Annotated in this window: 57 protein-coding genes and 2 tRNA genes (2 of these 59 only partly in view); 21 read left to right on the plus strand and 38 right to left on the minus strand. The window is 48.9% G+C overall.

What is annotated here, in order from left to right; all coding sequences use genetic code 11:
- The 3 genes from EDF88_RS00785 to EDF88_RS00795 all read right to left on the minus strand — a co-directional run.
- Positions 1 to 492, minus strand: partial view of a fimbria/pilus outer membrane usher protein gene (locus EDF88_RS00785; RefSeq protein ID WP_243839563.1) — the beginning only. 1,428 nt of this gene lie to the left of the window's left edge; only the first 492 of its 1,920 coding nucleotides appear in the window; its start codon is at positions 490 to 492; the stop codon falls past the left edge of the window.
- A 418-nt stretch (positions 493 to 910) separates the two neighbouring features.
- Positions 911 to 1,597 (minus strand): molecular chaperone, encoded by a 687-nt coding sequence (locus EDF88_RS00790; RefSeq protein WP_243839578.1) that lies wholly within the window; start codon positions 1,595 to 1,597, stop codon positions 911 to 913.
- Positions 1,598 to 1,651: 54 nt separating this feature from the next.
- Entirely contained in the window at positions 1,652 to 2,143 is a 492-nt protein-coding gene (locus tag EDF88_RS00795) for a spore coat protein U domain-containing protein (RefSeq protein WP_243839579.1), read from the minus strand.
- Positions 2,144 to 2,855: 712 nt separating this feature from the next.
- Between EDF88_RS00795 and EDF88_RS00800 the strand changes: the two genes are divergently transcribed.
- Positions 2,856 to 4,820, plus strand: coding sequence for a PhoX family phosphatase (locus EDF88_RS00800; protein ID WP_134183212.1), 1,965 nt, complete (start codon positions 2,856 to 2,858; stop codon positions 4,818 to 4,820).
- Between the two features lie 396 nt (positions 4,821 to 5,216).
- Here EDF88_RS00800 and EDF88_RS00805 read toward each other — a convergent pair.
- The 3 genes from EDF88_RS00805 to mdtK all read right to left on the minus strand — a co-directional run bounded on the left by EDF88_RS00805 (position 5,217) and on the right by mdtK (position 6,923).
- Positions 5,217 to 5,293: transfer RNA gene (locus EDF88_RS00805), tRNA-Val, on the minus strand.
- Positions 5,294 to 5,319: 26 nt separating this feature from the next.
- Positions 5,320 to 5,396: transfer RNA gene (locus EDF88_RS00810), tRNA-Val, on the minus strand.
- A gap of 153 nt (positions 5,397 to 5,549) precedes the next feature.
- On the minus strand, positions 5,550 to 6,923 hold the full coding sequence (mdtK, locus tag EDF88_RS00815; protein ID WP_064511776.1) for an MdtK family multidrug efflux MATE transporter: 1,374 nt from the start codon (positions 6,921 to 6,923) through the stop codon (positions 5,550 to 5,552).
- Positions 6,924 to 7,149: 226 nt separating this feature from the next.
- On the opposite strand from mdtK, the gene EDF88_RS00820 reads away from it, so the two are divergent.
- Complete coding sequence (locus EDF88_RS00820) at positions 7,150 to 7,791, plus strand: riboflavin synthase subunit alpha (protein ID WP_134182269.1); 642 nt, start codon at positions 7,150 to 7,152, stop codon at positions 7,789 to 7,791.
- An 87-nt stretch (positions 7,792 to 7,878) separates the two neighbouring features.
- Here the strand turns inward: EDF88_RS00820 and EDF88_RS00825 are convergent, their stop codons facing one another.
- The 5 genes from EDF88_RS00825 to punC all read right to left on the minus strand — a co-directional run bounded on the left by EDF88_RS00825 (position 7,879) and on the right by punC (position 14,466).
- The gene (locus tag EDF88_RS00825) at positions 7,879 to 8,802 is read right to left on the minus strand and encodes a LacI family DNA-binding transcriptional regulator (protein WP_064511774.1); all 924 of its coding nucleotides are present in this window, start codon (positions 8,800 to 8,802) and stop codon (positions 7,879 to 7,881) included.
- A gap of 56 nt (positions 8,803 to 8,858) precedes the next feature.
- Positions 8,859 to 10,250 (minus strand): glycoside hydrolase family 1 protein, encoded by a 1,392-nt coding sequence (locus EDF88_RS00830; RefSeq protein WP_134182271.1) that lies wholly within the window; start codon positions 10,248 to 10,250, stop codon positions 8,859 to 8,861.
- 50 nt (positions 10,251 to 10,300) lie between these two features.
- Complete coding sequence (locus EDF88_RS00835; protein WP_064511772.1) at positions 10,301 to 11,620, minus strand: PTS sugar transporter subunit IIC; 1,320 nt, start codon at positions 11,618 to 11,620, stop codon at positions 10,301 to 10,303.
- A gap of 207 nt (positions 11,621 to 11,827) precedes the next feature.
- Positions 11,828 to 12,976, minus strand: coding sequence for a cyclopropane fatty acyl phospholipid synthase (gene cfa, locus EDF88_RS00840; protein WP_134182273.1), 1,149 nt, complete (start codon positions 12,974 to 12,976; stop codon positions 11,828 to 11,830).
- A 296-nt stretch (positions 12,977 to 13,272) separates the two neighbouring features.
- Complete coding sequence (gene punC, locus EDF88_RS00845) at positions 13,273 to 14,466, minus strand: purine nucleoside transporter PunC (RefSeq protein WP_134182275.1); 1,194 nt, start codon at positions 14,464 to 14,466, stop codon at positions 13,273 to 13,275.
- 115 nt (positions 14,467 to 14,581) lie between these two features.
- Between punC and punR the strand changes: the two genes are divergently transcribed.
- Positions 14,582 to 15,493, plus strand: coding sequence for a DNA-binding transcriptional activator PunR (gene punR, locus EDF88_RS00850; RefSeq protein ID WP_064511769.1), 912 nt, complete (start codon positions 14,582 to 14,584; stop codon positions 15,491 to 15,493).
- A 19-nt stretch (positions 15,494 to 15,512) separates the two neighbouring features.
- On the opposite strand, the gene purR is transcribed toward punR, so the two are convergent.
- The gene (purR, locus tag EDF88_RS00855) at positions 15,513 to 16,538 is read right to left on the minus strand and encodes an HTH-type transcriptional repressor PurR (protein ID WP_064511768.1); all 1,026 of its coding nucleotides are present in this window, start codon (positions 16,536 to 16,538) and stop codon (positions 15,513 to 15,515) included.
- A gap of 295 nt (positions 16,539 to 16,833) precedes the next feature.
- Between purR and EDF88_RS00860 the strand changes: the two genes are divergently transcribed.
- Positions 16,834 to 16,923 (plus strand): YnhF family membrane protein, encoded by a 90-nt coding sequence (locus EDF88_RS00860; protein ID WP_034455366.1) that lies wholly within the window; start codon positions 16,834 to 16,836, stop codon positions 16,921 to 16,923.
- Positions 16,924 to 16,975: 52 nt separating this feature from the next.
- On the opposite strand, the gene sodB is transcribed toward EDF88_RS00860, so the two are convergent.
- Together sodB and EDF88_RS00870 are read right to left on the minus strand one after the other, a co-directional pair.
- A complete protein-coding gene (sodB, locus tag EDF88_RS00865) occupies positions 16,976 to 17,557 on the minus strand; it encodes a superoxide dismutase [Fe] (protein ID WP_064511767.1) in 582 nt (193 codons plus the stop codon).
- Between the two features lie 192 nt (positions 17,558 to 17,749).
- Positions 17,750 to 18,598: a C40 family peptidase gene (locus tag EDF88_RS00870; protein ID WP_064511766.1), complete on the minus strand. Its 849-nt coding sequence runs from the start codon at positions 18,596 to 18,598 to the stop codon at positions 17,750 to 17,752.
- Positions 18,599 to 18,960: 362 nt separating this feature from the next.
- On the opposite strand from EDF88_RS00870, the gene EDF88_RS00875 reads away from it, so the two are divergent.
- Positions 18,961 to 19,305: a Grx4 family monothiol glutaredoxin gene (locus EDF88_RS00875; RefSeq protein ID WP_064511765.1), complete on the plus strand. Its 345-nt coding sequence runs from the start codon at positions 18,961 to 18,963 to the stop codon at positions 19,303 to 19,305.
- A 59-nt stretch (positions 19,306 to 19,364) separates the two neighbouring features.
- On the opposite strand, the gene rnt is transcribed toward EDF88_RS00875, so the two are convergent.
- From rnt to eptA, 5 genes are all read right to left on the minus strand, one after another.
- A complete protein-coding gene (gene rnt / locus EDF88_RS00880) occupies positions 19,365 to 20,024 on the minus strand; it encodes a ribonuclease T (RefSeq protein WP_064511764.1) in 660 nt (219 codons plus the stop codon).
- 93 nt (positions 20,025 to 20,117) lie between these two features.
- A complete protein-coding gene (gene gloA, locus EDF88_RS00885; protein WP_064511763.1) occupies positions 20,118 to 20,525 on the minus strand; it encodes a lactoylglutathione lyase in 408 nt (135 codons plus the stop codon).
- A 138-nt stretch (positions 20,526 to 20,663) separates the two neighbouring features.
- Positions 20,664 to 21,761: an alkene reductase gene (locus EDF88_RS00890; protein WP_134182277.1), complete on the minus strand. Its 1,098-nt coding sequence runs from the start codon at positions 21,759 to 21,761 to the stop codon at positions 20,664 to 20,666.
- 72 nt (positions 21,762 to 21,833) lie between these two features.
- Positions 21,834 to 22,433 (minus strand): TetR/AcrR family transcriptional regulator, encoded by a 600-nt coding sequence (locus EDF88_RS00895; RefSeq protein ID WP_134182279.1) that lies wholly within the window; start codon positions 22,431 to 22,433, stop codon positions 21,834 to 21,836.
- 71 nt (positions 22,434 to 22,504) lie between these two features.
- Positions 22,505 to 24,133, minus strand: coding sequence for a phosphoethanolamine transferase EptA (eptA, locus tag EDF88_RS00900; RefSeq protein ID WP_134183214.1), 1,629 nt, complete (start codon positions 24,131 to 24,133; stop codon positions 22,505 to 22,507).
- Positions 24,134 to 24,317: 184 nt separating this feature from the next.
- Between eptA and EDF88_RS00905 the strand changes: the two genes are divergently transcribed.
- From EDF88_RS00905 to sodC, 3 genes are all read left to right on the plus strand, one after another.
- Complete coding sequence (locus tag EDF88_RS00905) at positions 24,318 to 24,557, plus strand: DUF1289 domain-containing protein (protein ID WP_064511760.1); 240 nt, start codon at positions 24,318 to 24,320, stop codon at positions 24,555 to 24,557.
- A gap of 57 nt (positions 24,558 to 24,614) precedes the next feature.
- Entirely contained in the window at positions 24,615 to 25,511 is an 897-nt protein-coding gene (locus EDF88_RS00910; protein WP_034455376.1) for an aldo/keto reductase family oxidoreductase, read from the plus strand.
- Positions 25,512 to 25,592: 81 nt separating this feature from the next.
- Positions 25,593 to 26,114: a superoxide dismutase [Cu-Zn] SodC gene (sodC, locus tag EDF88_RS00915; RefSeq protein ID WP_064511759.1), complete on the plus strand. Its 522-nt coding sequence runs from the start codon at positions 25,593 to 25,595 to the stop codon at positions 26,112 to 26,114.
- A gap of 2 nt (positions 26,115 to 26,116) precedes the next feature.
- On the opposite strand, the gene EDF88_RS00920 is transcribed toward sodC, so the two are convergent.
- The 3 genes from EDF88_RS00920 to EDF88_RS00930 are packed head-to-tail and all read right to left on the minus strand — an operon-like array spanning position 26,117 to position 29,244.
- On the minus strand, positions 26,117 to 28,138 hold the full coding sequence (locus tag EDF88_RS00920; protein WP_134182281.1) for an FUSC family protein: 2,022 nt from the start codon (positions 28,136 to 28,138) through the stop codon (positions 26,117 to 26,119).
- 8 nt (positions 28,139 to 28,146) lie between these two features.
- The gene (locus EDF88_RS00925) at positions 28,147 to 29,004 is read right to left on the minus strand and encodes an HlyD family secretion protein (RefSeq protein WP_134182283.1); all 858 of its coding nucleotides are present in this window, start codon (positions 29,002 to 29,004) and stop codon (positions 28,147 to 28,149) included.
- Positions 29,005 to 29,007: 3 nt separating this feature from the next.
- Positions 29,008 to 29,244, minus strand: coding sequence for a DUF1656 domain-containing protein (locus EDF88_RS00930; RefSeq protein WP_034455380.1), 237 nt, complete (start codon positions 29,242 to 29,244; stop codon positions 29,008 to 29,010).
- 174 nt (positions 29,245 to 29,418) lie between these two features.
- Here EDF88_RS00930 and slyA point away from each other — a divergent pair, with 174 nt between their 5' ends.
- Entirely contained in the window at positions 29,419 to 29,859 is a 441-nt protein-coding gene (gene slyA, locus EDF88_RS00935; RefSeq protein WP_034455381.1) for a transcriptional regulator SlyA, read from the plus strand.
- A gap of 104 nt (positions 29,860 to 29,963) precedes the next feature.
- Here the strand turns inward: slyA and slyB are convergent, their stop codons facing one another.
- On the minus strand, positions 29,964 to 30,431 hold the full coding sequence (slyB, locus tag EDF88_RS00940) for an outer membrane lipoprotein SlyB (RefSeq protein ID WP_064511755.1): 468 nt from the start codon (positions 30,429 to 30,431) through the stop codon (positions 29,964 to 29,966).
- A gap of 282 nt (positions 30,432 to 30,713) precedes the next feature.
- On the opposite strand from slyB, the gene anmK reads away from it, so the two are divergent.
- From anmK to pdxY, 5 genes are all read left to right on the plus strand, one after another.
- Complete coding sequence (gene anmK / locus EDF88_RS00945; RefSeq protein ID WP_134182285.1) at positions 30,714 to 31,835, plus strand: anhydro-N-acetylmuramic acid kinase; 1,122 nt, start codon at positions 30,714 to 30,716, stop codon at positions 31,833 to 31,835.
- A 162-nt stretch (positions 31,836 to 31,997) separates the two neighbouring features.
- On the plus strand, positions 31,998 to 32,321 hold the full coding sequence (gene mliC, locus EDF88_RS00950) for a C-type lysozyme inhibitor (RefSeq protein WP_064511753.1): 324 nt from the start codon (positions 31,998 to 32,000) through the stop codon (positions 32,319 to 32,321).
- A 182-nt stretch (positions 32,322 to 32,503) separates the two neighbouring features.
- Positions 32,504 to 33,160: a pyridoxamine 5'-phosphate oxidase gene (pdxH, locus tag EDF88_RS00955; protein ID WP_064511752.1), complete on the plus strand. Its 657-nt coding sequence runs from the start codon at positions 32,504 to 32,506 to the stop codon at positions 33,158 to 33,160.
- 142 nt (positions 33,161 to 33,302) lie between these two features.
- Positions 33,303 to 34,577: a tyrosine--tRNA ligase gene (gene tyrS, locus EDF88_RS00960; protein WP_064511751.1), complete on the plus strand. Its 1,275-nt coding sequence runs from the start codon at positions 33,303 to 33,305 to the stop codon at positions 34,575 to 34,577.
- A gap of 99 nt (positions 34,578 to 34,676) precedes the next feature.
- On the plus strand, positions 34,677 to 35,537 hold the full coding sequence (gene pdxY / locus EDF88_RS00965; RefSeq protein WP_064511750.1) for a pyridoxal kinase PdxY: 861 nt from the start codon (positions 34,677 to 34,679) through the stop codon (positions 35,535 to 35,537).
- A 44-nt stretch (positions 35,538 to 35,581) separates the two neighbouring features.
- On the opposite strand, the gene gstA is transcribed toward pdxY, so the two are convergent.
- The 11 genes from gstA to ydgT all read right to left on the minus strand — a co-directional run bounded on the left by gstA (position 35,582) and on the right by ydgT (position 45,720).
- Positions 35,582 to 36,184, minus strand: a complete 603-nt coding sequence (gstA, locus tag EDF88_RS00970; protein WP_064511749.1) for a glutathione transferase GstA — start codon at positions 36,182 to 36,184, stop codon at positions 35,582 to 35,584.
- A gap of 111 nt (positions 36,185 to 36,295) precedes the next feature.
- The gene (gene dtpA, locus EDF88_RS00975; protein ID WP_064511884.1) at positions 36,296 to 37,804 is read right to left on the minus strand and encodes a dipeptide/tripeptide permease DtpA; all 1,509 of its coding nucleotides are present in this window, start codon (positions 37,802 to 37,804) and stop codon (positions 36,296 to 36,298) included.
- 616 nt (positions 37,805 to 38,420) lie between these two features.
- On the minus strand, positions 38,421 to 39,056 hold the full coding sequence (gene nth, locus EDF88_RS00985; RefSeq protein ID WP_134182287.1) for an endonuclease III: 636 nt from the start codon (positions 39,054 to 39,056) through the stop codon (positions 38,421 to 38,423).
- Complete coding sequence (locus EDF88_RS00990) at positions 39,053 to 39,742, minus strand: electron transport complex subunit E (RefSeq protein ID WP_064511747.1); 690 nt, start codon at positions 39,740 to 39,742, stop codon at positions 39,053 to 39,055. The genes nth and EDF88_RS00990 overlap by 4 nt, the downstream gene beginning before the upstream one ends.
- Complete coding sequence (rsxG, locus tag EDF88_RS00995) at positions 39,739 to 40,365, minus strand: electron transport complex subunit RsxG (RefSeq protein WP_064511746.1); 627 nt, start codon at positions 40,363 to 40,365, stop codon at positions 39,739 to 39,741. Before rsxG ends, EDF88_RS00990 begins: the two co-directional genes overlap by 4 nt.
- A 9-nt stretch (positions 40,366 to 40,374) precedes the next feature.
- Positions 40,375 to 41,424, minus strand: coding sequence for an electron transport complex subunit RsxD (gene rsxD, locus EDF88_RS01000; protein ID WP_064511745.1), 1,050 nt, complete (start codon positions 41,422 to 41,424; stop codon positions 40,375 to 40,377).
- Entirely contained in the window at positions 41,425 to 43,716 is a 2,292-nt protein-coding gene (rsxC, locus tag EDF88_RS01005) for an electron transport complex subunit RsxC (protein ID WP_134182289.1), read from the minus strand.
- Entirely contained in the window at positions 43,709 to 44,287 is a 579-nt protein-coding gene (rsxB, locus tag EDF88_RS01010; protein ID WP_064511743.1) for an electron transport complex subunit RsxB, read from the minus strand. The genes rsxC and rsxB overlap by 8 nt, the downstream gene beginning before the upstream one ends.
- The gene (rsxA, locus tag EDF88_RS01015) at positions 44,287 to 44,868 is read right to left on the minus strand and encodes an electron transport complex subunit RsxA (protein WP_034455395.1); all 582 of its coding nucleotides are present in this window, start codon (positions 44,866 to 44,868) and stop codon (positions 44,287 to 44,289) included. Before rsxA ends, rsxB begins: the two co-directional genes overlap by 1 nt.
- Positions 44,869 to 44,958: 90 nt before the next feature.
- Positions 44,959 to 45,411: a DUF2569 domain-containing protein gene (locus EDF88_RS01020; protein ID WP_134182291.1), complete on the minus strand. Its 453-nt coding sequence runs from the start codon at positions 45,409 to 45,411 to the stop codon at positions 44,959 to 44,961.
- Between the two features lie 93 nt (positions 45,412 to 45,504).
- Entirely contained in the window at positions 45,505 to 45,720 is a 216-nt protein-coding gene (gene ydgT / locus EDF88_RS01025; RefSeq protein WP_134182293.1) for a transcription modulator YdgT, read from the minus strand.
- A gap of 280 nt (positions 45,721 to 46,000) precedes the next feature.
- On the opposite strand from ydgT, the gene EDF88_RS01030 reads away from it, so the two are divergent.
- Positions 46,001 to 47,041: an oxidoreductase gene (locus EDF88_RS01030; RefSeq protein ID WP_134182295.1), complete on the plus strand. Its 1,041-nt coding sequence runs from the start codon at positions 46,001 to 46,003 to the stop codon at positions 47,039 to 47,041.
- Positions 47,042 to 47,088: 47 nt separating this feature from the next.
- Here EDF88_RS01030 and speG read toward each other — a convergent pair whose 3' ends face one another.
- Positions 47,089 to 47,646: a spermidine N1-acetyltransferase gene (gene speG / locus EDF88_RS01035; RefSeq protein ID WP_064511739.1), complete on the minus strand. Its 558-nt coding sequence runs from the start codon at positions 47,644 to 47,646 to the stop codon at positions 47,089 to 47,091.
- Positions 47,647 to 47,709: 63 nt separating this feature from the next.
- A complete protein-coding gene (locus tag EDF88_RS01040; protein ID WP_134182297.1) occupies positions 47,710 to 48,060 on the minus strand; it encodes a DUF1283 family protein in 351 nt (116 codons plus the stop codon).
- 110 nt (positions 48,061 to 48,170) lie between these two features.
- Between EDF88_RS01040 and EDF88_RS01045 the strand changes: the two genes are divergently transcribed.
- The 5 genes from EDF88_RS01045 to EDF88_RS01065 all read left to right on the plus strand — a co-directional run bounded on the left by EDF88_RS01045 (position 48,171) and on the right by EDF88_RS01065 (position 53,985).
- Positions 48,171 to 48,497 (plus strand): YnfA family protein, encoded by a 327-nt coding sequence (locus EDF88_RS01045; protein ID WP_134182299.1) that lies wholly within the window; start codon positions 48,171 to 48,173, stop codon positions 48,495 to 48,497.
- A gap of 190 nt (positions 48,498 to 48,687) precedes the next feature.
- Positions 48,688 to 49,902, plus strand: a complete 1,215-nt coding sequence (manD, locus tag EDF88_RS01050) for a D-mannonate dehydratase ManD (RefSeq protein ID WP_134182301.1) — start codon at positions 48,688 to 48,690, stop codon at positions 49,900 to 49,902.
- 14 nt (positions 49,903 to 49,916) lie between these two features.
- Positions 49,917 to 50,930, plus strand: a complete 1,014-nt coding sequence (locus EDF88_RS01055; protein ID WP_134182303.1) for a Zn-dependent oxidoreductase — start codon at positions 49,917 to 49,919, stop codon at positions 50,928 to 50,930.
- A gap of 63 nt (positions 50,931 to 50,993) precedes the next feature.
- Positions 50,994 to 52,394 carry an MFS transporter gene (locus EDF88_RS01060; protein ID WP_134182305.1) on the plus strand — a complete coding sequence of 467 codons (1,401 nt, stop codon included), beginning with the start codon at positions 50,994 to 50,996 and terminating at the stop codon, positions 52,392 to 52,394.
- Between the two features lie 139 nt (positions 52,395 to 52,533).
- Positions 52,534 to 53,985, plus strand: a complete 1,452-nt coding sequence (locus tag EDF88_RS01065; RefSeq protein ID WP_134182307.1) for a fructuronate reductase — start codon at positions 52,534 to 52,536, stop codon at positions 53,983 to 53,985.
- A 38-nt stretch (positions 53,986 to 54,023) separates the two neighbouring features.
- Here EDF88_RS01065 and EDF88_RS01070 read toward each other — a convergent pair whose 3' ends face one another.
- Together EDF88_RS01070 and ydfG are read right to left on the minus strand one after the other, a co-directional pair.
- On the minus strand, positions 54,024 to 54,710 hold the full coding sequence (locus tag EDF88_RS01070) for a GntR family transcriptional regulator (RefSeq protein WP_064511730.1): 687 nt from the start codon (positions 54,708 to 54,710) through the stop codon (positions 54,024 to 54,026).
- Between the two features lie 95 nt (positions 54,711 to 54,805).
- A complete protein-coding gene (gene ydfG / locus EDF88_RS01075; RefSeq protein ID WP_064511729.1) occupies positions 54,806 to 55,555 on the minus strand; it encodes a bifunctional NADP-dependent 3-hydroxy acid dehydrogenase/3-hydroxypropionate dehydrogenase YdfG in 750 nt (249 codons plus the stop codon).
- Positions 55,556 to 55,911: 356 nt separating this feature from the next.
- Here ydfG and guaD point away from each other — a divergent pair, with 356 nt between their 5' ends.
- Positions 55,912 to 57,207 carry the 5' portion of a guanine deaminase gene (gene guaD, locus EDF88_RS01080; protein ID WP_134182310.1) on the plus strand. The gene runs 36 nt beyond the window's last position, so only the first 1,296 of its 1,332 coding nucleotides appear in the window; the start codon lies at positions 55,912 to 55,914; the stop codon falls past the right edge of the window.

Here is a 57,207-nt window from a genome sequence, read left to right on the forward strand (position 1 = left end):
ACCCAATGCATCAGTCATATTCACCTGTGCGTAGCCCGCACCGCTGATATTAGGCTGGGTGTTGATTTCAAAATTCCCCGCAGGCACTTCTCCGTTATAATATTTCATGCCATTTATAAATAATTCCACATTTGACGGCACCGTTGCCGAACCTAAAAAAGAGGGTAGCGGTGTGGTCGGCATATTAGGTTGCAGGTTGAAATCAGTGCCTATTTGAATACCGGCGATGCGTGTCGGGCGCGACCATGTGAGGCTGCTGGTGAGTGTGTCACCGAGGGTTAAGCTAAGGAGACGGTCAGGAAACGACGACCGCCACTGCGTATCAAGGCGACTGAAATTGTTATCGGCCGTAACTCCATCAGTTTGCGTGGAGTATTGAGTTAATTGAGTTGAGCTCAGCACCCCTGCAGAATTAAATGCGCATAATTCAGTAAAGCTGCTGACGTTACTTCCATCGCCTTGCGCTGCGTAAACATCATAATTGAGTAACATGCCCCGTGATGTGGAGACGACCGGCGGAGGAATATCAACTTGATTGAGTTTGGTGGTATTTAAATTCAAGGTGCTAAGAGGAACTGTCAATTTCAGTGTTTGTGATGAAACATTATAATCAAATTGTAATTGACTTAAACTATCAAGACGAATCGATTGGGCCGATTCATCAGGTAATTTAAACCCTATTTTTTGTAGTGTTTCTTTGTTGCTATATAATTTACCAGCAAGCTCACTAAAATGTTCGATGCCAATATGGTTTCCATTCAAAGTGACGTCAAGATACAAATCTATTGCATTAGAATGCTCGTTATCGTTACTAATCACTGGTGTGATGGAATTATTATCATTGGCCGAGGTAATTCCTGGCGCTAACATTCCACCGAGCAGAAGAACTATCATTATTCTAATGATTACCTTAAAGTTCCTGCACCTTTTTTTGTCCATTTATAGTAACTTCTAATTTGCTTCCAGGGGCAGTATCCGAGGCAGGGACAGGCAATTTCCAGCGCATGGTTGCGCCGGGAAGTACGTATCCCAATAGCCCCTGTGTTATTTCTTTTCTTCTACCTTGCGTATTGATATATGAAGCACCAGACAACTGAGCATGGCTATTCCCTTGATTGCTCACTTCAAGAAATGCTTCACCACCAATACGTTGGATTCCCCACTGCAATTTTGCTGAATGCTCGCTGGCACCCTTCGGTTGAATAAAAACGGGAACTGAATAATGCAAAACGAACTGAATTTTATTTTTTTGTAGTTCGGCTGGAGGCAGTTCATTGATTGACAGCCTATAAGCTTCCTCCACAGTATTTGAGGCAGGCCCCATGTGAATCACTCGAATCAACTGTTTCTCACCGGGTGCCAGTTTGAGCATTGGCGGGCTAATAACCAGATTCTGAGAAGAGTTGAGCTGGTCTTCATAACTTTGCTGGTTCCAACTATAAACACGAACTTGCGCATTTATGGTGTCTTCACCCTGGTTCATTAACCAGATGCCATCAGCATTTTGTATACTTTGTAGGGTCAGTGTCACAGGCGAAACTTGTAGGCCGCTTGCCACCGTATTTTGTGCAAATACTGCCGCCGATAACAGGCACATAACCCCAATAACCGTTCGCGTCTGTGGCTTCATATTTATAAATAGTCCTTTATATTAATAGTTTACGTTAACGGTTACAGTGTCTGCATAGCTATCAGGTGCGAAGTTTGCGCTGGTGGCAACTGCATATACCGTATAGGTTTGCGCCACTCCTGAACCAGTTCCACCAACACCGTTGCCTACTGCGGAGGTGGTGGCAGTATTACCCCAGACGGGACCTGTGCCTGATGTTTGATGTAACTGATAAGGGACTTTATCGCTATTTGTTCCACTGTTATCGACCGATGACATAGATCCAGCACCTGTGGTATTGCCACCATTGACGGTGGAAGGTGCAAGGCCGATGAAATAAGGCGTGGTTCTTGAGCACTGGACAGTAAAGGAGCTATTCCCGGTTGTGTTAGTTGCAGTACTACCGACAGAGCCCAGATTAATATTTGCCCCGCCGCCAGTGGTCACAACGCACGAAGCAGTAATAGTAATTTGTACCTGAAATGTGCTGGTCGCTACGACGGCATTTGCAGATGGAACAAAAGCAAAAATCATGAAAGGAAAAAATATGCGCATTTTAATGATTGATTTCATATCTTTGCACCTATTCAGATACCTGCGGTTTGTCAATAATGCATACGGATGAATATTGTATGTCTATTAAAACCATAGAATGAGGTGCATTTTTATGCCAATTTCAGGATGTATTAAGTTTTTTAATATGATCAGATACGCACTTTAAGTTTTATTAGGCGAGTTTGATAATTACATGCAGGAAAGTCTGCTATAAGTCATTTCGACCTGAGATGCGGGATATAAAAATTAGCAATAATAGAATAGTTTCAGGTGTAAACAATCACAAAGTAAATGAAATGTGGTTTGTTAACTTTCTAATTCAGAAGGATATTTTTTTATTTAGATAACACAAAAGCTCAAGGTCAGGATTATTGAAATGGGAATGCATGAGGTATTTATGGTGGCAGACTGCTCACATGATTGAGGTTAATATATGGTGATGCGACCGAAATTATTCGGTTGTTTGAAAAAGAAATAAAGCTAAAACTTCGGCCCAGACATTAAACTTCACTATTAAAAATAATCAAACAGTAGTCTAAAAACATTAAGCCTGTTACAGGGTGGTGACATTACTACTGGATGTTTGTTCATAGGTAATCAAACAACCAGGACCTTCTCATGCTGTTATAAATGTGTAACAAAACCTTCTTACACTGCTCACTTCTGATAACAATATCGAAAGGAAGCCATGATGAGCAGACCTCTTAAGCCGTTGTTTAAACAGGAACACAACGACGAAATCAGTAACCGCAGCACCAACCCCGTTTTTTCCGATGTTGCCAGTGCGTATTTGAGCCGCCGCCGATTCCTGCAAATGGGGGCAGTCGCTGGCGCCGCAGTAGCCTTCCCGACGTTGCTAAAATCCCAAGCTGCATGGGCCGTAGAAATGGCTCTGGCACGTCCTTCTTCCCTTGGTTTTACCAGTATTGAAGTTTCAACGGATGATACCGTGCGGGTGCCGGAAGGCTACATCGCGCGACCATTTTACCGCTGGGGAGACGCCGTAGGTTTAAAGGGTAACCTGCCGGAATTTAAAACCGATGGCAGTAATACTACTGATGAACAGGCCGCTCAGGCGGGAATGCACCACGATGGTATGGCATGGTTTAGTTTGCCGCTGGGAGGAAACGAGCCGAATCACGGTTTACTGGCGATGAACCACGAATACATCGACAACGGTTTGCTGTTTAAAGACGGTGTGGCGAACTGGAATCTGGATAAAGTGCGCAAGGGCCAAAATGCTATGGGCATTTCGGTTATTGAAGTGAAAAAAGAGGGCGATAACTGGAGCGTGGTTCGTCCTTCTGAGTTTGCGCGTCGTATTACTGTGAATACACCGATGACCCTCACAGGGCCTGCCAAAAATCATGAATTAATGAAAACTGCGGACGATCCGCAGGGGCAAAGAGTGCTTGGTACTATGCAAAATTGTGCCAACGGCCATACACCGTGGGGCACTTACCTGACTTGCGAAGAAAACTGGTCGGATATATTCGTTAAAAAAGCGGCGCCAAATGCCCTTGAAAAGCGTTATGGCATTAGCGACAGCGATGAATCCTACCGCTGGAACGAAGTCGATCCGCGCTTTAGCGTAGATGCAACGCCTAATGAGCCTAACCGTTTCGGCTGGGTGGTAGAAATCGACCCTTATAATCCGTCATCGACTCCACGTAAACACACGGCATTAGGGCGCTTTAAACATGAAGGCGCTGCGATTACCCTGGCGGCGGATAACCGTGTAGTTGCTTACATGGGTGATGATCAGAAATTCGAATACATCTATAAGTTCATTTCCAAAAATCAATATGATGCGAGCCTGCGAGATGCCGCCATGAACCTGCTCTCTGAAGGCACGCTGTATGTGGCGAAATTCAATGACGATGGTAGTGGCACCTGGCTGCCGCTGGTATATGGGCAATCGGGCCTTGATGAAACTAAAGGATTTGCCAGTCAGGGTGAGTTGCTGATTAAAACGCGTCTTGCTGCTGATGCCGTTGGTGCCACAAAAATGGACCGCCCTGAGTGGATTGCGGTCGACTCGCACGCAACGGGCAGTGTTTATTGCACCTTGACCAACAATAGTGACCGAGGCAAGGAGGGCAAAGCACCTGTCGATGCTGCCAACCCGCGCGCTAATAATGTCTACGGCCACATCATGCACTGGACGGAAGAGAACGGTGACCCTGCATCAACCGCCTTCAAGTGGGATATCCTGGTGCTAGGCGGCAAGCCGGATAGCACAGATGAGAAAACCAAAGGCTCAATGAAGGGGGCCGAGTTTGGCAGTGCAGATGGATTATCGTTCGACCATCGCGGCGTACTGTGGATTCAGACTGATGTCTCCTCCAGCACCATCAACAAAAAAGCCTATGAGGGAATGGGCAACAACCAGATGCTCGCCACTGTTCCAGGTACCAACGAATATCGTCGTTTCCTCACCGGGCCGCGCGGCTGTGAGATAACCGGCATCGCCTTTACTCCAGATAACCGCACGCTGTTTATTAATATTCAACACCCCGGTGAACCTGGTGACGATATCAGCGATCCGGCAAACCCGACTGCCGTCTCCACCTGGCCTGACGGTGATAAAAACAGTCGCCCACGATCTTCCACGGTGGTTATTGTTAAAGCTGATGGTGGAATTATCGGTAGCTAACAAAATACCCTCCACAGTTGAGCGGAACAGGGATGTTTTGCTCAAAACCTGAAGAAAAGGTGAGGGGATAATAATGGTAGTCGAGCGTTCTTCAGAAAAATGGGCGGTAGGGATGGGTCGTCGCACCGCAGCATCAGCTACTCAACCGCTACGTGCTGATTAAACAAAAAGGGTAGCCCAATGAGGCTATCTTTTGGCTCCAGTCTCATTAAGTCATCTTGTGAATATTGCCTGGAGCGTTAGTAACACATTGTCTTCATTGCCCTGGTAAGCAACAAAAATCATAGATACAAAGAAAAGACTTTTAATAGGAATTGAGTAGAGCAGTCGAAATATAGCTGGATTAATTAGGATTTTATGACCGGAGAGATAAAGCTTTGAATGTTTCTTTATGAATGGTGCGTCCGAGTGGACTCGAACCACCGACCCCCACCATGTCAAGGTGGTGCTCTAACCAACTGAGCTACGGACGCACTGTTTGTTGCGGTAAAACTTAGAATGGTGCGTCCGAGTGGACTCGAACCACCGACCCCTACCATGTCAAGGTAGTGCTCTAACCAACTGAGCTACGGACGCACTGTGTTGTCTGTGACGACGGGGACGAATATTAGCGGCAGCCCCCGAGCCTTGCAAGCGTTAAACCACAATTTTCTTCCATATTTCACTCGTTTGCTGCGCATCTGCACAACCCGCTGGAAAAATAGCCGCCAAAACGGCGGCTATTCGGGTTTATCGCGCGGCGCGCTGCAAAATAGTGATTGAAGGCTGACGTTGCAACCAACGCATCCGCAGCATCATCATAATCGCAGCAGAAGTCAGACCGATGATAAAGCCGGTCCAGAATCCTGCTGGCCCCATCGGTTCAACAACCCAATCGGTGAGTGCAAGAATATAGCCGCTTGGCAATCCCAGCACCCAGTAGGCGATAAACGTTATAAAGAAAATGGAGCGCGTATCTTTATAACCACGTAGCACACCGCTGCCGATAACCTGCACGGAATCGGAAAGCTGGTAAACCGCCGCCAGTAACATCAGGTGCGCCGCCAGCGCGACAACTTCCGGATTGCTGTTGTAGAGCAGGGCGATGTGTTCACGCATCACGATGGTGAAGATAGCCGTGAGGGTTGCCATGCACATACCAACACCAATACCTGTCCAGGCGGCGGTTTGCGCATCGAGTGTTGAACCCTGGCCCAGACGGAAGCCCACGCGGATAGTGACTGCCGCTGAAAGTGACATCGGCAAAACGAACATCAGCGAGCTGAAGTTCAGAGCTATCTGGTGGCCTGCAACGTCGACAATCCCCAACGGCGCGACCAGCAATGCGACAACCGCGAACAGCGTTACTTCAAAGAACAATGCTAATGCAATCGGCAGGCCTAGTTGGGTCAGGCGATATATGACTTTCCAGTCGGGCTTGATAAAACCTTTTGGCAATTTCAAATCGCGCATTGAGCGGGCTTTTCGCACATAAGAAATCATGAAGAAAAACATCACCCAATACACCGCAGCTGTTGCTACACCGCAACCTACACCGCCGAGTTCCGGCATGCCAAAGTGGCCGTAAATAAAGATGTAGTTGACCGGAATATTGACCAACAGACCAATAAAGCCCATCACCATACCGGGTTTGGTTTTTGCCAGTCCTTCACATTGGTTACGGGCAACCTGGAAGAACAAATAACCCGGGACGCCCCACAGCAGCGCGCGTAAATAACCCACGGCTTTATCGGCAAGTTCTGGGTCGATATTTTTCATCGCATGAATGATATGGCCCGCATTCCACAGGACAATCATGATCAGCGCCGAGACAAATCCCGCCAACCAGAAGCCCTGGCGAATCTGGTGAGCAATACGCTCACGACGGCCTGAACCGTTGAGTTGCGCGACGGTTGGCGTCAGTGCCATTAACAAGCCATGACCAAAGAGAATGGCGGGTAGCCAGATGGATGTACCGATTGCCACAGCGGCCATATCGGTTGCGCTGTAGCCACCGGCCATCACGGTATCGACAAAACCCATTGAGGTTTGTGCAATCTGCGCGAGGATCACGGGTATCGCCAGTGCGAGTAACTGGCGGGCTTCAACTATGTACTTCTGCATTTGAACACCTGAATATTTTTAGTTATTAGAAAGACAGCAAGACCGCCAGAAATGGCAGAAAAATAGGAATCGCAGGGGAATTAGCCTGACTATTGTAGCGGCAGAAAACGAATACGCCAGCCAAATAATGGTGGGGTAGTGCGGATAGCTGGTAAGCATTTTTTCCAACTGTTAAAGTGATGTATTACACATTATCAGCCGCCAAATTATTACCAGGAGCTTTACGATGTTTACAGGTATTGTGCAGGGCACTGCAACCCTGGTCTCCATTGATGAGAAACCTAACTTCCGTACGCACGTCATTGAAATGCCCGACGCGATGTTACCTGGCCTTGAAACAGGGGCGTCGGTTGCGCACAACGGCTGTTGTTTGACGGTCACAGAAATCAATGGCAACCACGTCAGCTTTGATCTTATGAAAGAGACGCTGCGCATCACCAACCTCGGCGAGCTAGTGGTGGGCGACAGTGTCAACGTTGAGCGCGCTGCCAAATTTAATGATGAAATCGGCGGGCATCTTATGTCCGGTCATATTATGACCACCGCCGAAGTGGCGAAAATTTTGACCTCAGAAAATAACCGCGAAATCTGGTTTAAAATGCGCGATAAAACGTTGATGAAATATATCCTGCATAAAGGATATATCGGCATTGATGGTATTAGCCTGACGGTGGGTGAAGTGACAGCATCGCGTTTCTGCGTGCATTTAATTCCTGAAACGCTTGAACGCACCACGCTTGGCAGCAAGAAACTTGGCAATCGTATTAATATCGAAATTGACCCGCAAACCCAGGCAATTGTAGATACCGTTGAGCGCGTGCTGGCACAGCGTGAAGCGACTTTGGATGCGTTACTACCGAAGGCGTGAGGTTGAAACGGTGGATTATGCCTACGGCTTATCCACCCTACAGTTTCGAGCGTTAGGTCGGATTAGCGTAAGCGACATCCGACTGTGTTAAGCAATCAACAAACTTCCGCGCACCAAATCACTGGTATGCCGTTCACCAAGCAACAACTCTACCGCCCGACGGGCAATACTCTCCAGCGGATATTTAATTGCGGGAATAGCATTCGAACCAGGCATTCGTGTTGAGCCGTCAAGACTGAACACCATCACCTGCTCAGGTACTTTTAACTGGTATTGATTGAGCATCATCACTGCTTCTTGCGCCTGCGTATCATCGGTGACCAGCAGCGCAGAAAACTTCACTCCACGGTTTATCAAGCGTTGTAGCGCAATGCGCACCGATGATTCATCGTCAATCACCAGTTGGCGGTTGAAGGGCACCACATGGTTGTGAAGCGCCTGATGATAACCTTCAAGTGTGAGCGCTGCCGCTTCACCACTGGCAAAGTTAATCAAAGCGATTTGTCGCCGCTTTTGATTGCATAAATAGTGCACTGCCGTTTCGGCAGCAAAAATATGGTCACACTGGATACTGAGGTTATGTGAACCGCTCAGGCAATCAATCAACATGATTTCGTCATCAAGTTCCGGTAACGGAAAACGAGCGCCCACCACCACTAATGCATCACATAACCCATTTGAAAGCTCCTGAGCTGCCTGGGCCACACTGTCATGGTCATTGGCAAAGCGTAACAACAAATGTTTCTGATGCTGATTAAGCTGTTTCTCAAGTGCCTGCAGATAACCCGTTGACTGCTGAATATGTTCGGTTGCGCAGATAACGCCAATGCAATTGGTTGACTGGGAACTCAAAGATTGAGCGATAGCATTCGGCTTGTAGTTAAGTATTTCTGCCGCGCGTAAAACGGCCTGACGACTCTCTTCTTTCACGCCGCGACTGCCGCTTAAAACACGCGAAACGGTTGCTTTAGAAACCTGCGCCAGGCGTGCTACATCATTAATATTCGACATGGTGTGAGTTTCCCGCTTCTCAGCCAGAAACGGGCCTCGCGGCCCGTATGCGGAGATTACGTACGATCGTTAAAACCATTTTCTGCGGCGGTTGCTTTGTACCATTCGCCACTTTTCTTGATGGTGCGTTGCTGTGTCTCGAGATTTAACGAGACAAAACCGTAACGGTTTTTATAGGCGTTGCACCAGGACCAGTTATCAATAAACGTCCACATGTGATAGCCGAGGCAATGGCTGCCTTCGCTGATGCCTTTATGCAGCCATTTCAGGTGGTCGCGCACGAAATCAATGCGGTAATCATCCTGAATCTGGCCGTTCTCGTCGAAGCGCTGTTCGTTTTCAACGCCCATGCCATTCTCGGAAATATAGCAATTTGGGTTGCCGTAATTTTCACGCAGGTTGGTGAGAATGTCGTAAATCCCTTGCTCGTAGATTTCCCAGCCGCGATACGGGTTCATTTTGCGGCCTGGCATTTCGTAGGCTTCAAAGAACCATTCCGGCATGAACGGGCTGTCAGGGTTTACCAGTGAATCGCGGCATTTGATGCGGCGCGGCTGGTAGTAGTTGATACCGAGTAAATCGACGACACCTGCCGCCAACAACTCTTTGTCACCAGGCTGGCACGCAGGCAACTGGCCATGCTCTTTCAACAAGGCCACCAACTCTTGCGGATATTCACCACGCAAAGCAGGGTCAAGGAAGCTGCGGTTAAACATCAGGTCAGCGATGTTCGCCGCTTTCACATCCGCAGGGTTTTGCGAACGTGGGTAAGAAGGGGTGAGGTTGAGGATAATACCGATTTCGCCGCCGTCATTACGCTCGTGATAAGCCTTTACCGCCAGAGAGTGGGCGATCATGGTGTGGTAGGCAACGGTGGCTGCACGTTTGAAATCCACCACGTTCGGGTAATGGAAGTCGTACAGATAGCCGCCTTCGACGGGTACAACTGGCTCATTGAAAGTAAACCAGTGCTTCACGCGGTCGCCAAACAGCTCAAAGCAAACATTAGCAAATTCCGCATAGGCCGTGACAACGTCACGGCTTTCCCAGCCGCCTTGCTGCTGCATGACCATCGGCAAATCAAAGTGGAACAGGTTGATAAATGGCTTAATTCCCTGAGCCAGCAGTTCGTCGATAACCTGATTATAGAAGGTCACAGCTTCCTGATTTACCGCACCGCGCCCTTCAGGGATCAGGCGTGCCCAGGAAATTGAGGTACGGAAAGTATTGTGATTCAGCTCTTTCAGCAGGGCGATATCTTGCTTCCAGTTCTTATAGAACGTGGAGGTGTCTGCCGGGCCAACGCCGTTATGAAAACGGGTTGGTTGTTCTTTAAACCACTGATCCCAAATGGTGGCAGACTTGCCAAAAGAGAGCGTTTCACCTTCAGTTTGCGGTGCTGAACTGGCGCTGCCCCACCAAAAATTATCAGGAAATACGTATTTCATTTTCGTTCCTCGTTTGACGTGCCTGCCATCCGGGCAGGCAATAAAAAATATCAGTTTGCTGTAATCGGGCTGTCATTCTCCTGCGTATTACGTTCTTCATCCTGTTTCAGCAGGGTGCGTTCGTAAGCCTTCAGGAATGGGTAATACATCACAGCCGACATGACCATACAAATCAGGCACATGATTACGGGACTTACCGCCCAGTTTGCAGCCCATGAAGCGCCAATAGGTGCCGGCGTGGTCCACGGCGTCAGCGAGACAACCTGTGCAACCCAACCTAATTTTGTGGCGATATAAGCAAGCGTTGCGTTAATCATTGGTACCAAAGTAAACGGCAAGAAGAACATCGGGTTCATGATGATTGGTGTGCCGAACAAAATTGGTTCGTTGATGTTAAAGAAGCTTGGCACCACGCCCATTTTGCCGATGGTGCGCAGATGAATCGCACGGCTACGTAACAGCAAGAATGCCAGTGGCAGCGTTGACCCAACACCGCCAATCAGCAAATAGTGGTCCCAGAAACCTTGCAGATAGATATGCGGCAGGACATTGCCCGCAGCCAGAGCGGTCTGGTTAGCGGAAAGGTTAGCCATCCAGAACGGGTTCATGATCCCGGTGACGATAAGCGCACCATGAATACCGGCAAACCACAAAATCTGGCAGATAAAGACGGAAATCAAAATCGCAGGCAGCGAGTCGGATGCGGAAACTAACGGCGCCAGCAGATGCATAATCGCTTCGGGAATAATCATCCCTGTGGTTGACTCAATAAATAAATTCAGCGGGTGCAAGGTGGCAACAATCACCACAACCGGAATCAGAATTTCAAATGAGCGCGCAACGCCTGTCGGCACTTCTTTCGGCAAACGGATGGTGATGTTGTGGCGTTTTAATAACGCGTACATTTCGCTGGCGTAAATCGCCGTGATCAGCGCGGTGAAAATGCCCTGGCCGGAGAAGTACTGCGTTGAAATCTGCCCGTCTTTATACGGTGCGGCGACCAGTAAAAAGGCCATAAACGCCAGTAAGCCGGTCATTATCGGGTCGAGCTTATAGTGCTTCCCGAGGCTTGCGCCAATACCGACAGAAATAAAGAACGTCATCACACCCATGCTGAGGTTAAACGGCAGCATTAACTGTTCACGGTAGGTGAGAGAGAAATTCAGCCATGATCGCGCAAAAGTCCAACTGCTGTCTGGCGAGAATGGCGGGAAGATAAACACTAACAAGAAAGACCCGATGATCATAAACGGAAGGGCGGAGATAAAACCGTCGCGAATGGCGATGACATGGCGCTGAGAGCCCATTGCTCCTGCCATTGGCGTGACTTTTTGCTCAATCACATTGACCATTTTTTGGTACATGCTCATGGCGGTATCCTTGCTATTGTTTTTTGGAAAGTGGACTGATTGTGAAACAACATGGAAACCGGTTTCCAATGAATAAAGAGATAAGTGTTAACGGGATCAAACTCGTGAAGAAAGTAGCGCAGGAAACGTGAAGGGACTCACATTTTGTTAAGAAAATGCAACATGTTTGCAAGGATTGAATTTACCCCGGCGGAGCCGGGGTGGAAATCAGTGCGGAACCCGTAAACCGTTTTCGACGCCACGAGTGAAGACGACTTGCCAGAGCTGGATATCACGTGCACGGAAGGCACCGGCACAAGCATTCAGATAATAACTAAACATGCGTTTGAATCGTTCTGAATAGTTATCTGCAATTTCCGGCCAAAAGTTATTGAAGCGTTCATGCCAGGCCATCAATGTTTTGTCATAGTCGGCGCCAAAATTGTGCCAATCTTCCATCACAAAATGACCTTCGCTGGCATCGGCAATCTGGCGCACTGATGGCAGGCAGCCATTAGGGAAAATGTACTTGTCTATCCATGGGTCAACACCGTTAAAGGTTTTATTCGAGCCAATGGTATGCAGCAGGAAAATACCGTCGGGTTTTAGGTTGCGGTCGGCAACATTAAAATAGGTGGCATAGTTTTTCGGCCCAACATGTTCGAACATGCCGACAGAAACAATGCGGTCGAATTGCATATCCAGTTCGCGATAGTCTTGCAGTGCAATATTAACGTTAAGCCCGCTACAACGCTCTTGCGCCAATTTTTGTTGTTCGGCGGAGATGGTTACACCATGAACGGCTACGCCGTAATTCCGGGCAGCAAATTCTGCCAGACCGCCCCAGCCGCAACCAATATCAAGTAGCGTCATTCCTGGCTCAAGATGCAGCTTATCGCAGATCATTTTAAGCTTGGCGTTTTGTGCATCACTTAGCGTAGTAGCGTCTTTCCAATAACCGCAGGAATATTGCATATGTTCATCAAGCATGCGGCTAAATAAGTCATTGCCCAAATCATAGTGTTCTTTACCGACTATCCACGCGCGTTTTTTGGATTGCAGATTAACTAAGCGCGCGGCGGCTACACGTAGCGTGTCTTTTAAATGGTGGGGGAGTTGCCGCTCAAGTCCGGCGCGAATGGCATTATGGAAAAAAATATCCAGTCGTTCGCAGTCCCACCAGCCGTCCATATAGCTTTCACCAAGACCCAGTGTACCCTCTTGCAGAACACGCTTAAAAAAATCGGGATGCTTAACCTGTATATCGAAGGGGCGTGGGCCATTAATTTCTACCCCTGCCCGCGTGAGCATATCGTTCACAATCCGATACCACGGGTTATTTCTTATTCTGACTTCTTCTATACACGATGAACTCATAGCTTCTCCATCACCAATGTGAGAGGAACCTTAAAACAGCGTAGACGCTATTTTGGGCATGTGAGAAATGTCACGGAAAATTCCGTGTGCCTGATATCCGACGTAGAACAGAGAAAGGGGGCTTGGCGCCCCAAAAAACAGCTGTAAAACAAAAACGGGAGCCAAAAGGCTCCCGTTTTAATGTGATTATTATGGTGTTATTTGTTGAGCCGTTTATGAGTATAGGCTCGCTTAAGCGGTGATTCAATCACATATTCTTAGCAAGCTAACCATGTTGAGGTTGAGCAATTTTAATCTTAATGTGCATCTGATTCAGCCGGTTGCCAGACTTCGGCATTTTTATGACGCTGAAGCAGATAACCCAGCATGGCCAGAACAATTGTTACCAGCATGACACTGGTGGTTGTCAGCAGTGGAGTAGCGACCAACCATGACACCATCAAACTTGCCAGGAAGCACAGGCCCAATTGCAGCGTGTTTTGCAGCGCAGCGGCTTTACCTGTGGCTTGTGGGAAAGGCAACAGTGCAGAAGCAACAACGATTGGGTAAATCGCCCCGTTGGCAATCGCCATGATACAGAATGGGATGAGCAGCATGGTCAGGTTCGCGTGTCCACTTATCGATACCGCCCAGGTGCCGAAAACACTCACCGTATATAACGCAAGCAACCACGGCAGCATTTGCTTGCCTTGCCATTTTTGCAGTGCGCTACGGCAGCCATAACCACCAATCAGGAAGGCGATAGTTTGCGGCACATAGCTCAGGCCAATTGCCGCCGGGCTGTAACCCATATCGTTCAGAATAAACGGAGAACCGGTCAGCCAGGCAAAGAAGCTGGCAGAGCAAGCTGCGTAAATCAACACGTTGCCGCTATATACACGAGAGCGCAGTAACGACATAAAGCTGACTTTATTGTCTTCTGTTTGCGGGTGATGCTGGGTACGTGGTTTCAGACGCAGAGTTGGGATCATCAGCACCAGCGTGATGGCAAACAGTGTGGCGAAAATCGCCTGCCAGTCAAAGTGGGTCAAAATCCAGCTACCCAAAAGTGGAGCCAGTGCAGGAGACAGACCAACCAGCGGCATAATCGTTGCAAAAATACGATTTGCGCGGTTTGCCGGGTAGTAATCGGTCACCAGTGCCTGCCAGCTTACCGCGGCAGAACAAACACCAACGGCCTGAACGAAGCGCAGGACCAGCAGAGCGGTGGCACTTTCTACCCACAACATTCCAATACAACCGACGGCGAACAGACTCAGACCGGCCAGCAAAACTGGTTTACGTCCGAAATGGTCTGACAGCGGCCCCCACATTAACTGGGCAAACGCAAAGCCCGCAAGGAACAGGCTCAGGCTCGCACTAACGGCGGAGGCATCGGTCTGTAAATCTTGCTGAATGGCAGCGAAAGCAGGCAGATACATGTCTGTGGCAAGGAAGCCCAGAACACTTAATCCAGCCAGCCAGATAAGAAATCCTTTTGATGGTTGCATAATTTTCTCTTGTTTTATCTTGCAGGTTGATCGCCGCGAGAGTGTACGGAGTGCAAATAGGCTTGTGAAACGCTAATATTTGTAGGTTGCGTTCAAAAATTTTGTGAGCAGAGAAATGTGGTCAGAATATTCGCTGGAAGTGATAGATGCGGTAGCGCGCAATGGCAGCTTCAGTGGTGCAGCACAAGAGCTGCACCGCGTTCCGTCAGCTATCAGCTATACGGTACGGCAACTTGAAGATTGGTTAGCGGTTCCGTTATTCGAACGTCGCCATCGGGATGTTGAATTAACCCCCGCAGGCGTCTTTTTCCTGAAAGAAGGCCGCTCTGTTATCAAAAAAATGATGACGACACGGCAGCAGTGTCAACAGATCGCAAATGGATGGCGCGGGCACCTGGCTATCGCAGTTGATAACATCGTTAAACCTGAACGAACGCGTCAGTTGGTGTTGGATTTTTATCGTCATTTTCCGGATATCGAACTGCGTATATTCCAGGAAGTGTTTAACGGCGTGTGGGATGCGCTGGCTGATGGGCGAGTTGAAGTCGCGATTGGTGCGACACAAGCTATTCCTGTCGGGGGGCGTTATGCGTTCCGCGATATGGGGACGTTGAGTTGGCGCTGTGTGGTGTCATCAAATCACCCACTGGCACAGCAGGGCGGAACCTTAAGTGATGATGATCTGCGAGCCTGGCCGTCGTTAGTACTGGAAGATACCTCCCGTTCGCTACCGAAGCGTATTACCTGGCTTTTGGATAACCAGCGTCGAGTTGTGGTTCCAGACTGGGAATCTGGCTCTGATTGTCTTAGCGCGGGTTTATGTATTGGTATGGTGCCATTGCATATAGCAAAGCCGTGGTTGGCTTCAGGGCAGTGGAGTGAGCTGACGCTCGATAACCCGTTCCCGGACGCGGCATGTTGCCTGACATGGCGGCAAAATGATGCTTCGCCAGCTCTGGCCTGGCTGCTGGAGTATTTAGGGGATAGTGAGACGATGAATCAGGAGTGGTTGCAGGAGCCTGCTTAGACAGGCTCCATTGACTATTTTAGCGGCGGTAATCGCGGAATGGGCCATCAGCCACAGAACGGCGTTCAATCAGGCGCGGATGTACTTCAATTGATTGCGACTCTTCGCGTTTATTGACGATTCTATCCAGCAGCATATTGAAAGCTGTTTCACCCAGCGAGTCCTTCGGCTGGTGAATGGTGGTCAATGCCGGTGTGAAATAACGAGCGTTACGCACGTTGTCATAACCGATAATGGAAATATCCTGCGGTACGCGTAAACCCATTTCATCAGCAGCACAAATTGCGCCCATCGCCATAATGTCGCCGCCGCAGAATACTGCGGTAGGGCGCTGAGACTGACCGATAATCTGCTGCATGGCGCGGTAGCCTGACTCAGGTTCAAAGTCACCTTGCACAATCCAGTTCTCAGGAATAGCGATCCCAGCTTCTTCCAGCGCCTTCATAAAACCAGCATGGCGGCCGCCACCGGTATTACGCTCCATTTGGCCAGGGATTGCACCAATTTCGCGGTGACCACGTTCAATCAAATAACGTCCAGCCAGATAGCCACCGTGGAAGGCATTATCGACAACGGAGTCGGTGAAATCTGCGCGGGCTTCGCCCCAGTCCATCACAACCATTGGGATGTGACGATACTCTTCAAGCATAGTCAGTAATGATTCCGGATATTCAGAGCACATCACCAGCAGCCCATCGACGCGCTTTTGCGCCATCATGGATAAATAGGCGCGCTGTTTTTCGAAATTATTGTGCGCATTACCCAAAATCAGGGTGTAGCCTTTTTCAAAGCAGCTATTTTCGACAGCTTCGATTATCTCGGCAAAATAGGGTGCTTCGCTAGAAGTGGCTAGCAAACCAATCGTTTTGGTGTGATTAACTTTCAAGCTACGCGCGACGGCGCTCGGCGAATAGTGCAATTGTTTGATTGCCGCCCAGACCGCGTTACGTGTTTCTTCCGCCACAAAACGGGTCTTGTTAATCACATGTGATACGGTTGTGGTGGAAACGTTTGCGAGCTTCGCTACGTCCTTGATTGTCGCCATTAAATTTCACTCCGGGCCATATCGTAAACCCCTGATAACCAATGTGTTAAACGTTTGCGTACGCCAACTCCTGAGGCAACGTTAAGGTTGCAGGTATGCCGGGATTGCGACATAAAACGGGAGGAGGGCGTTGAGTAGATGGTACGCAATAAATTAGCGTGGGATTTTGGCCTATCCAGGAGAAAAGTGAAAGAGGGAAAAGCGATATCAGGTTAAAACCAGGGGGATTTTTATGTCTGATTGTGGGAAAATCAAGCCGACACACCGATTGTAGGGTAATAAAAGGAGTTTGCTAATGAGTACCGATCTGAAATTTTCAATCATGACCACGGTTGTTGTTTTGGCACTGATTGTGTGTGGCGCGTTAACCGCCGTACTGCACTGATACATCGCTCTGATTAAAATGGGCCGCAATCGCGGCCCATATATTTTAGGTTTTATGCTGCCAGATTCTTAGCAACAAACTCCCAGTTCACCAACGCCCAGAAATGCTCAAGATAGCCAGCACGAGCATTGCGGTAGTCGATGTAGTACGCATGTTCCCACACATCCACAGTCAATAACGGTGTTGCCGCTGTTGTTAGTGGGGTACCCGCGTTTGAGGTAGAGACAATCGCCAGAGCGCCATCTTCTTGTTTGACAAGCCAGGTCCAGCCAGCGCCAAAGTTTTTAATAGCTGCATCAGTGAACTGCTGTTTAAACTCAGCAAAGCTACCAAACGACTTATTAATGGCTTCCAGAAGCTCTCCAGTTGGTTCACCGCCAGCATTTGGTGCCAGGCAATTCCAGTAGAAGGTGTGGTTCCAAACCTGTGCTGCGTTGTTAAACACGCCGCCTTCGGAAGTACGAACGATCTCTTCGAGATTTTTACCTTCAAACGCAGTGCCCTTAACCAGATTGTTCAGGTTAGTGACATAGGTTTGATGGTGTTTACCGTAATGGTATTCCAGAGTTTCGGCGGAGATATGCGGTGCTAAAGCATCTTTTGCATATGGTAGTGCAGGTAGTTCGAACGACATTGCTGACTCCTTATTACCCTTCATACTTCGAGCTGCATCTTTGTTGGCTGCGATGCAACTCGAATTATTTTGGGTATCTATTGTTAAACATCACTTTTAGTGCGGGTTTAGGGTAACAAATTGAAAGGATAAGCAAAAGAGGGAACTCACCTGCCCAGGGAAGGGCAGGCGCAGGTTTTCGATAAATAGAGTTTAACGAATTGTTTTAGGGGTCATAACGCGTTTGGCACCGACATAGTGGCGCTGCCAGTAGTCTTCGCTTAGTGAGGTTATCTGGATATCTTGTCCGGTACGCGGTGACTGAATAAATTTACCGTTGCCCACGTACACGCCAACATGGTCAGCGGTGCCCCGACCTTGGGTGCGGAAGAAGACCAAATCACCAGTTTCAAGCTCCCCACGATCTACAGATGAGGCATCACGCAGGTGATACATCTCGTTAGCGGTACGAGGAATACGGAACTTCACTAAATCTTTGTATGCGTAGTAAACCAGACCGCTGCAATCGAAACCGGTAACCGGCGAGGTGCCACCCCAACGATACGGTTTGCCTATCTGGCCCATCAATTTGTTCATTGCCGTTTTTTGTGCTTTTTGCACACGGACTTTATGCGCCGCAGCAATCGTCGTTGGCTGCTCTGATTTAACTTTTACACAATGCGCTTTATGGCCTTTACGCGGCTTGCTGCATTTTTCGGTGAAAGTAACAGGCTGGACTTTTGCGAGCTTAGAGGTTTTATTGCGGGAGTTTTTTGCAAGATTCTTTGTTTTAGCGCTGCTGGCATTTTGGGCGGTTTTACTTTTTGCGGCAGTTGTTTCTTTTTTCTTGCTGGCTGTTTTGACTGAGGTGGTGCTTTTTTTGCTGGTGGTAGTGGTTTTACTCTTACTGCTTTTTTCTGTGCTCTTCGTTGTGCTTTTAACAACGTGCGCTTTTTGCGCAGCCACGGGACGAGCGTGCTCAGACGCATGCGTCAATGGTGTATACGGCAAGGTAAATAGCAGAGCACAGAGCGTGATAGAAATTTTTGTTATCCGCGCCACTCGACAATCCCCTGGTGAAAATGAATGCATGAGAAAAACCATCATGCCCGTGTATGATTTTGCGAAACCCGCCGATTCTAATCTATTAAGCACGATAAAGTTAATAACCTTTTACTATTCGTCTTGCTGTTTCGTTACCGGACGCAAAAAAATTAACCAAACTAATGGTTGCAAGGCTATTTATTGATCAGGCTTAGGGTCATTTGCTGATTTTCAGTGGCGGGAAAAGTGTTATTCTTGATACATGTTGTCCCTCCATCGCGTATGACAGAAAAGCCCTATAAAAAATGGTGTTTTCTGGAGAGGGCGTCAATCGCTACAATGGCAGACTAATGCCAGCACTTGGTTTGAGGAAGCAAGCAATGAGCACTATTGAAAAAATCCAACAACAGATTACTGAGAACCCAATTCTTCTTTATATGAAAGGTTCTCCGAAACTGCCTAGCTGTGGCTTCTCCGCCCAGGCTGTGCAGGCGCTATCCGCTTGTGGTGAGCGTTTCGCGTACGTTGATATTTTACAGAATCCAGACATCCGTGCTGAGCTGCCAAAATACGCTAACTGGCCTACTTTCCCGCAGCTGTGGGTTGATGGTGAATTGGTTGGCGGCTGCGACATCATTATTGAGATGTATCAGCGTGGCGAGTTGCAGGCACTGATTAAAGAATCTGCTGCCAAGCATAAATCTGAAGAGCCAGACGCAGAGTAATTTGCAACTGGAGTCAGACCTGGAGTGAAATAAAAAGCGACCTGTTAAGGTCGCTTTTTTTATGCTTCGGATTCTGGCTCAGCCGGTAAGGGGAGTGGCCAGCCACCGAGTCGTTTCCAACGGTTAACGATTTCGCAAAAAAGCTCGGCGGTTTGCTCAGTATCATATAGAGCCGAGTGCGCCTGGCTGCTGTCAAATGGCATACCAGCGGCAATACACGCTTTAGCGAGTACCGTCTGGCCGAGAGCCAACCCGCTAAGTGCAGCAGTGTCAAAGGTCACAAATGGATGGAACGGGTTACGTTTTAAAGAAGCACGTTCTGCCGCTGCCATCATAAAGCTGTGATCGAATGTCGCATTATGGGCGACCATGATCGCGCGGTTACAACCGCTGTCTTTAATGCCTTTGCGCACCATTTTAAAAATGGCGTGCAGCGCGTCATATTCACTCACTGCACCACGCAACGGGTTATGCGGGTCGATACCATTAAAGGCCAGCGCTTCAGGTTGAAGAATTGCGCCTTCAAAAGGTTCAACATGGAAATGCAGGGTTTCGTCAATCGATAACCAGCCGTCTTGATCCATCTTTAACGTGATGGCTGCGACTTCAAGTAAAGCATCGGTTTTAGCATTAAACCCGGCGGTTTCAACATCAATTACTACCGGATAAAAACCACGAAAACGGTCGCACAGGCTATGCAGTTGCGTGTTGTCAGACATCAGGATCTCTTAATACGGGGAAAAAGCAGCGCGTATTATGGCAAATTTTAACAAGGGAAGCTAACGGGCGCAGAGAGCACCCGTAACAGGATATTAATTACCCAAGCCTTTACCTGCGTCTTTGCTTTCGATCAGCTCAATTTTGTAGCCGTCAGGATCTTCAACAAAAGCGATAACGGTGGAGCCGCCTTTTACCGGGCCAGCTTCACGGGTGACATTGCCGCCGTTTTTACGAATACGTTCACAGGCTTCAGCCGCATCATCAACGCTCAGCGCGATGTGACCATAAGCATTGCCTAAATCGTAGCTATCGGTGCCCCAGTTATAGGTCAGTTCGATAACCGCTTCTTCGGTTTCCGGGCCATAACCAACGAACGCCAGAGAGTATTTGTATTCAGGGTTTTCACTGGTACGCAGCAGAGTCATGCCCAGCACGTTAGTGTAAAATTCGATGGAGCGTTGCAGATCGCCGACACGTAGCATGGTGTGAAGTAAGCGCATAAAATCCTCTTTTCCTCATCATTCTTCAAGTTGTACAACCTACTTACAACCCGAATTATTTGGGTAAAATTAAAGGGTTAATTTCTAAATGTAAGGTAAGTATAGCGGCGAACTAGCGCCGCTATCAATGAGAGGGGTCTATAAAGTCGGGTAATCGGTATAACCTTCTGCGCCACCACCATAGAAGGTTTCAGGGCGCTGGGCGTTGAGTTCTGCATTGTGATGCAGGCGTTCAACCAAATCCGGGTTAGCGATATAGTCACGGCCAAAGGCTACTGCGTCGATTAGGCCTTTCTCGATTAATGTTTCGGCTTTTTCTGGCGTGTAGGCACCGGCACCGATGATCACACCGTTAAAGCGCTCACGTACTTTCTGACGGAATTCTTCGGTATAAGGTTGACCGCCAGCCCAGTCTGGTTCAGACATGTGCAGATAGGCAATGCCACGTTTGTTCAATTCTTCAATCAGATACAGTGCATCGGCTTCTTCATCCGGGCCGTTATCGACATTCTGGAAAGAACCAATTGGCGAGACACGAATACCAATGCGATCGGCACTCCACTCTTTACTTGCAGCATCAACCACTTCTAATACCAGACGTGCGCGGTTTTCGCGGCTGCCACCGTATTCATCAGTACGATGGTTGGATGTTGGTGACAGGAACTGGTGCAGCAGGTAACCGTGTGCAGAGTGTAATTCGACCATATCAAAGCCGGCATCGCGTGCATTACCTACAGCCTGGCGGAAGTCATTCACAATACCAGGGATTTCATTAAGCTCAAGAGCACGTGGCATTGAGGTGTCGACGCGAATGGCATGGCCATTTTCATCACGTAATGAGGTGCGCGTTCCGGCAGAAATTGCAGATGGCGCAACCGGTGCCTGCTGGCCTGGCTGAATACTGGTGTGAGAAATACGGCCGGTATGCCACAGTTGTACCGCTATACGACCGTCCACGGCGTGAACGCCTGCGGTAATTTTCTTCCATGCTGCGATTTGCTCATCGCTATGCAAACCTGGAGCGCCTTCATAACCTTTAGCTTGCGCCGAAATTTGCGTTGCTTCGCTGATAATTAACCCAGAACTTGCACGCTGACGGTAATACTCACCCATCAATGGCGTTGGAATATCGCCAGGTACAATGCTACGCAGGCGGGTTAATGGCGCCATAAAGATACGGTTAGGCGTGGTAATCGCGCCGACTTTCAGTGGAGTGAATAATTTATCTGCTGACATATAAAACACCTCTAATAGACCGGTCGTCTAGTGTTTGATTAAATAAAAAATACTGAATTAAATAAAAGCCTGTCAGGAGACAGGCTCCGCTAATAATTGAGTTACGTGGGCGAGGGCGCATTCTAGCGGTACCGCGCTACGTGAAATCTTCGCCTGAAGACTTGCTCCTAGCCACAGAGCATAAATTACCTGGGCCTGGCTTAACGCTGAGCCGGTTAATTTCAGGCTTGATTCGGCATCACCTTTTTCCAGTGCATCTGCAATCTGGGAGACAATTTTTGCGGCACCTTTGTTCAAAGCCGCTCGCATATCTTCTGAAAGATCACACACTTCAGCCGAAAGCTTTACCGTTAAACAACTGATCAAGCTGCCGTGCTGGCAAAACCATGTCACCGTTTCCTGGTACCAGGCCAGCAACTTTTCTCGATAGTTACCGTTATCGTGGGAAAAGTGCTGCTGTAAACGCAGGTTATAAGCAGTGTAGTAACGCTCAAGCATCGCCACGCCAAACGCTTCTTTTGACCGAAAGTAATGATAAAACGAGCCTTTCGGTACTTCAGCTGTGCTTAACAGCTCGCTCAATCCCATGCCAGTAAACCCGCGTTGCAGACAAAGCTGCTCGCCGGTAGCAAGGAGGTGTTCACGAGTGTCATGTTCAGGATGTCTGTTCATGGGGAATACTGTAATAGACCAGTCGGTCTAAGGCAAGGCTCAGGCGGCAGATTTTCCTGCCGCATGAAGAGTCAAGCTTTACGGCATGTGGCAAGAATATCCATATTAGATTGATATTCTGAGGTTTTAATATCCATCATTCCCAGCAGCGTTGAGAAAATATTATCCTGAGAAACTTGTTCAGCAGCCGCTTTCTTTGCCAGGCAATCAGCATTGACGGCAAAATTTTGTTGGTAATCTTTCGATAGCCAGAATAGGAACGGAATGTGCGTTTGCTGCGAAGGTGCCAGCATATAGGGCGTGCCGTGCAGATAAATACCGTTTTCACCCAGCGATTCACCGTGGTCAGAAAGATAGACCAGTGCGGTATTGAATTTGTCGCCATGTGCGTTCAGTTCATCGATGGTGCGGCTAACAATATCATCGGTGTACAAAATGGTGTTGTCATAGGTATTGATGAGCGACTGGCGATCGCAATCCTGAATCTGGTTACTGTCACACGTTGGTGTGAACTTGCGGAATTTATCCGGATAGCGGCGATAGTAGGCCGGACCATGGCTACCCATCAGATGCAATACAATGACGGAGTCTTGCTGCAAACCATCCAGCACGTTACCGAAGCGATGTAGAATCGCGTCATCCCAACAGGATTTGTCTTTGCACAACGCGTCTAAATTCCACTGTGTCATATCGGTATGCGGGATACGGTCACAAGCTCCTTTACAGCCGCCATCATTATCACGCCATAGCAGATTGATACCTGCATGTGCCATGACATCAAGCAACCCTTCCTGGTGACGAGCCAACGATGCATCGTAATTTTTGCGTGGCATATTAGAGAACATGCATGGAACGGATATAGCCGTTTCAGTACCGCAAGACGATGCGTTAGGGAAATAAATAACGTCGCGTTTTTTCAGTTCAGGATTGGTATCACGGGTGTAACCATTCAGTGAATAGTTTTCAGCGCGCGAGGCTTCTCCAACAACAAAGACAACTACAGTTTTCTTTTTCTGTTGGCTAATCAACGTGCCTTTTTTCGCATCTTCACCAATTTTTACCAGCGTTTGATCGCCGGCAAACCAGCGGGTCAAGCTGTAGCGGCTTATCGCACTAATGTAGTTGGCAGGTGTCACCATTTTTACCACGCCTTTGTTGTTACGGAACAGTGAGGCGTAGTCTTTATAAAATACGGATGCGACAAGAATAATAATCAACAACCCAGCCAAAACGCCTACCAACCGAGTCAGGAGGGTATACCACCAACGTGAAGGTTTGATTTTGATTGATGCCAGGATGAGTGCAGGCACGATGCCCGCAATGCTGAGCCAAATAAGCAACTGCGGAGTAATCAGTGATACGGCTTCCTGGGAGTCGGTTTCAAAAACGTTCGTCATCATGTTTTTGTCGATGACGGCTCCGTAGGTGTACATAAAATAGTTACTGGCAGCACAGCCAATTATCAGTATTACCAGCACAGGTTTACGCAACCACGGCAGGTTTATCATGCTGAAAATAGTTAACCAGGCGCTGAACAGCACCACCGGTACAGAAATTGCGAAGAGCCAGCTATGGAATGAAACTGGAGCAATGATTTCCCAGGTGCGTTTTATGAACAAGAAATTGATTAATGTGAAGAAGAGTGCACAGCAAATATTAAATTTAGAATCGTTACACTGTAACTTTTTCAGGGATTCCATAACAGCCATAAAAGATCATAAAGAATGCGTACAGACTAATGAATAAAGATTAGGTGAACCTTAGTTTCAAAAATTCATTCATATCTTTGTTTGCGGGACAAGCATTAAGAATATTTACCGCACCGCTTGCAACATTTTATTTGTCGGGCTTCAATTGAAGCAATGCGACGAAAGAGGTGTGAGGGTGTCTGAACAGTTAGAATTTTTCCCAATTCAAAGCCCGTGCCGTGGGATCTGCCAGTCAGATGAACGCGGTTTTTGCCGCGGCTGCATGCGTAGCCGTGATGAACGATTTCAGTGGCAGCAATTAAGCGATGGGCAAAAACAAGAAGTGCTGCGGTTATGCCGCCAGCGGTTAGTGCGTAAATTGCGAGCAAACAAGACCATTCCCCCTGAAGAACCCCAACAACCCTCACTTTTTTAATTCCTTGATGCCGTTATACTCAGTCGCAGAATTCGTTTACTACTGAGGACAGGCTTTATGGTACAGCGCATTACGATTTCCCCGCAGGGCCCGGAATTTTCACGCCTGGTCATGGGGTATTGGCGTTTGATGGAGTGGAACATGTCCGCGCCACAGCTAGCCAGCTTTATTGAAGAGCATGTCGACTTAGGGATTACTACCGCTGATCACGCCGATATTTATGGCGGTTACCAGTGTGAAGCTGCATTTGGCGAAGCGATGCGTCTGGCACCGCATCTGCGGTCCAAAATGGAAATTGTCACCAAGTGCGGTATTGCTACCACGGCAAACCCAGGACACGCACTGGGTCACTACATTACCGATAAATCACACATTATCAGCCAGACTGAAAAATCGCTCGAGAACCTGGCAACAGATTACCTCGACCTTCTGTTGATTCACCGCCCTGATCCTTTGATGGATGCTGATGAAGTTGCAGAAGCCTTCACTTCGCTGCATCAGAGTGGAAAAGTGCGTCACTTTGGCGTGTCAAACTTTACCCCTGCGCAGTTTGCTTTGTTGCAATCGCGTTTGCCATTCACGCTTGCGACCAATCAGGTAGAAATCTCGCCGGTCCATCAGCCTACTATTCTCGACGGTACGCTGGACCAATGCCAACAGTTGCGTATACATCCGATGGCATGGTCATGTCTGGGTGGCGGTAGCCTGTTTAACGACGAAGCGTTCCAGCCGCTGCGTGATGAGCTGCAAGCCGTCGCAAATGAAATCGGCGCGGAAACTATCGAACAGGTGGTATATGCGTGGGTGATGCGATTGCCGTCTAAACCCTTGCCAATCATCGGTTCCGGTAAAATCGAACGCGTGCGTTCAGCAATTCACTCCTTAAGCCTGGATATGAGTCGCCAGCAGTGGTTCCGTATCCGTAAAGCTGCATTGGGTTACGACGTGCCATAACCCGCAAAAACAGTTATCTCCCGGAGGATTCAACCTGTCTGGCCTATGCTTAACAGGTTGAACGTGAATCCGGGAGTTAATATGAAGCGAATAAGTCTGGCTTTTTTAACGCTGTTTAGCTGTGCGGCTGTTCAGGCTGCGAGCACCGAAGTTCAAATGAATCTCGTCACGCCTAAAGGGATTGGCCACTCTCTTGGTACCGTGAAAATCACCGAAACCGACAAAGGGCTGGTTTTTGCGCCCGATCTCCGAACTCTTCCTCCAGGCGAACATGGTTTTCATGTTCACACCAATGGCAGCTGTGAACCTGCAATGAAAGCTGGCAAACCTTCAGCTGCAGAGGCCGCTGGTGGCCATTTGGATCCTGATCATACTGGAAAACACATGGGGCCGATGGGCGTTGGGCACCTGGGTGATTTGCCTGTACTTGTGGTCGATAACGATGGAAGTGCTACAGAACCGGTCACAGCGCCGCGCCTGAAAACGCTCGATGAAGTAAAAGGCAAAGCACTGATGGTGCATGTTGACGGCGATAATATGTCCGATCAACCCAAACCACTTGGTGGTGGTGGAGCACGTTACGCTTGCGGTGTCATTCAATAAAATCAGTGGCCGCCTGCCAGAGTACCGGCAGGTGGCGCTTGTTCCAGCTGCGAAAGTGAGCAGTAGAGCCGCCAGATAATTCCCGCAAGCTCGCGTGCTGCCGGATTGTGATGATGTGCGAGCGTCTCAGACATTCGCTGTAATTCCTGTAACGTGGTTGCTAACGAGCGTTGTTGTACTCCGCGCTCGCTCATGACGTCCCTTAAGGTATGAATACACACATCGCGCACTTGTGAGAGCGGGTCGGAACGTGTTTCCCATACTCGTAATTGCCAAACAACATGAGAACAATTGAGTAATACCACCCCCCAGCGCAGTAACCAGCGGCGCGCCACTTCATCTTTACTGTTACTCAATTGGCTGATGTGGTGATAAACCAGCGATTCGAACTGGTTCTCAGAGTGCTGCGGCTTACGGCTTAACTGATCGACAAAACCGCGCCGCAAGGCACGAATATGACGGCGGCCTTTACGTGTGTCGGAGCCCGGGCGAAGAACTGAAAACGCAACCCAGGAAAGACCTACACCAATGACTTTTGCCAGATTGTCATTGAGGAAATCAGCTAAGTCATAAACCGGTGGATTAGTGACGGCGATAAATGACCCCATGAAAACAATTAATTGCCCCCACAGCCCTGCAAACTTGGGTTGTTGCAGTTTCAGCAGTTGCATTGTCGCCAGCAGCGGCAACAAGAAAATCAGGAATTGCCAGAGATCGGTGATCTGTACCATCAGGCCAAATTTGACCAGGAAGCTGAATAACGAGAGCCATAACAGGGTACGCATCAGTAGCGTAAGTGAGTTAAGCGGTGAGGCGACCGACGAATAGAGCACGCAGCTGATCGCCGCCAACGACAATGCGCCACTCCCGGCGTCCCATTGAGTGTTAATACACCATGCTCCGGTTACGGTTATCACGCAAAAGGTACGTAACGCGCTCCACAATGCTTCGGTATTATCGGTATGACGTGCCAGCGGCGGCGTTTTTGGCGGGGTGAGTTGTGAAACCGGGGTGGCATTTTCCAGTTCACGCAACCAGCGGCTACTGTTCAGATACAACCAGCAGAAATAACGCAGGCGCCGCCAGAATGCCTGATGACGGTAATCAGCTTCGGGCCCAGGGGCAATCTGTTGCAACAGTCGGGCAACGGTATATTTATGGGTGCCTTCCCGCGCCAGCTCATTAATCAATGCTTCAAGAACCGGCCACAGGTTTTCCGGAGGATTTGGCCAGTTCATTAGCATACGTCGAAGGCTTGAGATTACGCTGGTCAGACGTAATTGTTGATGGATTAAATAATTGAGCAAATTATTCTGACGGCGGAAGCGGTAATGGCTCCAGAACGCCTGAATTCTCAATAGATTCATGGTTAGAATCTGCCCAATGACACCTTCGTGCGCAGTTCGAATGGCATCTGTGGTTTCTGGTTTCCACAACATTGATGCGTGCTCTAACAACCGTGCATGCATATTTCGCAACGCACTAAGAAGGGTGGTGCCATCTGAAGTACTGGGCAGCACCATCATCATAAATCCACCGCACAAAATCCCGACTATTACCTCGCAAACTCGTGCCTGAGTGATATCCCAAAGCTGGGTTGTTTCGACGGTATTGACCATTGGGAAAGCGATGATCGCAGCGGTGTAGCCCGCCAGCATAAAAGCATAGGCTACGTTGTTCTGAAAATGGCTGGAGCTCCAGGTGCAGAGTGCGAGCCAGGATGCCATCGCAAAGGTAAACAACCAGGGGTCGTTGAGTGTGTTTCCCGCAATAATCAAAGAGGCCATCGCGCCAATCAGGCTACCGGCGACTCGTCCGAGACTTTTACTGACCACTCCACCAACAGTGGGGAAACTGACGACCGCTGCTGAGGTCATCGCCCAATAAGGTTCATCTAAATCCAGGTAGTAAGCGATGGTTAATGCGAGGCACATCGCAATGGCATTACGCAGGGCGTAACGCCATTGCCCGGCGTTTGCTTTTCCCCAGGGCGTGTTTTTCCATGCCAGTGACGAGAGTTTCATCGCTAGATTCAGTGTTTAATTGAAACGGTGCAGGTGGTACCGGAAACCAGCGTAATACCTTGTGGGATTTGGTTTAGCTGAATGCGCACCGGCACGCGCTGAGCAAGGCGCACCCACGGCACATTGGGTTTGATATCCGCCACCAAATCACTGTCGCTTTCAACACTTTGGTCATAAATGGCGCGGCCAATACTTTGCACCTTGCCTGATAACGGCACATTCCCGCTATAGAGCACAATTTCTGCTAGATCACCGGGTTGAATATGGCGCAGTTTGGTTTCTTCAAAATAACCCACAACATAGAAAGAATGGCTGTCGACCAGCGCAAATACAGGCTGTCCAGAGGTCGCATAATTACCGGTACGTGTTGAAAGATTGGTTACCCAGCCATCAACAGGGGCAGTAACTGTTGTTTGAGAAATCTGCCATTTCGCCTGTTCAACGGTAGCTTCAGCGGCTTTTACGGCAGCTTGCGCGGCTTTGACATTAATATTTGCCGTGTCCATATCCTCGGCGGAAATGTAGTTGCGTGGCAGGTTTTTGCGGCGATTCGCTTCATTGCTGGCTTTTGACAGTTCGGACTGAGACTGAGCGAGTTGCGCCTCGGCATTAAGCTGCGCGATGTGATAAGGCGTTGCATCAATGGTGAATAGAACCGTTCCCGCTTTGACGAACTGGTTATCTTCAATATTCAGCTGAGTTATCGTTCCGGACACTTGCGGTGTGATGCTGACTTGCTCCGCCCGGACTTTCCCGTCTCGCGTCCAGGGGGATTGCATGTAATAATTCCATAACAGCCAGCCAACAATTATGGCTGCTGCGAAAATCACTAGCGTGGAAAAGTACTTTATTGTTTTCATATTCATGCTTTACCACACCACCAGAATTACAAGGGCTGCACTAACTGACAGCGAGAATAATGACAAATCCATCAACGTTGGATGCCAGATCTCGCCGGAATACATCCAGTCACGCAGCAGATGATGCAAAATTAACCAGATAAAAAAGCCGACGATAACCGCTTTAAAAAGAGGAGGGAAATAGATAGAAGCGCCAAACACCAGGTCCTGAAGAGGTAGCCCTGATGTTAAAAAATTGAAGCTCACGTCAGATAATCCTTTAAAATAGCGGGAAGACTGCCGTTTCCCCAGACTTAGATGTAAACTAAAAGTATAGCTGGTTGCATAACATCAGCAAAAATAAGGATTTTGTTTTTTCAAGTAAAGCCTGCACAATAGTTTAAAATCAGTATAATAAGTTAGCAAGCTAATTATAAGGAGATGAAATTGGAATCGCCATTAGGATCAGATCTGGCACGGTTGGTGCGCATTTGGCGTGCTCTGATTGACCATCGCCTGAAACCTCTGGAATTGACACAGACACATTGGGTAACGCTGCATAATATTCATCAGTTGCCGCCCGAGCAGTCGCAGATTCAGTTGGCCAAAGCGATCGGCATAGAGCAACCATCACTGGTCAGAACGCTTGATCAACTCGAAGAGAAAGGGCTGATTTCTCGTCAAACCTGCGCGAATGATCGTAGGGCAAAACGCATCAAACTCACTGAGCGTGCTGAGCCTATCATCAATGAGATGGAGACGGTTATCAAGAAAACGCGCGAGGAAATTTTGTTAGGTATCAACGCTGAAGAACAGACGCTGTTGCTTAATTTGATAAATCGGCTGGAAAAAAATATCGTTGATTTGCAGACGAAAGAATAAGTTTTTTATTGTAAGCCTCATCATTCGGTGAGGTTTTCTGTTTTGATTATTTGGCTAGCAAAGATGCGAAGAGGGGTGACCTGTAAACAAGTCACCCTTCATAATTAATTTGGCGAAACGGTAACCTGGCTGCCGTTGCTGGCAAGTCTTACACGTTGGCCCACAGTAAATTTGGTATCACCCTGTTTCTGAACGACCAGAATGGTGTTGCCATCGTCCTTACGGATTTCCAGTTCAACACCCTGAGTTTTGTTCATCGCACCCTGAACGCTCTGACCCGCTACACCACCTGCCACTGCGCCCGCAGCGGTAGCCAGTGAACGACCTGTACCACCACCAACAGTGTTACCCAGGAAACCACCCAGCACAGCGCCACCAATTGCGCCCATCACATTTGAATCATTACCGGCCTGAATCTGAACCGGGCGTGCAGATACCAAAGTACCATAAGTGACGCTTTGTACTTGTTTAGCATCAGAAGCGCTATATACGTCGCCTGAAAGTGAGCTGGTGTTAGCGCAACCAGCCAGAGTTAACCCAACTAACGAGACTACCAGTATACGTGAAATCATTTGTGACTCTCCTGAACACTTGAAACGCTCAACTGAGCATCCTTCATGGCTAAATTATATGGTATTTAGGTGCTGAATTTAAAATAAGTTCAGACTATTAATAGCATTCATATTAGAAAAGCCTCACTTAACCGAGTATCAACCATTCATAAATAAATGTAATAGCGCCATCAATACCTATTTATAGAGTATTTTTGTTAAAAATTATTAAGTAACCATCGCATAGAATGCTAGTTTATGGTTGAGTTTATCCCCAATTTGGTAAGTCGAAAGGAGTAACAGATGAAATCAGGGCGTTATATCGGTGTGATGTCAGGCACCAGCCTGGACGGGATTGATGTCGTTCTGGCCGCGATTGATGAACATCTTGTTGCACAACAGGCAAGTTACAGCCATCCCATTCCTTTAGAGATAAAAAATGCCATTCTGGCGATTTGCCAGGGGCAGGCATTAACCCTTTCTCAGCTCGGCCAACTTGATAATCGCCTTGGTAAATTATTTGCTGAAGCTGTTCAGACATTGATGAACAACCAGGGCCTTACCTATACAGATATCACCGCAATTGGCTGCCACGGGCAAACCGTCTGGCACGAGCCACAAGGTGAAGCGGCGCATACCATGCAAATTGGGGATAACAATCAAATCGTTGCGCGTACAGGCGTGACTGTGGTTGGTGATTTCCGCCGTCGGGATATGGCTTTGGGTGGGCAGGGTGCTCCGCTGGTGCCTGCGTTCCATCATGCTTTGCTGGCGCATCCCTCGGAACATCGCATGGTGTTAAATATTGGCGGGATCGCTAATCTCTCTCTGCTTATCCCTGAACAGCCAGTTCGAGGGTTTGATACTGGCCCGGGAAACATGCTTATTGATGCGTGGATCTGGCGTCAACGCGGTAAAGCGTATGATAAAGACGCCCAATGGGCGAGCAGCGGCAAAGTCATTCTCCCATTATTGCAGCAGATGCTTAGCGATCCATACTTTGCCATGCCTGCGCCAAAGAGCACTGGCCGTGAGTATTTCAATTATGGATGGCTTGAGCGCCAGTTAGCCGCATTCCCGGGGCTTGCTGGTGAAGATATTCAGGCAACGCTCACGGAACTGACAGCTGTTACTATTTCAGAGCAAGTATTGCTAAGCGGCGGTTGTGAGCGGCTGATGGTATGCGGTGGTGGAAGCCGTAATCCATTGTTGATGGCCCGTTTGAGTGGGTTGCTGCCAGGTATCGAAGTCACGACGACAGATGAGGCCGGAATTAGCGGTGACGATATGGAGGCGCTGGCATTCGCCTGGCTTGCTTATCGTACTATGTCAGGTCTGCCAGGAAACTTGCCTTCGGTCACTGGGGCGTCTGCAGCAAGCGTGATTGGCGCAATTTTCCCAGCCAACCCGCTGTACTTACCCTAATTAGTTCGCGCAGCTGAACGTCGCCAATAAAAAGGTAACTTGAATTATGATGAGCATAATCAGAGTTAACTGAAATTCACTACCGCACTAAATCTCTAAACTGAAGGTAATGGGGGACGGTACTATCCCCCGCTATAAAAAAAAGAACTTCAGGACATGCAGATGAAAAAACTACTTATTGCCGCCATTCCCTTCATGCTTTCAGGATGTAGCTACTACAACACCTTTGTTGAGAAGATGCAGACGGATACTCTGCAATATCAGTGTGATGAAAAACCGCTTACCGTTAAATTAAATAACCAAAAGCAGATGGTGAACTTTGTTTATGACAACGAATATTTGTCGCTGACACAAGGTTTGTCCGCATCAGGTGCGCGCTATACCGATGGTGTTTATGTATTCTGGTCGAAGGGTGATACCGCAACGGTGTACCGCAAAGACACGGTCGTGCTGGATGATTGCCAGCTTCAAAATCCGAAACATTGATACTCTTCATACTTCAAGTTGCAGGGGCGTTGGCTGCGCTTACTCACCCCAGCCACTTACTCAAGTAAGCTCCTGGGGCCTCGTTCGTTTACCGCCTGCCTGCAACCTGAATTATTTTGAGTAGAGATTTTTGAGGGTGGAGCGCACAATAGCTCCACCTGACAATTGCCTGACGTAACGCCATGTCTGATAACGACTCTTTGCAACAAATTGCGCATTTGCGCCGCGAATACACCAAAGGTGGTTTGCGCCGCAATGATCTTACCGAACAACCTCTGCCTTTGTTTGAACGATGGTTAGCTCAGGCATGTGATGCTAAACTTGCCGACCCTACCGCGATGGTCGTGGCAACCGTTGATGAAAGCGGCCAGCCTTATCAGCGCATTGTGTTGCTCAAACATTTCGATGACCGGGGTTTGGTGTTTTACACCAACCTCGGTTCCCGCAAAGCACATCATCTGGAAACTAATCCGCGCATCAGCCTGCATTTCCCGTGGCATATGCTGGATCGCCAGGTGATGGTACTAGGTACAGCGGAGCGTTTATCGACTCTTGAAGTGATGAAGTATTTCCACAGTCGCCCGCGCGATAGCCAGATTGGCGCCTGGGTTTCAAAACAGTCCAGCCGTATTTCCGCGCGCGGTATTCTGGAAAGTAAATTCCTCGAGCTGAAACAGAAATTCCAGCAAGGCGAAATTCCACTGCCGAGCTTCTGGGGCGGTTATCGCGTAACAATTGAGCAAATGGAATTCTGGCAGGGTGGCGAACACCGTCTGCACGATCGTTTTTTATACCAGCGCGAAGGCGAAGCCTGGAAAATAGACCGCCTGGCTCCGTAGCATCGGGAATTTGTTGTGTTAAGCGCTGGTACTCCACGTGCCAGCTCTCTATTATATGTCCCCTAAGAAATTAACTCCTTTCGCCACCAGGCGAAAAACCGTGTACCGGTAAAGGTGCAGTCGTATATAGATGGAGAATTTGATGGCAGGCATCAATTTGATAAAACAATTGCAAGAGCGGGGCTTAGTCGCCCAGGTAACGGATGAAGAAGCGTTAGCACAGCGACTGGCGCAAGGGCCAATTGCGCTGTATTGCGGCTTCGATCCTACCGCTGACAGCTTGCATTTGGGCCATCTGGTTCCACTGCTGTGCCTGAAACGCTTCCAGGAAGCAGGCCACAAACCGGTTGCACTGGTGGGTGGTGCGACAGGTCTGATTGGCGACCCAAGTTTTAAAGCCGTTGAGCGTAAACTCAACACTGAAGATACCGTGCAAGAGTGGGTGGAAAAAATCCGCCGCCAGGTTGCACCGTTCCTCGATTTCGATTGTGGCGAAAACTCAGCCGTTGCGGCGAATAACTACGACTGGTTTGGCGGCATGAGCGTGCTGACCTTCCTGCGTGATATCGGCAAACACTTCTCTGTTAACCAGATGATTAACAAAGAAGCCGTGAAGCAGCGTCTGAACCGTGACGATGTAGGTATCTCCTTTACCGAGTTTTCCTACAATCTGCTGCAAGGTTATGACTTTGCATGCCTGAACAAACTGCACGGCGTTGTGCTGCAAATTGGCGGTTCCGACCAGTGGGGTAACATCACCTCCGGTATCGACTTAACTCGCCGTCTGCATCAGCAACAAGCGTTTGGTCTGACTGTGCCGTTGATTACGAAATCAGATGGCACCAAATTCGGTAAAACCGAAGGCGGCGCAGTATGGCTTGATCCGAAGAAAACCAGCCCGTACAAGTTCTACCAGTTCTGGATCAACACCGCTGACTCTGATGTATATCGCTTCCTAAAATTCTTCACCTTCATGAGCCTCGAAGAAATCGACGCGCTGGAAGAAGAAGATAAAAATAGCGGCACTGCACCACGTGCACAGTACGTACTGGCAGAGCAGGTGACTCGCCTGGTTCACGGCGAAGAAGGTCTTGAAGCGGCTAAACGTATTACCGCCAGCCTGTTTAACGGCAACCTAAGCGATTTGACTGAAGCCGACCTTGAGCAACTGGCTCAGGATGGTGTACCGATGGTTGAAATGGATCGTGGGGCTGATCTGCAACAAGCTCTGGTTGATTCCGAACTGCAACCATCTCGTGGTCAGGCGCGTAAAACCATCGCGCAAAATGCTATTACCATCAACGGTGAGAAGCAGTCTGACCCGGAATATACCTTTGCTGATAGCGATATTCTGTTCAATCGCTACACCTTACTGCGCCGGGGTAAGAAAAATTACTGCCTCGTTTGCTGGAAGTAATTAAGAAAGATCAGAAGGGCGTGGGAAACCACGCCCTTTATTTTTAGTCGATTTGTTTACACACAACCAGAACCAATATCGTTCCATCCGAGTAGAAAAATGAAAAACATCCTTGCCATCCAGTCCCATGTGGTTTTCGGTCACGCAGGCAATAGTGCCGCCGAATTCCCGATGCGCCGTCTGGGCGCCAATGTATGGTCATTGAACACTGTTCAGTTCTCCAACCATACCCAATACGGAAAATGGACTGGTAGCGTGATGCCTGCCAGCCACCTAAGCGACATTGTGCAAGGAATTGCGGACATCGGGCAGCTTAAACGTTGTGACGCGGTGTTGAGTGGTTACCTTGGCTCTGCTGAGCAGGGCGAACATATTCTTTCTATTGTTCGTAAAACGAAAGAGGCCAATCCGCAGGCGAAGTATTTTTGCGACCCGGTAATGGGCCATCCTGAAAAAGGCTGCATCGTCGCCCCTGGTGTTGCCGAATTCCATACGCGCTATGCGTTGCCAGCCAGTGATATTATTGCCCCAAACCTGATTGAGCTTGAGATCCTGAGCGGTCATGCGGTTAACTCTGTTGATGAAGCGGTTTCGACTGCGAGAGAACTCATCGCGAAAGGCCCGGAAATCGTGTTGGTGAAACACCTTGCGCGTGCGGCATATCAGCAGGATCGCTTTGAGATGTTGTTGGTGACTGCGGACGAAGCCTGGCATATTCACCGTCCGCTGGTGGATTTTGGCGAACGTCAGCCCGTCGGCGTTGGCGATGTGACCAGTGGTCTGCTGTTGGTTAAATTGTTGCAGGGTGCAACGCTTCGTGAGGCTCTGGAACATGTCACTGCTGCGGTTTATGACATTATGGTCGTGACGAAGAAAATGGAAGAGTACGAACTGCAACTGGTTGCGGCCCAGGAAGGCATTGCGAAACCAGAGCATTATTTCACCGCGGTGAAGCTATAAAACATAAACGCCCTCAACAGAGGGCGTTTTCAATTACCGACTCGTTAAATCCCTTCAGCCGTTAGAGCCGCCGCAACAGCCGGACGCGCTTTCATTCGTTCCATAAACGCATCGATATTGGTCAAGCCTTCCAGGTCTAACTTGACCGCGCCTGCCCAGCGCAACACAGTAAACAGATACGCATCTGCCACGCTAAAGCGCAGCCCCATCAGCCACTGTTTATCGTTCAACTCTTCGTTAACGTATTTAAATTTCTTCTCAAGCGCTGCTCGAGTAATGGTTTTGAACTCTTCAGGCGTTGCCGGGTTAAACAATGGCGAGAAACCTTTATGCAGTTCGGTGGCGATGTAGTTCAACCATTCCAGCGTGTGGTAGCGCGTCATGCTACCTGAAGGGGCAAGTAACTGGCGGTCAGGCACTTTATCTGCCAGGTATTGCACAATTGCCACGCCTTCTGTCAGCAGTGAACCATCGTCTAGCAGCAGTGCCGGGACTTGACCCTTGGCATTAATTTCAAGGTAATCATCACCAGCTTCGGTTGTCTTTGCGGCTAAATCGACTTTCACCAGTGAGAAATCAACACCGGTTTCGCGCAGGATAATGTGTGGGGAGAGGGAACAGGCACCAGCTTTATAATACAGTTTCATTACTGAACTCCTATGGGGCGCTAAGATACCCTATGTTAGTGCGCATATGGGCAAAAAAAAAGCCGTTAGCGATAAAAGCTAACGGCTGAAAATAACATGTTCCCCGCTACATTACGCGGTAGCTGTTTCCTTAGAGGTCTCAGCTTTTTCGTCAACCTGCTGTGCCATACGGTTCAGCTTAGGCGCAGTGAGCATCATCAGAACCGCGATAACAGCGGTAGCAATACCAATCTGCATGAACACGTGACCATATACAGCCAGTGATTGCAGTGGGTCGGTTACGTTTTCTGGAACAGCCATCAGGTTCGCAACTTTACCTGCAATGATTGCAGCACCAGCAGTAGTCAGGAACCAGCTACCCATGATGAAGCCCATCAGGCGCTGTGGAACCAGCTGTGCAACCATAGCCAGGCCCAGACCGGAAATCATCAGCTCACCGATACTCTGCAGCGCATAGCTCAGAATCAACCAGCTTACAGACACGATACCTGCATCAGATGCGAATTTCGCACCCAGTGGCAGCACCAGGAAGGCCAGGGAACACAGGATCATACCGAACGCAAATTTGTGCGGCATCGGCATGCGGTCGCCCATTTTGTTGTAGATAGCAGCCAGAATCGGGCTACCAATCATGATCCAGAATGGGTTCAGTGCCTGGAACTGCTCAGGTTCGAACATCACACCCAGAATGGAGTGCTCAACGTTACGAATCGCAAAGAAGTTCAGAGAGGTTGGCATTTGGCTATACAGCACGAAGAACACAATTGCTTCAACCATCAGAATGAAGGCAACAATCATCTTACGACGAGCCGCGCCCTGCATTGCGAAAGCTTCTTTAGCAAAGATAATCACGATGCCCAGAGCGACTACGCCCAGAACCATACGTGCGATGCCTTGGTTGTGCAGCAGCCAGGTTGCCGCAGTAACCAGCACCAGAACACCCACAATAGTGGCGCCCAGTTTGCCAAAATTCACCGGCTGGAAGTCAGGTTTAGAACCGTGGTTTTTGACCCACTTCTTACAGAACATAAAGTTCACTAAAGTGATCAGCATACCCACGAAGCTCAGGGAGAACGCAACGCTCCAGCCATACTTCGCTGCAAGCCATGGAGTGGCAAGCATAGAGAAGAATGAACCGATGTTGATGGACATGTAGTACATAGTAAATGCACCGTCCAAACGCGGATCATCTTTATCGTAGCAAGTAGAAAGCAGGGAGGATGGGTTAGCCTTAAACAGACCGTTACCCACAGCGATAGTCGCCATACCCATATACACCACAGCCACATCGTGACCGGAGTAAGCTACCAGCGCGTAACCGATAGCCAGTACGATAGTACCGAGCACAATGACGCGCTTGGTGCCGAGAACTTTATCGCCTAACCAACCACCGATAGCGACCATTCCATAGACCAGTGCGCTGAAGGAGGAGAACAGGGTGATGGAGTCAGCTTCGGACATACCCAGCATTTTGACCAGGTAAACGGCCATAATACCTTGCAGACCGTAGTAGCCAAAACGCTCCCACAATTCGATAGAGAAAATCAGATAGAACGATTTAGGTTGTTTGAAAGCATTCAGACTAATGCTTTCTGCTGGTTTCTTGTTTGCAGTCGACACATATACCTCTTTTTTTACATCCCAATTTAACAGGAGTTTTCTAAGCGTCATGCCAGCGGCATTCGCTTTTTTAGTTATAAGAAAGGGGAAACGGCGGGTAATGTTCACTATCCTGCGGCTTCAGGCAAGGGGTTTGTAATACTCTGTTACATATATCTCTCGCGGAATAAAGCTCCAAAAAGCAAATTGTTATTCAGCGTTAAATTTTATCAAAATGCGCTTTGCCGATTTATTCTCTTTGGTAATGCTAAAAAAAATTCATTTTAGTTATATATTCTGCTTTATGGTCGAATGTGTAGTGATATGGGCGGGGTGTAAAGATTTGTGCAGCCTATTGTACTGCTTAAGTTAGCTAATCACTGAGGAATGCGAGGTTATTTGTTTCATTTTGATGACCTAAATTTAACATTGAGTTATCAGTGTGATCCGTGTCACATATTTATGGAAAATTCTTATCGTAAAAAAACGATTTACCTGTTGGGGTGATTATTCACCACATGATTAAACCGAAACGGTAATGATTCGTAGAATAAAACAATAGATTAGATGCGGCAGGCAGCGATGTGGGAATGAACAAGAAACTAACCTGCCACTTACGCAGCAGGTGGGAAGGGGATTAGATATCGACTTTCTCTTTGAATTCACACAGATCTTCAATGATGCACGAACCACAGCGCGGCTTGCGAGCTATACAGGTATAACGGCCGTGCAAAATGAGCCAGTGATGGCAATCGACTTTAAATTCTGCCGGAACCACTTTCAGTAGTTTTTCCTCGACCTGCTCAACGTTCTTGCCCGGAGCAAAGTTGGTGCGGTTACATACACGGAAGATATGAGTATCTACGGCGATAGTGGGCCATCCAAAGGCAGTGTTAAGCACCACGTTGGCTGTTTTGCGACCAACGCCCGGCAATGCTTCGAGTGCCGCTCTGTCTTCGGGGACCTCACCGTTATGCAGCTCGATCAACATCCGGCATGTCTTGATGACGTTCTCGGCCTTACTGTTAAAAAGGCCAATGGTTCTGATGTATGACTTAATACCGTCAACACCCAGATCCAACATAGCCTGGGGTGTATTAGCCACAGGATAGAGCTTCGCCGTTGCCTTATTGACGCTGACATCCGTCGCCTGGGCTGATAGCAACACGGCTATCAGCAATTCGAAGGGGGAACTGAATTGTAACTCAGTGGTAGGGTGAGGATTGTTGTCACGCAGGCGCGTGAGGATCTCTAACCGTTTACTCTTATTCATAACGCTTTCTCTGGATTACCTTCCATTGCGGCAGCTTGCGCTGCGCGGCGCGTTTTCATTTTTTCATCAATAAGATACTTAACTGCCAGCATTAAACCCAGTCCGATAAATGCGCCGGGTGGCAACATTGCCAACAGGAAAGGGGTATCAGTGTGGAAAACTTCAATGCGCAGGACTTTTGCCCAACTACCCAGCAGCGCATCGGCACCATCGAACAACGTCCCATTACCAATGATTTCACGCAACGAGCCTAAAACAAACATTGCGCTGGTGGCACCCATGCCAATGGCTAAACCATCCAAAGCGGCAAGCGGCACACTATTTTTTGCAGCAAACGCCTCGGCTCGACCAATAACGATGCAGTTTGTAACAATCAATGGAATGAAAATCCCCAACGATTGATACAAACCGTAAGCGTAGGCATTGATCAGCATCTGAACGGTACTAACTACCGAGGCGATGATCATGACATAAATTGGAATACGAATTTCTGTCGGCACCCAACGACGTAGGGCGGATACGGCACTGTTGGTTAACACTAATACCAGCGTAGTCGCAAGTCCAAGGCCAAGAGCGTTGGTGGCAGTAGAGGTGACCGCCAACAGTGGGCAAAGGCCTAATAACTGCACCAGAGCCGAGTTATTTTTCCATAATCCCTGAACGACAATATCTTTTACTTCGCTCATGGTTGAGCTCCACAGGCTGGAAGATTATCAACTTGCGATGGCAGTGTTTTGGCGAATAATCCCGCTCGTTTTACCGCATTGACAACTGCGCGAGGGGTAATGGTCGCGCCGGTAAACTGATCAAACTGACCGCCATCCTTTTTTACCGCCCAGCTTGAATCATCATTGCCTTGAATTGTCTTGCCGGCAAAATGCGTGATCCAGTCACTCAGACGTGTTTCGATTTTATCGCCAAGGCCGGGGGTTTCATGATGTTCAGTGACACGTGAGCCCAACACTTTGCCGTTAAAATCAGCCGCGACCAGCAATTGAATGGCGCCAGAATAACCATCAGGGGCGGTGGTTTCCATGACAACCGCAACCGGTTGTTCACTTTTACGCGCCACATAAATATGGCGTTCGCTTTTGCCTAACGGTGAATCATTGACGACGACACAACTGGCCTGAATATTGTTGTCATAGATATCGGTCGAAATCACCTGATCAAACAATAGCTTCTGCTGGGCAACAGCTTGTTGTTCGATAGTGTTTTTCGTTAAGGCATTGACGACCGCAGTTAGTCCGGTTGCCAATATCGCAAACAGAGCCAAAGTAACGCCATGTTTTTGCATCGTTTTTAGCATGACGGTTCCTTAGCGATGCCCGTAAGCACGTGGGCGGGTGTAATAATCAATCAAAGGTACAGTGATGTTTGCCAGCAAAACGGCGAAAGCAATACCATCCGGATAACCACCAAAGGTACGAATCAACCAGACCAGTAATCCGGCCAGCGCACCGAAAATCAAGCGCCCACGATTGGTGGTCGAGGCCGTTACCGGGTCGGTGAGAATGAAAAATGCACCCAGCATAGTGGCACCCGAAAACAGATGAATCAGCGGAGATGCACATTTTTCCGGAGCAAACATCCAGCCGAGCGTGGAGCACACCGCAAGTGTGAGCAGGAAACTAACTGGAATATGCCAACGAATGGCACCTTTGATAAGCATGAACAGGCCGCCCGCCAGGAACGCGAGGTTAACCCATTGCCAGCCGATACCAGCCAGTACACCGCTATAAATTGGCTCTTGTAACAGATCGTTGGCGGAATGCCCGGCGCGCATGCCTGTTTTAAAGGTATCCAGTGGTGTTGCCTGACTTATCCCATCAATACCCATGCGCAATTGCGTCATAGTGTCGCCAGCCAGAGTAGAGCCGGAGAAAATAACGTGCAGCGAATCAGCAAAGCCTGGAACCGTAGCAGCCAGTGTGTGTGGCGGTAACCACGATGTCATTTGTACCGGGAAGGCAATCAGCAACACCACATAACCGACCATTGCCGGGTTAAATGGGTTGTGACCAAGTCCGCCATACAATTGTTTTGCGATTATCACCGCAAAAACCGTTCCTAGTACCACCATCCACCACGGGGCAAATGGTGGAATGCTCATCCCTAGCAGCAGACCGGTTAACGCCGCAGAATTGTCACCGAGGATTCTCAGCGGTTGTTTGCGAAGTTTAAGTACCAACAGCTCTGCAGCAACTGCAGTCAGAACGCCTAATGCTATTTGCACCAGACTACCCCAGCCGAACCAATACCAAAGCATTGCCATGCCAGGCAACGTGGCCCAAGTCACCAGCAGCATAATCCGTGAGGTGCTGCGCTGGTTATGGGTATAAGGGGAGCTTGCTATCTTGAAAACCATCTATTCCTCTGATGCCATTTGAAGCGCAGCTTTACGTGCCTGAACACGGGCAATAGCGGCAGCCACCGCGGCTTTGCGCGGATCTTGTTCTTCGGCAGGTGTTTCTACAGATTGTTGTTCAGCCTGGGCCGCTTTACGGGCTTTGGCCCGGGCAATAGCAGCTTCAACGGCCGCTTTGCGAGGGTCGATGGTTTCTACCTCAGCGGCTTCAGGATCTGCTGTTTTTTCATGTGATTGCGCCGCTTTACGGGCTTTGGCACGGGCAATAGCTGCTTCAACGGCCGCTTTGCGAGGGTCGATGGTTTCGACCTCAGCCGCTTCAGTATCTGCTGTTGTTTCATGCGATTGCGCCGCTTTACGGGCTTTGGCACGGGCAATAGCAGCTTCAACGGCCGCTTTGCGAGGGTCGATGGTTTCTACCTCAGCGGCTTCAGCATCTGCTGTTGTTTCATTCGATTGTGCCGCTTTACGGGCTTTGGCACGAGCTATAGCTGCTTCAACAGCCGCTTTGCGTGGGTCGATGGTTTCTACCTCAGCGGCTTCAGCATCTGCTGTTGTTTCATGCGATTGTGCCGCTTTACGAGCTTTGGCTCGGGCTATAGCTGCTTCAACGGCCGCTTTGCGTGGGTCCGGGCTGGCAGTCTCAGTCGCACTGTCTTGTGCTTCCTTTTCTGCCTGACGCGCCCGAGCTTGCGCTTTGCGCGCTTCACGCGCCGCGATCACCTGCTGGTTATCAGGCAGGCTCCCTGGCTGAATAACAATTGGCTCGCTACCCTGAGCTTTTTTGTTTTTCACTCGGGCAAGGGCCGCCTGGATAGCATCGTTGTCTTTCGCTGTCGGTTGAACAGCTGCCTGCTTATGGCGTTCAAGACGAGCAGCCTTTTCGCGCTCAAGACGAGCCTGGCGCGCTTCAAAGCGTACTTTCGCTTCAGCTGTTCGTTTGGCTTCCAACTCGATTTCGCGGATCTCAGCCTTTTCCTGACGAAAATACTGCACTAGCGGAATATTGCTGGGGCAGACGTAGGCACAAGCACCACATTCGATGCAGTCTTTAAGATTATGAGCCTGAGCTTTATCGTGCTGTTGGCCTCGGCTGAACCAGTAAAGTTGTTGCGGTAACAAATCTGCTGGACAGGAGTCGGCACAGGCGCTGCAACGAATGCAACTCTGTTCTTCTTGCGGTTCACCCATTTCATTGGCGTTAGGTGCCAGCAAACAGTTGGTGATTTTGACGACTGGCACATCCAGCCAAGGCAGGCTAAAGCCCATCAGTGGGCCACCCATAATCACTTGCTGATCGTGCCCTGGACGGAATCCGGCAAAATCGAGCAGATGACGAACAGGGGTCCCCAATCGTGCCCAGACATTACCTGGCTGTTGAACTGCACCGCCCGTCAACGTCACCACGCGCTCGGTTAACGGCTCGCCGTCGATAATGGCGCGCTTTACCGCAAACGCAGTACCGACGTTTTGCATCAGCACACCGATATCTGAGGAACGGCCACCTTGTGGAACCTGCTTACCCGTCAGAATTTGCGTCAGCTGCTTTGCCCCACCGGACGGGTATTTGGTCGGGATCACCCGCAGTTCAATACCCTGTGTGTTGCAGAGCACCGCACGCAGCATAGAAATCGCCTGCGGTTTATTATCTTCGATGCCAATTAGCACGCGCTGCGGTTGCAAAATATGCGCAAGAATTCGCACACCATCGATGATTTGCGCGGCGCAATCCTGCATCAGACGGTCATCGGCAGTGATGTACGGTTCGCACTCGGCAGCATTGATAATCAGCGTGTCGATTTTATCGCCACCGCCTTGTAATTTATTCCCGGTCGGGAAACCAGCGCCACCTAAGCCTGCAACACCAAACTGGTGAATGCGGGTAATCAACTCATCGCGGCTGCGGGATGTGTAGTCCTGCCAGCCATCACGCTCAATCCACTTATCTTCACCATCGGCTTCAATAATTACGCTGAGTTCAGCCAGCGCAGAAGGATGGGCAGTGGAGTGGGGGGCAATGGCGGTTACGGTTCCGGATGTCGGGGCGTGAACAGGTAGCATACGGCCATGCCCACGAGTCAAAGGTTGCCCTCGTAACACATAATTGCCAGGTTTTACGCACAGTTCGCCTTCAGCACCGATGTGCTGCTTCAAAGGAATAACCAGTTTTTGCGGTAACGGAACCTGGCGCAGTGGCGTGCCGTTGGACTGAGTTTTCATTTCTGGTGGATGAATACCACCATCGAAATCCCAGATTTTATCTTTTTTAAAACGGGTAAATAGCTTAAGCATGTTGCTCCACCGGAATGATACGAACCGGGATTGTTTGCAGATCCCACTTCCAGCTTTCTGTGGTGGTTTCGACCGGTCGTAGCTCAATACAGCGCGTAGGACATGGGTCGACACATAAATTGCATCCGGTGCAAAGGTCACTAATAACGGTATGCATGGCGCGGGTCGCGCCAACAATGGCATCAACCGGGCAGGCCTGAATACATTTTGTGCAGCCAATACAGTTGGGTTCGTCGATAACCGCCAACATGCGCACAGGCTCCTGGGCTACTGCATCGCCTTCAATCGGCTGCGGGTCGACGTTAAGCAACGTGGCGATCTTTAGCATCACGGCTTCACCGCCAGGGGCGCACAGATTGATCTTCGAACCTTGATTGCCGACGGCTTCCGCATAAGGACGGCAACCCGGGTAGCCGCATTGCCCACACTGGCTTTGTGGCAGCAATTCATCGATTTTATCAACGATAGGGTCTTCCTGGACCTGAAAGCGGCGCGAGGCATAACCCAGGATAAGCCCGAATATCAGGCCTAACAGGCCCAGAGCAACCACAGCAATCCAAATAGTACTCATCAGAACTTCACCAACCCGCTAAAGCCCATAAACGCCAAAGACATTAAGCCTGCGGTGATAAGCGCGATGGCATTACCGCGAAAAGGTGCAGGAACATCGGCTACCGCAAGGCGTTCGCGAATCGCAGCAAACAGCACCATTACCAGTGAGAAACCTACCGCTGCTGAAAAACCGTAAAGTGCCGATTGCAGGAAGTTATGACCGAGATTGATATTTAGCAACGCAACACCAAGTACCGCGCAGTTAGTGGTGATTAGCGGCAAAAAGATACCCAACAGGCGATAGAGCGCCGGGCTGGTTTTACGGACTACCATTTCGGTAAATTGCACGACTACTGCAATCACCAGAATAAACGCCAGGGTGCGCAGATAGACCAGATCAAGAGGAATAAGGATCAACTCATTGACCAGCCAGGCGCAAATTGACGCCAGAGTCAGTACAAAAGTGGTCGCCAGCCCCATGCCAATAGCCGTCTCCAGTTTTTTGGAAACGCCCATAAACGGACACAGGCCAAGAAACTTCACTAATACGAAGTTATTGACCAGAACCGTACCAACAAAGAGCAGCAGATAATCTGTCATGAATGAGACCTGAAACAAAAAAAAGCCGCCTATTATCGTCTAACCGCAAGATGACGACAACTGGGCGTTTATAGGGTTATTACCGCGTAATTAAGGCTTAATAAATGTGTGCTTCACGCGTTGCGAGCGCTTGAGGTAAGGAACCAGCAAGGCTGCAGCCAACAGAGGGAACATCAGCTGACGTAATGCCAGATCGTCACTCACTGGGGAAAACGCGAAGGTTTTAATCGCCAACAACACAGACAGCAATAACCAAAGAATATAATGACGTACCACATTCTTACGGCGTTTGAAGAAGGCGATAGTCAACCACACGGTATAACCCCACATGGCAATCGCGCAGGCGATAGAGGTGTACCAGAGCACGACCATTTTGGGGCCTTGTGCGCTCATAAGTCGATGGCTTTCTGGGGAGATAAGCATCATAAGATAAATGGCCAGAGCAATACTGCTGCTGAGTAAGGTCATTAATAGCCATGCGAGAGGGGCCAGGAGCCAGCCTGCAATACGTGGTGCCTGCGTAGAGACTTGGGTAGTCGCCATGTTTCCTCCCGAAAAATAATAAGACTTTCCTTATGCGATTCATAAGGCGGGGGGATTATAAGGTTTTTTCAATACTTTGCTACCGTCGCGGCGCTAGACAACATAACGCCAGACGGATTTTGGCACACAACCTAAATCAAACAACCGCCCACCAGAAACTAATTCAGCACGACGGTGATCGGCCGCGCGATACATATTCATCAGGTCAGTATCATCAGTCAGGGTGTAATTAAGATGGTCGAAGAGTTTTTCAAGGCTTTCAGGCGAGCTGATTTTACGAAACTTCATTAAATAATCGAGAGCAGTCATGAGGTGTAGTTATCCATGCAGTAAATGAACAGGGCACGCTGTGCGTAGGGTGTGCGTGAATAATAAACGGAAATGCTTATTCATATATATAACCTAATGCTCATGATTGATTTTTTAGGAGTTTTCATGAGCAGGTAAGTGGCATAACTGATGCCCAGGAACGCTGGCAATAAGACGGTCGCCTGGTGAATGTGCAACCAGAACGCAACAATATAATTACCTGTTGTTACAATCCCCAGGATAGTATCCAATAGGTTGTCCAAAAATTTGAGGAAAGAAAATGAGTGATAACATTCGTGTCGGATTAATCGGTTACGGTTACGCCAGCAAGACGTTTCATGCCCCCTTAATTGTGGGCACGCCGGGTATGGTTCTGGCCGGTGTCTCCAGCAGCGATGCCACGAAAGTTCATGCTGACTGGCCAAATATGCCGGTAGTCTCTGATCCTCATCATCTGTTCAATGACCCAAATATCGATTTAATTGTTATTCCTACCCCAAACGATACGCACTTCCCGCTGGCTAAAGCAGCGCTGGAAGCTGGTAAACATGTCGTTGTCGATAAACCCTTTACCGTGACATTGTCACAAGCGCGTGAACTTGATGCACTGGCTAAAAGCTGCGGCTTATTGCTTTCAGTGTTCCATAATCGCCGTTGGGACAGCGATTTCTTAACGCTGAAAACGTTACTGGCAGATGGGACGCTAGGTGAGGTCGCGTACTTTGAGTCGCATTTTGACCGCTTCCGCCCACAGGTACGTAATCGCTGGCGTGAACAGGCGGGTGTTGGGAGCGGGATTTGGTACGATTTAGGGCCACATCTTATCGATCAGGCGCTGAATCTTTTCGGGCTACCGGTTAGTCTGACCGTGGATTTAGGTCAGTTGCGTCCAGGCGCGCAAGCAACAGACTACTTCCATGCTGTGCTGGCCTATCCACAGCGTCGTGTCGTGCTGCATGGCACGTTGCTTGCTGCGGCAGAAACCGCTCGCTATATCGTCCATGGTACGCGCGGCAGCTATATCAAATATGGTTTGGATCCGCAGGAAGATCGCCTTAAATCTGGCGAGCGTTTGCCGCAAGAGGATTGGGGCTACGATATGCGTGATGGCGTATTAACGTTAGCGCAGGGTGAGGTGATGACCGAGCAAACATTGCTGACGGTTCCGGGTAATTATCCGGCTTACTATGCGGGGATTCGTGATGCACTGACCGGACACGGAGAAAACCCGGTTCCTGCGGCGCAGGCGATTCAGGTCATGGAGATGATCGAGCTGGGTATGGAATCCGCGAAACACCGCGCAACGTTGAATCTGCCGTAACAGGGTTTTGTAGGGTGGATTAGCGTAAGCGACATCCACCACATTGATTACTGCGCAGTCGGTTTTAAAATAGTGCCACTACTTTTGTGTTCCGCCAGATATTGATGCTGGAAGATACACATACGAATGGTGTTGCGGTATTCGCCATTGATAAAGAACTCATGGATTAATTCACCTTCCACCATAAAGCCCAGCTTCTTATATATATGCACGGCTTTTTCATTTTCTTTATCGACAATCAAATACAGTTTGTACAGGTTTAACACCATAAAGCCGTAATCCATGGCGAGTTTAGCGGCGCGAGTCGCCAGCCCTTTGCCCTGATAATCCGGTGAGATAATTATCTGAAATTCAGCGCGGCGGTGAACATGGTTAATTTCAACCAGTTCCACCAGGCCTGCTTTTTCGCCGTTACACTCGATAACAAAACGACGTTCACTTTGATCGTGAATATGTTTGTCATAAAGGTCCGACAGTTCGACAAACGCTTCATAGGGCTCTTCAAACCAATAGCGCATCACGCTTGCGTTGTTGTCCAGTTGATGGACGAAGCGGAGATCTTCGCGCTCCAGTGGGCGAAGCTTGATTTGTAGCTCGTGGCTCATTTGAATTCCTTTCAAAGTGAATAAGGCTCCTGTTAAGAAGCCTTATTGGATAACAGTACAAAATTACGGTGCCACAGTTCGACCAGTGCGACGGTCCAGGCAACGTAGGGTGTTAGGTTCCCAGTAAGCGTTAACGTTAGCACTTTTCTGGCAATTATCGCGGGCATCAAAAGCCGTATCGGTTTTGTCCCACTCTTTTTCGGCGCGTTTGTTCACTTTTTGGCGCAGAGAGCGTGTGTCATTCCATTGCTCTTTGTCCATCGCCGCATCCTGGCGAGTCTGCGCATTGTCACCAGATTCAATGATCAGCTTATTGGTCTGAGCATGGAGTGGTTGAACAAACGCAAATGCACTCAGCAGCAACGCCAATGGCAGTGTTGCCATGGTGAGACGTTTGCGAAGGATTGTGTTCATTGCTGTTTCCTTTTAGGGTGAAGCCCTACTTATTAAAGTAAATAAATTATGAAGTGGGGTGCGTACCAGACGACCCATTATTGACCTCATTATCCCAGAGATTGTTCCATATGATCAAAACAACCGTGCTTTTTTTTGCCACCGCTCTTGCTGAAATCATTGGCTGCTTTTTACCGTGGCTATGGTTAAAGCGTGAAGGTTCTCCACTATTGTTGATTCCCACAACCTTCTCCCTTGCGATATTTGTCTGGTTGTTAACCCTACACCCAGCTGCCAGTGGGCGCGTTTATGCCGCATACGGCGGGGTGTACGTTGTGACCGCTTTGCTGTGGTTACGTTGGGTGGATGGTATCAAATTAAGTACTTATGACTGGATAGGTGCCACAGTGGCATTCTGCGGCATGTTGATCATTGTTGCTGGCTGGAGCCGGGGCTGATTAACTCCTCTTTTTCTCTAAAAATCACTCAATTCCCCCCACATCTCTGATGTAACTCACTGCAAGAGTCACAAAATAATTGTGACTCACTCCGCCAAAATTCGATCTACATACTTGTATGGTAGTATTTCAAAGGTTAATTTCACACGCATTGAATACCAATTATCTGATGCGTAGTAAGGGAACCTGAATGAAAATTGTAAAAGCAGAAGTATTTGTCACTTGCCCAGGGCGAAACTTTGTCACGCTAAAAATCACCACGGACAATGGTTTAACAGGCTTGGGTGATGCCACCTTAAACGGCCGTGAACTACCGGTTGCCTCGTATCTAAAAGATCACGTTTGCCCACAGCTAATTGGCCGTGATGCGCATCGTATCGAAGATATCTGGCAATTCTTCTATAAAGGCGCTTACTGGCGCCGCGGGCCAGTAACTATGTCCGCGATTTCAGCGGTCGACGTGGCGCTGTGGGATATCAAAGCTAAAGCCGCTGGCATGCCGTTATATCAGTTGCTCGGTGGGGCATCGCGTGAAGGCGTTATGGTCTATTGCCACACCACTGGCCATTCTATCGATGATGTGCTGGAAGATTACGCGCGCCATAAAGAAATGGGCTTCAAAGCAATACGCGTGCAGTGTGGCGTTCCGGGTATGAAAACCACCTACGGCATGGCAAAAGGCAAAGGGCTGTCTTACGAACCGGCAACCAAAGGTGACTGGCCAGAAGAACAGTTATGGTCGACGGAAAAGTATCTCGACTTCACGCCAAAGCTGTTCGAAGCCGTACGCAGCAAATTTGGTTTCAACGAACATTTACTCCACGACATGCATCACCGCCTGACGCCAATTGAAGCCGCACGCTTTGGTAAAAGTATTGAAGAACATCGTCTGTTCTGGATGGAAGACCCAACTCCAGCCGAAAACCAGGAGTGTTTCCGTCTGATTCGGCAGCACACCGTCACGCCAATTGCGGTGGGTGAAGTGTTCAACAGTATCTGGGACTGCAAACAGCTTATTGAAGAGCAGCTCATCGATTATATCCGCACAACCATTACCCATGCCGGCGGCATTACGGGCATGCGCCGCATTGCTGACTTTGCTTCGCTCTACCAGGTGCGCACCGGTTCACACGGGCCATCTGACCTTTCACCTGTCTGCATGGCCGCCGCACTGCACTTTGATTTATGGGTGCCTAACTTTGGCGTGCAAGAATATATGGGTTATTCCGAGCAAATGCTGGAGGTATTCCCGCATAACTGGACGTTCGATAACGGTTATATGCACCCAGGCGATAAGCCAGGTATTGGTATTGAGTTCGATGAAAAACTGGCAGCGAAATATCCCTACGAACCCGCTTATTTGCCGGTCGCTCGCCTTGAAGATGGCACATTGTGGAACTGGTAACAGGAGAGACAAACATGAAAAGCGTAACCATACAGCAGCCCGAAAAACTGGTGATAGAAGAAAGTGCCGTTCCACAACCGTTACCGGGAGAAGTCAGAATACGTGTTACATGCGCCGGGATTTGTGGCTCTGATGTTCACATTTATCGCGGTCATAATCCTTTTGCCATATATCCCCGTGTGATTGGGCATGAGTTTTTCGGCCACATTGATGCGGTCGGAGAAGGCATTGAAAAAACACGCATCGGTGAACGAGTAGTCGGTGATCCTGTCGTCAGCTGCGGTCATTGTTATCCGTGTGCGGTAGGGCGGCCCAATGTCTGCGCTGAACTTCAGGTCATTGGTGTGCATCGTGATGGCGGATTTAGTGAGTACATCACGCTGCCAGCTCAAAACGCGCACGTCGTGCCTGATTCCATTCCCGATAATGAAGCGACCATGGTTGAACCCTTTACCATTGCGGCAAATATTTGCTCGCAGATGAAACCTTGCACGTTGGATACGGTGCTTATCTACGGCGCAGGGCCGATGGGACTGACCTCTATTCAAGCTTTACGCGGCGTATACGGCGTGAAAGAAATAGTTGTTGCTGACCGCATTGACGAACGCCTCTCCATGGCGAAAGCAAACGGTGCCGATTGGGTGATTAACAACGCGAAAAGTGATTTAAAAAACGAACTGGACGCACTCGGTATTCGCCCGACATTGATCATTGATGCGGCCTGTCATCCGTCAATTTTACCGGAAGCGATAACCCTCGCATCACCCGCTGCCCGTATCGGAATTATGGGGTTTTCATCCGAACCTTGTGTCATTAGCCAGCAGGCCATAACTAGCAAAGAGCTGACTATTTATAGTTCGCGCCTTAACAGCAACCGCTTCCCAATGGTCATTAACTGGATGACTGAAAGGAAGATCCAGCCGGAGAAACTCATCACTCACCAGTTCGCCTACACGCAGGTGCTTGAAGCCATGGAACTCTTCGAGAAAGACCAGAAGCAGTGCTGCAAGGTCTTATTGAAGTTCTAAGCCCTAACCTCTGTACCCTCATATTTGCTGTACCTATAACGACAAATAGCAGAGAACATAATAATGAATACAATAACTAAACTTGATAATACACAACCTGAAAGAAGCACCAGTGATTTGATTAAAGCCGCCGTCTCTGGTTGGTTAGGAACAGCGCTGGAATTTATGGATTTCCAGTTATATTCCCTCGGGGCAGCACTGGTCTTCCATGAAATCTTTTTCCCTGAACAATCCGCTGCCATGGCGCTGATTCTGGCGATGGGAACTTACGGCGCAGGTTATATCGCGCGCATCGCCGGTGCCTTTTTCTTTGGCCGCATGGGTGACACCATCGGCCGTAAGAGAGTGTTGTTTATTACCATCACAATGATGGGAATTTGCACCACATTAATTGGCGTATTACCGACGTACGCTCAAATAGGTATTTTTGCCCCGTTATTACTGGTTCTACTGCGTATTATTCAGGGCCTGGGCGCAGGTGCTGAAATATCCGGTGCCGGAACCATGCTTGCTGAATATGCGCCAACAGGTAAACGCGGCATTATTTCGTCACTGGTGGCCATGGGGACTAACTGCGGCACATTATCGGCAACCGCCATTTGGGCTATCATGTTCTTCTTCCTGTCGAAAGAAGAGTTATTGGCCTGGGGCTGGCGTGTGCCATTCCTCGCAAGCGTAGTGGTGATGATTTTTGCCATTTGGTTGCGTATGAATCTGAAAGAAAGCCCGGTATTTGAAAAAGTAAACGAAGAAACCGGAACTGCGGCTGCGGCAAAACAAGCAACTGATAATACCCATTCTCTGGGAGCAATGTTCACCAGCAAATCCTTCTGGTTGGCTACAGGCTTGCGCTTTGGTCAGGCGGGTAACTCTGGGTTAATTCAAACCTTCCTCGCCGGTTACCTCGTGCAAACACTACTGTTTGAGAAAAGCGTGCCAACTGATGCCCTGATGATAAGCTCCGTGATTGGCTTCTTTACCATTCCATTCCTCGGCTGGCTGTCCGACAAAATAGGCCGCCGTGTTCCTTATATTATCGTCAGTATATCGTCGATTATTCTCGCCTATCCGATGCTGTCGATGATTATGGACAAGAGTAATAGCGTGAATGTGATTATGGCCTCGATCATTATTATTCATAACGTGGCTGTTCTGGGGCTGTTTGCTCTGGAAAACATTACCATGGCGGAAATGTTCGGTTCGCGTAATCGCTTTACACGGATGGCCATATCTAAAGAGGCGGGGGGGTTGGTGGCTGTCGGCTTTGGCCCGGTGCTGGCGGGGATATTTGTCAATCTGACTGATTCCTGGTGGCCAATTGTAGTAATGATGATTTCTTATTCTGTAATTGGATTGATTTCGGCAGTACTCATGCCGGAGGTGAAAGACCGTGATTTGAGCTTGTTGGAAGATGCTGCCGAACCCGCACCTGTTAAGCACGTGGTAAAGGGATTGCATGTTTAAACACTAAAGCGTGAGTTGTTATACACCTTTTTTGTTGTGTCATACCAAAAGCACTAAAGTTTAATGCAAATCAATATGCAGACTACCATGTCAGGTAGTCTGTGGCAGTCCCCAAGTTCACTACTCAGCGAGTTTTAAAATGGAAAACAAGCTCTTATCTGCAAAAGCTATTCTCCCACAATACGACCGTAGCAAACTGGTATCCCGTATCGTTCATTTGGGATTCGGTGCATTCCATCGCGCTCATCAAGCGGTTTACGCCGATATCCTGGCAAATGAACATGGTAGCGACTGGGGTTACTGCGAAGTCAACCTGATTGGTGGCGAACAGCAAATTGCTGATTTGAAAAAGCAAGACAACCTTTATAGCGTGGCTGAAATGTCTGCCGACGCATGGCATTGCCGCGTTGTCGGTGTGGTGAAAGATGCTATCCACGCACAGGTTGATGGCCTGGAAGCGGTATTTACCGCAATGACTCAACCTGAAGTGGCGATTGTCTCATTAACCGTGACTGAAAAAGGCTACTGCCATACTCCGGCAACCGGCACTATCTTGCTGGATCATCCATTAATTGCTCACGACCTGGCCAATCCACAGCAGCCGAAATCTGCACCGGGTGTAATTGTTGAAGCACTGGCTCGCCGCAAAGCAGCAGGTCTGCCTGCGTTTAGCGTCATGTCTTGCGACAACATGCCTGAAAACGGCCACGTCACCCGTAACGTTATCACCGCATATGCGCAGGCGATTGACCCAGAACTGGCTGCATGGATTGAAACTCACGTTACATTCCCATCCACCATGGTTGACCGTATCGTTCCAGCCGCGACCGCAGAAACACTGGAGCAAGTTGCAAAAGCGACCGGTGTAGCTGACCCTGTGGCTATCGCATGCGAACCATTCCGCCAGTGGGTCATCGAAGATAACTTCGTTGCTGGCCGTCCTGAGTGGGAAAAAGCGGGTGCTGAACTGGTTAAAGATGTTCTGCCATACGAAGAGATGAAACTACGCATGTTGAACGGCAGCCACTCATTCCTGGCATACCTCGGCTACCTGGCGGGTTATCAGCACATTTCTGAATGCATGCTCGATGAGAACTATCGTCGTACTGCGCACGCATTAATGCTGCAAGAACAAGCGCCAACTCTGAAAGTGCAGGGCGTTGATCTGGCGAAATATGCCGATTCATTGATTGCACGTTATACCAATCCGGCTCTGCGCCACCGTACCTGGCAAATCGCCATGGATGGTAGCCAGAAACTGCCACAGCGCTGGTTAGACTCCATTCGCTGGCATCTGGCAAACGGCAGCAAATTTGATCTGCTGGCACTGGGTGTTGCAGGTTGGATGCGTTACGTTGGCGGTGTTGACGAGCAGGGCAATCCAATCGAAGTAAGTGACCCGCTGCTGTCTGCAATCGAGCAAGCGGTTAGCGCAAGTCAAGAAGGGGAAACCCGTGTTAAAGCTCTGCTGGGGCTGAAAACAATCTTTGGTGAAGATTTACCTGCTAACGACAAATTCGTAGCCCAGGTTACTGAATCTTATCTGGCACTGCGTGAAAACGGCGCGAAAGCGACGGTTGCTAAGTTCTAAATATAAAGTTCTAAACTCGCCCGGAAACGGGCGAGATATTACTCTTCACTAAACCAGTCGCGCTTTTCTTTGCGAATCAACAATATTGACTGACTTATCTCATGCAGATGGCGATGCATCGCCTGATCCACACTCTCTTCATCTTTGCGTTTAAGCGCCTCAAAAATATCGTGATGCTGTGAAAGCAACATTTCCGGTGGTGTGACGTGATCTAGGCTCATATAACGCACACGGTCCATGGTCGCTTTGATATTTTCGACGGTGTCCCACGCCAGGCTACAATCGGCGACCAGAGCTAACTGCTGGTGGAACTCATCGTCTAACTGGAAAAAATCATCCATCTGGTTGCGGTCAATGGCGGTTCGTTGCTGGTTTAATAACTGCTCAAGCATATACAGATGTTCATCTGTTGCCATACTCGCTGCACGTTTCACCACGGCACGTTCAATTGCTTCACGGACGAAACAACCATTCTTTACCTGGTTTACAGAAATTTTATTAACGTAAGTGCCACGCTGGGGGCGAATTTGTACCAGCCCGGTTTCAGCCAGTTTAATAAATGCTTCGCGCACCGGTTGGCGTGATACTTCAAAACGTATCGACACTTCTTTTTCAGAAAGGGGCGTTCCAGGCGGTATTAAGCAACGAACAATATCACGACGCAAAATGCGGTAGATTTGTTGGTTTACAGGTTGTGTGGGGTTGAGCAAGTTTGACGGTGACATGAATTTTTTCTTATCGTTGATGAGCCGTGCAAATTTAACATTTATTTGTACGATCGCCCATACCCAGAAGCGCGTTGTGGGTATGGGCCAGGTGATTAACCTTCGCGGTGAACACTAAGTCCTGCAAACGACTGGCTAACAGGCATCATCTCAAGCGTGTTGATGTTGACGTGCTTCGGTAGAGTGGCAACCCACCAGACAGCTTCAGTGACATCTTCTGCGGTCAGCGCATTGGCATTTTCATAGGTTTTTTCAACCTTGCCGTCATCGCCTTTAAAACGCACGTTAGAAAACTCAGTACCACCCACCAGACCTGGCTCAATATCCGTCACACGGATAGCGGTTTTATGCAGATCTGCACGCAGGTTCAGACTGAACTGGCGTACGAACGCTTTAGTCGCGCCATAGACGTTGCCACCGGCATATGGCCAGCTACCTGCGGTAGAGCCAATATTGATGATATGACCACGGTTACGCTCAACCATGCCAGGCAGCACGGCGCGAGTCATATAGACCAAACCTTTATTGTTGGTATCGATCATCGTTTCCCAGTCATCCGGGTCGGCTTTATGTGCAGGCTCCATGCCCAGCGCCAGACCTGCATTGTTGACCAGAATATCGATATTGCGCCATTCGGCTGGCAATTGCTCCATCGCTTGTTCGATAGCCGCGCGATTGCGAACATCAAGTTGCAGCGTAATGATGCTATCGCCCAATTCTTCTTTAAGTTCTTGTAGACGTTCATGACGGCGACCAGTGGCAATTACTTTATGGCCCTGTTGCACGAAACGACGGGTAATACTCTCACCAAATCCGGCAGTGGCGCCGGTTACCAGAATAATCATCTCACTGTTCCTCAACGCTTTTTATGTCGCAATACCTTAGCACGCTAAGGCTGTTAGTGATAATTGAACTTTAGTATGGCAGCACCTGTGCATTACTGGTGCAACAAGGCCATGTCTGTGCAACTTGTTGGTGCAGGCTATTGCTTAAATTTTAACAATCCAGCTCATGATACCAAAAGGCAACCGTTTGCAGGAGAGAGCAATCGTTTGCATGCTAAAAAGTTGCATAATTGTTGCGCAACAAGAGAGTGTGTAACCTAAGCTACTGTTATAAAAATGATTAAACCTAAATTCCAACATGGCATCAACATTGCAGCTATTAACTCATTCTTCACAAACCAATTACAGGTACGGCGATGACAGTTAATTACACGCAAGCGCTACGCGGTCAGTTTTTCGATATTACTCAAACTGGGACGAATCCCGAGGAATTACTGGCTAATGCTCGTCATCACGAAGATGCAGTGCTGTTCCTTAATGAAGGCACTGTCGTCGCGTTGTTACCGTGGGAAGAAGGGCGCAGCCATCTGCTGGCTGAAAATGATTACATTGATTATCGCGGTAAGCTGATTATTCCGGGCTTCGTTGATACCCATCTGCATTATCCGCAAACTGAAATGATTGGTGCCTATGGTGAACAGCTATTGGAATGGCTACAGACATATACCTTCCCGGTTGAAAGCCAATATCAGGATAGTTCGCACGCGGCAAAAATGTCAGCCTTCTTTCTTAGCCAGTTACTGAGTAATGGCACAACCACGGCTCTGGTATTTGGCACAGTACATCCACAATCAGTCGATGCGCTTTTTAGCGCGGCGGAACATCTCTCGATGCGGCTTATTGCCGGTAAAGTAATGATGGATCGTAACGCGCCGGACTATCTCACGGAAACACCCGAACAAAGCTACCTGCAAACCCGTGAGCTTATTCAACGCTGGCACAAAAAAGGGCGGCTGAACTATGCGCTGACGCCTCGTTTTGCTCCAACCTCATCACCTGAATTACTCGAAGCGGTACAAACGTTACGTGAAGAGTTTCCCGATACCTGGCTGCACACTCATCTTAGTGAGAACAGCGATGAAGTCGCTTGGGTAAAAAGTCTGTGGCCGGAATCCGAAAGCTATTTGGGCGTCTATCACCAGTACCAATTGACGGGCAAACGCAGCGTCTTTGCGCATGCCATCCACTTGCAGGATTGCGAGTGGGATTGTCTGCATCGAACCGAATCGGCAATCGCCTTTTGCCCAACCTCTAACCTGTTTCTCGGTAGTGGTTTGTTTAACTTAAAGCAGTGCCATGACCGAGGGATCCGCATGGGTATTGGTACCGATGTTGGCGCAGGCACAACTTTTAATATGCTGCAAACACTGGCTGAGGCGTACAAAGTCGCGCAACTTCAAGGCTACCGTTTGTGTGCCAGTGAAGCGTTTTATCACGCAACTCTTGGCGGAGCTCACGCGTTGGATCTCGATGATAAAATTGGCAATTTCTTACCCGGCAAAGAGGCAGACTTCGTGGTTCTCGACTTGGCTGTATCTCCGCTACAGAAGATGCGCCACGCAAATAGCCGCGACATTTACGAAAAACTGTTCGTGCTGATGACTCTTGGTGATGATCGCAACATCTGGCACACCTGGGTCAACGGCAAATGC

The sequence above is a fragment of the Buttiauxella sp. BIGb0552 genome (assembly GCF_004366275.1).
Taxonomy (GTDB): Bacteria; Pseudomonadota; Gammaproteobacteria; order Enterobacterales; family Enterobacteriaceae; genus Buttiauxella; species Buttiauxella gaviniae.

Excerpts from the sequence above, each read along its gene's own strand:
- EDF88_RS00790 (WP_243839578.1), bottom strand. The coding sequence starts at position 1,597 with ATGTGCCTGTTATCGGCGGCAGTATTTGCACAAAATACGGTGGCAAGC.
- EDF88_RS00795 (WP_243839579.1), bottom strand. The coding sequence starts at position 2,143 with ATGATTTTTGCTTTTGTTCCATCTGCAAATGCCGTCGTAGCGACCAGC.
- EDF88_RS00800 (WP_134183212.1), top strand. The coding sequence starts at position 2,856 with ATGAGCAGACCTCTTAAGCCGTTGTTTAAACAGGAACACAACGACGAA.
- mdtK (WP_064511776.1), bottom strand. The coding sequence starts at position 6,923 with ATGCAGAAGTACATAGTTGAAGCCCGCCAGTTACTCGCACTGGCGATA.
- EDF88_RS00820 (WP_134182269.1), top strand. The coding sequence starts at position 7,150 with ATGTTTACAGGTATTGTGCAGGGCACTGCAACCCTGGTCTCCATTGAT.
- EDF88_RS00825 (WP_064511774.1), bottom strand. The coding sequence starts at position 8,802 with ATGTCGAATATTAATGATGTAGCACGCCTGGCGCAGGTTTCTAAAGCA.
- EDF88_RS00830 (WP_134182271.1), bottom strand. The coding sequence starts at position 10,250 with ATGAAATACGTATTTCCTGATAATTTTTGGTGGGGCAGCGCCAGTTCA.
- EDF88_RS00835 (WP_064511772.1), bottom strand. The coding sequence starts at position 11,620 with ATGAGCATGTACCAAAAAATGGTCAATGTGATTGAGCAAAAAGTCACG.
- cfa (WP_134182273.1), bottom strand. The coding sequence starts at position 12,976 with ATGAGTTCATCGTGTATAGAAGAAGTCAGAATAAGAAATAACCCGTGG.
- punC (WP_134182275.1), bottom strand. The coding sequence starts at position 14,466 with ATGCAACCATCAAAAGGATTTCTTATCTGGCTGGCTGGATTAAGTGTT.
- punR (WP_064511769.1), top strand. The coding sequence starts at position 14,582 with ATGTGGTCAGAATATTCGCTGGAAGTGATAGATGCGGTAGCGCGCAAT.
- purR (WP_064511768.1), bottom strand. The coding sequence starts at position 16,538 with ATGGCGACAATCAAGGACGTAGCGAAGCTCGCAAACGTTTCCACCACA.
- EDF88_RS00860 (WP_034455366.1), top strand. The coding sequence starts at position 16,834 with ATGAGTACCGATCTGAAATTTTCAATCATGACCACGGTTGTTGTTTTG.
- sodB (WP_064511767.1), bottom strand. The coding sequence starts at position 17,557 with ATGTCGTTCGAACTACCTGCACTACCATATGCAAAAGATGCTTTAGCA.
- EDF88_RS00875 (WP_064511765.1), top strand. The coding sequence starts at position 18,961 with ATGAGCACTATTGAAAAAATCCAACAACAGATTACTGAGAACCCAATT.
- rnt (WP_064511764.1), bottom strand. The coding sequence starts at position 20,024 with ATGTCTGACAACACGCAACTGCATAGCCTGTGCGACCGTTTTCGTGGT.
- gloA (WP_064511763.1), bottom strand. The coding sequence starts at position 20,525 with ATGCGCTTACTTCACACCATGCTACGTGTCGGCGATCTGCAACGCTCC.
- EDF88_RS00890 (WP_134182277.1), bottom strand. The coding sequence starts at position 21,761 with ATGTCAGCAGATAAATTATTCACTCCACTGAAAGTCGGCGCGATTACC.
- EDF88_RS00895 (WP_134182279.1), bottom strand. The coding sequence starts at position 22,433 with ATGAACAGACATCCTGAACATGACACTCGTGAACACCTCCTTGCTACC.
- eptA (WP_134183214.1), bottom strand. The coding sequence starts at position 24,133 with ATGGAATCCCTGAAAAAGTTACAGTGTAACGATTCTAAATTTAATATT.
- EDF88_RS00910 (WP_034455376.1), top strand. The coding sequence starts at position 24,615 with ATGGTACAGCGCATTACGATTTCCCCGCAGGGCCCGGAATTTTCACGC.
- sodC (WP_064511759.1), top strand. The coding sequence starts at position 25,593 with ATGAAGCGAATAAGTCTGGCTTTTTTAACGCTGTTTAGCTGTGCGGCT.
- EDF88_RS00920 (WP_134182281.1), bottom strand. The coding sequence starts at position 28,138 with ATGAAACTCTCGTCACTGGCATGGAAAAACACGCCCTGGGGAAAAGCA.
- EDF88_RS00925 (WP_134182283.1), bottom strand. The coding sequence starts at position 29,004 with ATGAATATGAAAACAATAAAGTACTTTTCCACGCTAGTGATTTTCGCA.
- slyA (WP_034455381.1), top strand. The coding sequence starts at position 29,419 with ATGAAATTGGAATCGCCATTAGGATCAGATCTGGCACGGTTGGTGCGC.
- slyB (WP_064511755.1), bottom strand. The coding sequence starts at position 30,431 with ATGATTTCACGTATACTGGTAGTCTCGTTAGTTGGGTTAACTCTGGCT.
- anmK (WP_134182285.1), top strand. The coding sequence starts at position 30,714 with ATGAAATCAGGGCGTTATATCGGTGTGATGTCAGGCACCAGCCTGGAC.
- mliC (WP_064511753.1), top strand. The coding sequence starts at position 31,998 with ATGAAAAAACTACTTATTGCCGCCATTCCCTTCATGCTTTCAGGATGT.
- pdxH (WP_064511752.1), top strand. The coding sequence starts at position 32,504 with ATGTCTGATAACGACTCTTTGCAACAAATTGCGCATTTGCGCCGCGAA.
- tyrS (WP_064511751.1), top strand. The coding sequence starts at position 33,303 with ATGGCAGGCATCAATTTGATAAAACAATTGCAAGAGCGGGGCTTAGTC.
- pdxY (WP_064511750.1), top strand. The coding sequence starts at position 34,677 with ATGAAAAACATCCTTGCCATCCAGTCCCATGTGGTTTTCGGTCACGCA.
- gstA (WP_064511749.1), bottom strand. The coding sequence starts at position 36,184 with ATGAAACTGTATTATAAAGCTGGTGCCTGTTCCCTCTCCCCACACATT.
- nth (WP_134182287.1), bottom strand. The coding sequence starts at position 39,056 with ATGAATAAGAGTAAACGGTTAGAGATCCTCACGCGCCTGCGTGACAAC.
- EDF88_RS00990 (WP_064511747.1), bottom strand. The coding sequence starts at position 39,742 with ATGAGCGAAGTAAAAGATATTGTCGTTCAGGGATTATGGAAAAATAAC.
- rsxG (WP_064511746.1), bottom strand. The coding sequence starts at position 40,365 with ATGCTAAAAACGATGCAAAAACATGGCGTTACTTTGGCTCTGTTTGCG.
- rsxD (WP_064511745.1), bottom strand. The coding sequence starts at position 41,424 with ATGGTTTTCAAGATAGCAAGCTCCCCTTATACCCATAACCAGCGCAGC.
- rsxC (WP_134182289.1), bottom strand. The coding sequence starts at position 43,716 with ATGCTTAAGCTATTTACCCGTTTTAAAAAAGATAAAATCTGGGATTTC.
- rsxB (WP_064511743.1), bottom strand. The coding sequence starts at position 44,287 with ATGAGTACTATTTGGATTGCTGTGGTTGCTCTGGGCCTGTTAGGCCTG.
- rsxA (WP_034455395.1), bottom strand. The coding sequence starts at position 44,868 with ATGACAGATTATCTGCTGCTCTTTGTTGGTACGGTTCTGGTCAATAAC.
- EDF88_RS01020 (WP_134182291.1), bottom strand. The coding sequence starts at position 45,411 with ATGGCGACTACCCAAGTCTCTACGCAGGCACCACGTATTGCAGGCTGG.
- ydgT (WP_134182293.1), bottom strand. The coding sequence starts at position 45,720 with ATGACTGCTCTCGATTATTTAATGAAGTTTCGTAAAATCAGCTCGCCT.
- EDF88_RS01030 (WP_134182295.1), top strand. The coding sequence starts at position 46,001 with ATGAGTGATAACATTCGTGTCGGATTAATCGGTTACGGTTACGCCAGC.
- speG (WP_064511739.1), bottom strand. The coding sequence starts at position 47,646 with ATGAGCCACGAGCTACAAATCAAGCTTCGCCCACTGGAGCGCGAAGAT.
- EDF88_RS01040 (WP_134182297.1), bottom strand. The coding sequence starts at position 48,060 with ATGAACACAATCCTTCGCAAACGTCTCACCATGGCAACACTGCCATTG.
- EDF88_RS01045 (WP_134182299.1), top strand. The coding sequence starts at position 48,171 with ATGATCAAAACAACCGTGCTTTTTTTTGCCACCGCTCTTGCTGAAATC.
- manD (WP_134182301.1), top strand. The coding sequence starts at position 48,688 with ATGAAAATTGTAAAAGCAGAAGTATTTGTCACTTGCCCAGGGCGAAAC.
- EDF88_RS01055 (WP_134182303.1), top strand. The coding sequence starts at position 49,917 with ATGAAAAGCGTAACCATACAGCAGCCCGAAAAACTGGTGATAGAAGAA.
- EDF88_RS01060 (WP_134182305.1), top strand. The coding sequence starts at position 50,994 with ATGAATACAATAACTAAACTTGATAATACACAACCTGAAAGAAGCACC.
- EDF88_RS01065 (WP_134182307.1), top strand. The coding sequence starts at position 52,534 with ATGGAAAACAAGCTCTTATCTGCAAAAGCTATTCTCCCACAATACGAC.
- EDF88_RS01070 (WP_064511730.1), bottom strand. The coding sequence starts at position 54,710 with ATGTCACCGTCAAACTTGCTCAACCCCACACAACCTGTAAACCAACAA.
- ydfG (WP_064511729.1), bottom strand. The coding sequence starts at position 55,555 with ATGATTATTCTGGTAACCGGCGCCACTGCCGGATTTGGTGAGAGTATT.